The 56,296-nt window shown below is 63.1% G+C and carries 52 protein-coding genes, 1 other RNA gene, 2 pseudogenes and 2 other annotated features (2 of these 57 running past the window's edge); of the genes and pseudogenes, 31 read left to right on the top strand and 24 right to left on the bottom strand.

The annotated features are described in order from the left end of the window. The 12 genes from ABRZ00_RS01625 to ABRZ00_RS01570 all read left to right on the top strand — a co-directional run. On the top strand, positions 1-295 hold the 3' end of the coding sequence (locus ABRZ00_RS01625) for an ABC transporter substrate-binding protein (protein WP_368642820.1). Its footprint begins 1,259 nt before the window's first position; the window shows 295 of its 1,554 coding nt (coding positions 1,260-1,554); its start codon lies beyond the left edge, outside the window; it ends in the stop codon at positions 293-295. A gap of 114 nt (positions 296-409) precedes the next feature. Beyond that, entirely contained in the window at positions 410-1,438 is a 1,029-nt protein-coding gene (gene dppB / locus ABRZ00_RS01620) for a dipeptide ABC transporter permease DppB (protein WP_343835814.1), read from the top strand. Position 1,439: 1 nt separating this feature from the next. Further along, positions 1,440-2,339, top strand: a complete 900-nt coding sequence (dppC, locus tag ABRZ00_RS01615; RefSeq protein WP_368641371.1) for a dipeptide ABC transporter permease DppC — start codon at positions 1,440-1,442, stop codon at positions 2,337-2,339. A gap of 9 nt (positions 2,340-2,348) precedes the next feature. After that, complete coding sequence (gene dppD / locus ABRZ00_RS01610; RefSeq protein ID WP_368641372.1) at positions 2,349-3,440, top strand: dipeptide ABC transporter ATP-binding protein; 1,092 nt, start codon at positions 2,349-2,351, stop codon at positions 3,438-3,440. Next, positions 3,427-4,425, top strand: coding sequence for a peptide ABC transporter ATP-binding protein (locus tag ABRZ00_RS01605; protein ID WP_368647820.1), 999 nt, complete (start codon positions 3,427-3,429; stop codon positions 4,423-4,425). The genes dppD and ABRZ00_RS01605 overlap by 14 nt, the downstream gene beginning before the upstream one ends. A 64-nt stretch (positions 4,426-4,489) precedes the next feature. Beyond that, positions 4,490-4,894 carry an HIT family protein gene (locus ABRZ00_RS01600; RefSeq protein ID WP_368640372.1) on the top strand — a complete coding sequence of 135 codons (405 nt, stop codon included), beginning with the start codon at positions 4,490-4,492 and terminating at the stop codon, positions 4,892-4,894. Positions 4,895-5,349: 455 nt separating this feature from the next. After that, positions 5,350-6,711, top strand: coding sequence for a substrate-binding protein (locus ABRZ00_RS01595; protein WP_368641374.1), 1,362 nt, complete (start codon positions 5,350-5,352; stop codon positions 6,709-6,711). An 87-nt stretch (positions 6,712-6,798) separates the two neighbouring features. Then, entirely contained in the window at positions 6,799-7,665 is an 867-nt protein-coding gene (locus ABRZ00_RS01590; RefSeq protein ID WP_368640373.1) for a branched-chain amino acid ABC transporter permease, read from the top strand. Between the two features lie 80 nt (positions 7,666-7,745). Then, the gene (locus tag ABRZ00_RS01585; RefSeq protein ID WP_368641375.1) at positions 7,746-9,551 is read left to right on the top strand and encodes an ATP-binding cassette domain-containing protein; all 1,806 of its coding nucleotides are present in this window, start codon (positions 7,746-7,748) and stop codon (positions 9,549-9,551) included. Continuing rightward, entirely contained in the window at positions 9,538-10,242 is a 705-nt protein-coding gene (locus ABRZ00_RS01580; RefSeq protein ID WP_343835805.1) for an ABC transporter ATP-binding protein, read from the top strand. The genes ABRZ00_RS01585 and ABRZ00_RS01580 overlap by 14 nt, the downstream gene beginning before the upstream one ends. Positions 10,243-10,392: 150 nt before the next feature. Next, positions 10,393-11,037 carry a GTP cyclohydrolase II gene (ribA, locus tag ABRZ00_RS01575; protein WP_343835804.1) on the top strand — a complete coding sequence of 215 codons (645 nt, stop codon included), beginning with the start codon at positions 10,393-10,395 and terminating at the stop codon, positions 11,035-11,037. Between the two features lie 184 nt (positions 11,038-11,221). Then, positions 11,222-13,372, top strand: coding sequence for an EAL domain-containing protein (locus tag ABRZ00_RS01570; RefSeq protein ID WP_368641376.1), 2,151 nt, complete (start codon positions 11,222-11,224; stop codon positions 13,370-13,372). Between the two features lie 25 nt (positions 13,373-13,397). Here ABRZ00_RS01570 and ABRZ00_RS01565 read toward each other — a convergent pair whose 3' ends face one another. Next, positions 13,398-14,948: a glycosyltransferase family 39 protein gene (locus tag ABRZ00_RS01565; RefSeq protein WP_368641377.1), complete on the bottom strand. Its 1,551-nt coding sequence runs from the start codon at positions 14,946-14,948 to the stop codon at positions 13,398-13,400. 201 nt (positions 14,949-15,149) lie between these two features. Between ABRZ00_RS01565 and lipA the strand changes: the two genes are divergently transcribed. After that, positions 15,150-16,136, top strand: a complete 987-nt coding sequence (gene lipA / locus ABRZ00_RS01560) for a lipoyl synthase (protein ID WP_368640377.1) — start codon at positions 15,150-15,152, stop codon at positions 16,134-16,136. 3 nt (positions 16,137-16,139) lie between these two features. Here the strand turns inward: lipA and ABRZ00_RS01555 are convergent, their stop codons facing one another. Then, positions 16,140-17,048 carry a LysR family transcriptional regulator gene (locus ABRZ00_RS01555; protein WP_368647819.1) on the bottom strand — a complete coding sequence of 303 codons (909 nt, stop codon included), beginning with the start codon at positions 17,046-17,048 and terminating at the stop codon, positions 16,140-16,142. 93 nt (positions 17,049-17,141) lie between these two features. Between ABRZ00_RS01555 and ABRZ00_RS01550 the strand changes: the two genes are divergently transcribed. Beyond that, entirely contained in the window at positions 17,142-18,005 is an 864-nt protein-coding gene (locus tag ABRZ00_RS01550) for a pirin family protein (protein WP_368641378.1), read from the top strand. Positions 18,006-18,100: 95 nt separating this feature from the next. Next, entirely contained in the window at positions 18,101-18,679 is a 579-nt protein-coding gene (locus ABRZ00_RS01545) for an NADPH-dependent FMN reductase (RefSeq protein ID WP_368641379.1), read from the top strand. A 5-nt stretch (positions 18,680-18,684) separates the two neighbouring features. On the opposite strand, the gene ABRZ00_RS01540 is transcribed toward ABRZ00_RS01545, so the two are convergent. The 3 genes from ABRZ00_RS01540 to ABRZ00_RS01530 form a co-directional block, all read right to left on the bottom strand. Continuing rightward, entirely contained in the window at positions 18,685-19,008 is a 324-nt protein-coding gene (locus tag ABRZ00_RS01540; protein WP_368641380.1) for a hypothetical protein, read from the bottom strand. A 188-nt stretch (positions 19,009-19,196) separates the two neighbouring features. Next, on the bottom strand, positions 19,197-19,868 hold the full coding sequence (locus tag ABRZ00_RS01535) for a dienelactone hydrolase family protein (RefSeq protein ID WP_368647818.1): 672 nt from the start codon (positions 19,866-19,868) through the stop codon (positions 19,197-19,199). A gap of 97 nt (positions 19,869-19,965) precedes the next feature. Continuing rightward, positions 19,966-20,832: a zinc-dependent peptidase gene (locus ABRZ00_RS01530; protein ID WP_368641382.1), complete on the bottom strand. Its 867-nt coding sequence runs from the start codon at positions 20,830-20,832 to the stop codon at positions 19,966-19,968. Positions 20,833-20,930: 98 nt separating this feature from the next. On the opposite strand from ABRZ00_RS01530, the gene ssrA reads away from it, so the two are divergent. The 5 genes from ssrA (at position 20,931) to ABRZ00_RS01505 (ending at position 26,453) form a co-directional block, all read left to right on the top strand. After that, positions 20,931-21,295: a transfer-messenger RNA gene (gene ssrA / locus ABRZ00_RS01525) on the top strand. Positions 21,296-21,587: 292 nt separating this feature from the next. Beyond that, positions 21,588-23,399, top strand: coding sequence for an N-6 DNA methylase (locus ABRZ00_RS01520; protein WP_368641383.1), 1,812 nt, complete (start codon positions 21,588-21,590; stop codon positions 23,397-23,399). Further along, complete coding sequence (locus tag ABRZ00_RS01515; protein ID WP_368641384.1) at positions 23,396-24,628, top strand: restriction endonuclease subunit S; 1,233 nt, start codon at positions 23,396-23,398, stop codon at positions 24,626-24,628. The genes ABRZ00_RS01520 and ABRZ00_RS01515 overlap by 4 nt, the downstream gene beginning before the upstream one ends. A gap of 53 nt (positions 24,629-24,681) precedes the next feature. Further along, positions 24,682-25,578 (top strand): HEPN domain-containing protein, encoded by an 897-nt coding sequence (locus ABRZ00_RS01510; RefSeq protein WP_368641385.1) that lies wholly within the window; start codon positions 24,682-24,684, stop codon positions 25,576-25,578. Then, entirely contained in the window at positions 25,575-26,453 is an 879-nt protein-coding gene (locus ABRZ00_RS01505; protein WP_368647817.1) for a GIY-YIG nuclease family protein, read from the top strand. Before ABRZ00_RS01510 ends, ABRZ00_RS01505 begins: the two co-directional genes overlap by 4 nt. A gap of 3 nt (positions 26,454-26,456) precedes the next feature. Here the strand turns inward: ABRZ00_RS01505 and ABRZ00_RS01500 are convergent, their stop codons facing one another. After that, positions 26,457-27,707, bottom strand: coding sequence for an IS256 family transposase (locus ABRZ00_RS01500; protein WP_368641258.1), 1,251 nt, complete (start codon positions 27,705-27,707; stop codon positions 26,457-26,459). Between the two features lie 77 nt (positions 27,708-27,784). Between ABRZ00_RS01500 and ABRZ00_RS01495 the strand changes: the two genes are divergently transcribed. From ABRZ00_RS01495 to ABRZ00_RS01485, 3 genes are all read left to right on the top strand, one after another. Next, positions 27,785-30,124: a type I restriction endonuclease subunit R gene (locus tag ABRZ00_RS01495; RefSeq protein WP_368647816.1), complete on the top strand. Its 2,340-nt coding sequence runs from the start codon at positions 27,785-27,787 to the stop codon at positions 30,122-30,124. A gap of 12 nt (positions 30,125-30,136) precedes the next feature. After that, positions 30,137-31,371, top strand: a protein-coding gene (locus ABRZ00_RS01490; protein WP_343839197.1) for an IS3 family transposase whose coding sequence is annotated in 2 segments (ribosomal slippage) — positions 30,137-30,416 and positions 30,416-31,371 — 1,236 coding nt in all. Because the reading frame shifts where the segments join, the coding sequence is not laid out codon by codon here. Next, positions 30,415-30,531: a sequence feature (AL1L pseudoknot), on the top strand. It overlaps the preceding gene by 117 nt. After that, complete coding sequence (locus tag ABRZ00_RS01485; RefSeq protein ID WP_368647904.1) at positions 31,337-31,621, top strand: hypothetical protein; 285 nt, start codon at positions 31,337-31,339, stop codon at positions 31,619-31,621. The genes ABRZ00_RS01490 and ABRZ00_RS01485 overlap by 35 nt, the downstream gene beginning before the upstream one ends. Before the next feature lie 255 nt (positions 31,622-31,876). Here ABRZ00_RS01485 and ABRZ00_RS01480 read toward each other — a convergent pair. Then, a protein-coding gene (locus tag ABRZ00_RS01480; protein WP_343839197.1) for an IS3 family transposase occupies positions 31,877-33,111 on the bottom strand; the annotation gives its coding sequence in 2 pieces (ribosomal slippage) (positions 31,877-32,832 and positions 32,832-33,111; 1,236 coding nt in all). Further along, positions 32,717-32,833 (bottom strand) — a sequence feature (AL1L pseudoknot). Its footprint overlaps the gene before it by 117 nt. Positions 33,112-33,657: 546 nt before the next feature. Between ABRZ00_RS01480 and ABRZ00_RS01475 the strand changes: the two genes are divergently transcribed. Continuing rightward, on the top strand, positions 33,658-34,860 hold the full coding sequence (locus ABRZ00_RS01475; RefSeq protein WP_368641391.1) for a reverse transcriptase domain-containing protein: 1,203 nt from the start codon (positions 33,658-33,660) through the stop codon (positions 34,858-34,860). An 826-nt stretch (positions 34,861-35,686) separates the two neighbouring features. On the opposite strand, the gene arsB is transcribed toward ABRZ00_RS01475, so the two are convergent. The 3 genes from arsB to ABRZ00_RS01460 form a co-directional block, all read right to left on the bottom strand. After that, positions 35,687-36,751: an ACR3 family arsenite efflux transporter gene (arsB, locus tag ABRZ00_RS01470; RefSeq protein ID WP_368641392.1), complete on the bottom strand. Its 1,065-nt coding sequence runs from the start codon at positions 36,749-36,751 to the stop codon at positions 35,687-35,689. Beyond that, positions 36,748-37,245 (bottom strand): arsenate reductase ArsC, encoded by a 498-nt coding sequence (locus tag ABRZ00_RS01465; protein WP_368642821.1) that lies wholly within the window; start codon positions 37,243-37,245, stop codon positions 36,748-36,750. The genes arsB and ABRZ00_RS01465 overlap by 4 nt, the downstream gene beginning before the upstream one ends. 68 nt (positions 37,246-37,313) lie before the next feature. After that, positions 37,314-37,652 (bottom strand): helix-turn-helix transcriptional regulator, encoded by a 339-nt coding sequence (locus ABRZ00_RS01460; RefSeq protein ID WP_343835790.1) that lies wholly within the window; start codon positions 37,650-37,652, stop codon positions 37,314-37,316. A gap of 102 nt (positions 37,653-37,754) precedes the next feature. On the opposite strand from ABRZ00_RS01460, the gene ygiD reads away from it, so the two are divergent. Then, positions 37,755-38,606, top strand: a complete 852-nt coding sequence (gene ygiD / locus ABRZ00_RS01455) for a 4,5-DOPA dioxygenase extradiol (protein ID WP_368641393.1) — start codon at positions 37,755-37,757, stop codon at positions 38,604-38,606. Positions 38,607-38,646: 40 nt separating this feature from the next. Here ygiD and ABRZ00_RS01450 read toward each other — a convergent pair whose 3' ends face one another. The 5 genes from ABRZ00_RS01450 to ABRZ00_RS01430 all read right to left on the bottom strand — a co-directional run bounded on the left by ABRZ00_RS01450 (position 38,647) and on the right by ABRZ00_RS01430 (position 43,169). Further along, positions 38,647-39,957 (bottom strand): Y-family DNA polymerase, encoded by a 1,311-nt coding sequence (locus ABRZ00_RS01450; protein ID WP_368644386.1) that lies wholly within the window; start codon positions 39,955-39,957, stop codon positions 38,647-38,649. Beyond that, positions 39,915-40,352 (bottom strand): translesion error-prone DNA polymerase V autoproteolytic subunit, encoded by a 438-nt coding sequence (locus ABRZ00_RS01445; protein ID WP_343835785.1) that lies wholly within the window; start codon positions 40,350-40,352, stop codon positions 39,915-39,917. The genes ABRZ00_RS01450 and ABRZ00_RS01445 overlap by 43 nt, the downstream gene beginning before the upstream one ends. Before the next feature lie 31 nt (positions 40,353-40,383). After that, entirely contained in the window at positions 40,384-41,088 is a 705-nt protein-coding gene (gene queC, locus ABRZ00_RS01440) for a 7-cyano-7-deazaguanine synthase QueC (protein WP_368641395.1), read from the bottom strand. Continuing rightward, entirely contained in the window at positions 41,085-41,753 is a 669-nt protein-coding gene (locus tag ABRZ00_RS01435; protein WP_343835782.1) for a 7-cyano-7-deazaguanine/7-aminomethyl-7-deazaguanine transporter, read from the bottom strand. Before ABRZ00_RS01435 ends, queC begins: the two co-directional genes overlap by 4 nt. 135 nt (positions 41,754-41,888) lie before the next feature. Continuing rightward, positions 41,889-43,169: a gallate dioxygenase gene (locus ABRZ00_RS01430; RefSeq protein ID WP_343835781.1), complete on the bottom strand. Its 1,281-nt coding sequence runs from the start codon at positions 43,167-43,169 to the stop codon at positions 41,889-41,891. Positions 43,170-43,295: 126 nt separating this feature from the next. Between ABRZ00_RS01430 and ABRZ00_RS01425 the strand changes: the two genes are divergently transcribed. Further along, the gene (locus tag ABRZ00_RS01425) at positions 43,296-44,258 is read left to right on the top strand and encodes a LysR family transcriptional regulator (protein ID WP_368641396.1); all 963 of its coding nucleotides are present in this window, start codon (positions 43,296-43,298) and stop codon (positions 44,256-44,258) included. On the opposite strand, the gene ABRZ00_RS01420 is transcribed toward ABRZ00_RS01425, so the two are convergent. The 6 genes from ABRZ00_RS01420 to ABRZ00_RS01395 form a co-directional block, all read right to left on the bottom strand. Next, positions 44,215-44,637, bottom strand: a complete 423-nt coding sequence (locus ABRZ00_RS01420; protein ID WP_368641397.1) for a MarR family winged helix-turn-helix transcriptional regulator — start codon at positions 44,635-44,637, stop codon at positions 44,215-44,217. The genes ABRZ00_RS01425 and ABRZ00_RS01420 overlap by 44 nt on opposite strands. Then, positions 44,634-46,538 (bottom strand): FAD-binding monooxygenase, encoded by a 1,905-nt coding sequence (locus ABRZ00_RS01415; protein ID WP_368641398.1) that lies wholly within the window; start codon positions 46,536-46,538, stop codon positions 44,634-44,636. The genes ABRZ00_RS01420 and ABRZ00_RS01415 overlap by 4 nt, the downstream gene beginning before the upstream one ends. 137 nt (positions 46,539-46,675) lie before the next feature. Further along, a complete protein-coding gene (locus ABRZ00_RS01410; RefSeq protein ID WP_368640393.1) occupies positions 46,676-46,897 on the bottom strand; it encodes a YgdI/YgdR family lipoprotein in 222 nt (73 codons plus the stop codon). A gap of 257 nt (positions 46,898-47,154) precedes the next feature. After that, entirely contained in the window at positions 47,155-48,135 is a 981-nt protein-coding gene (locus ABRZ00_RS01405) for a hypothetical protein (protein WP_343835775.1), read from the bottom strand. Next, positions 48,132-48,812 carry a DUF1007 family protein gene (locus ABRZ00_RS01400; RefSeq protein ID WP_368641399.1) on the bottom strand — a complete coding sequence of 227 codons (681 nt, stop codon included), beginning with the start codon at positions 48,810-48,812 and terminating at the stop codon, positions 48,132-48,134. Before ABRZ00_RS01400 ends, ABRZ00_RS01405 begins: the two co-directional genes overlap by 4 nt. Positions 48,813-48,838: 26 nt before the next feature. Then, positions 48,839-49,882, bottom strand: a complete 1,044-nt coding sequence (locus ABRZ00_RS01395) for a metal ABC transporter solute-binding protein, Zn/Mn family (RefSeq protein WP_368641400.1) — start codon at positions 49,880-49,882, stop codon at positions 48,839-48,841. Between the two features lie 127 nt (positions 49,883-50,009). Here ABRZ00_RS01395 and ABRZ00_RS01390 point away from each other — a divergent pair, with 127 nt between their 5' ends. Continuing rightward, positions 50,010-50,624, top strand: coding sequence for an ATP-binding cassette domain-containing protein (locus tag ABRZ00_RS01390; protein ID WP_368641401.1), 615 nt, complete (start codon positions 50,010-50,012; stop codon positions 50,622-50,624). Here the strand turns inward: ABRZ00_RS01390 and ABRZ00_RS01385 are convergent. Continuing rightward, positions 50,621-51,244 (bottom strand): hypothetical protein, encoded by a 624-nt coding sequence (locus tag ABRZ00_RS01385; protein WP_368641402.1) that lies wholly within the window; start codon positions 51,242-51,244, stop codon positions 50,621-50,623. The two genes, ABRZ00_RS01390 and ABRZ00_RS01385, sit on opposite strands and share 4 nt — an antisense overlap. Positions 51,245-51,396: 152 nt before the next feature. After that, a complete protein-coding gene (locus ABRZ00_RS01380) occupies positions 51,397-52,284 on the bottom strand; it encodes a LysR family transcriptional regulator (protein WP_343835769.1) in 888 nt (295 codons plus the stop codon). Positions 52,285-52,407: 123 nt separating this feature from the next. Between ABRZ00_RS01380 and ABRZ00_RS01375 the strand changes: the two genes are divergently transcribed. The 4 genes and pseudogenes from ABRZ00_RS01375 (at position 52,408) to ABRZ00_RS01360 (ending at position 55,548) form a co-directional block, all read left to right on the top strand. Continuing rightward, entirely contained in the window at positions 52,408-53,022 is a 615-nt protein-coding gene (locus ABRZ00_RS01375; RefSeq protein ID WP_343835768.1) for a glutathione S-transferase, read from the top strand. 52 nt (positions 53,023-53,074) lie between these two features. Further along, positions 53,075-53,497, top strand: coding sequence for a VOC family protein (locus ABRZ00_RS01370; RefSeq protein WP_343835767.1), 423 nt, complete (start codon positions 53,075-53,077; stop codon positions 53,495-53,497). A gap of 118 nt (positions 53,498-53,615) precedes the next feature. Continuing rightward, entirely contained in the window at positions 53,616-54,512 is an 897-nt protein-coding gene (bla, locus tag ABRZ00_RS01365) for a class A beta-lactamase (RefSeq protein ID WP_343835934.1), read from the top strand. A 269-nt stretch (positions 54,513-54,781) separates the two neighbouring features. Further along, positions 54,782-55,548 (top strand): annotated as a pseudogene (locus tag ABRZ00_RS01360) (IS5 family transposase). Positions 55,549-55,703: 155 nt separating this feature from the next. Here the strand turns inward: ABRZ00_RS01360 and ABRZ00_RS01355 are convergent. Next, positions 55,704-56,296 (bottom strand): annotated as a pseudogene (locus ABRZ00_RS01355) (IS3 family transposase); its annotated part runs 121 nt beyond the window's last position; the annotation flags it as partial.

Genomic DNA, 56,296 nt, shown 5'->3' with positions numbered 1-56,296 from the left:
TCCGGACAACTTCCTGGCGACGCTGTTCAGTTGCGCGGCGGCCAAGGATGGCTCCAATTATTCCCGCTGGTGCTATCAGCCCTTCGAGGACCTGATCCAGCCGGCCCGCGCCACGGCCGATCATGCCAAGCGCGTCGAGCTCTACAAGCAGGCCCAGGTCGTCATGCATGAGCAGGCGCCGGCCATCATGATCGCGCACTCCACGGTGTTCGAGCCGTTGCGCAAGGAGGTCAAGGGCTACACCGTGTCGCCCGTGGGCCGCCACATCTTCGACCACGTCAGCCTCGACAAGTAAACCCCGTCGACGGCCCTCGACCCGCGCCCCGGCGCCCGCCCGGCGGGCCCGTGCGGGGCGCGGGCCGCCCTTTCTCATTGGGCCCGCTCGTTGCCGGGCGGGTGCTTCCGCGCCATGCTTTCCTTCATCCTCAAGCGCGTCGGGCTGGCCATCCCGACGTTCATCGGCATTACGCTGCTGACCTTTGCGTTCATCCACCTGATTCCCGGCGACCCGGTGATGATCATGGCGGGCGAGCGGGGCCTGTCGCCCGAACGGCACGCAGCCATGATGGCCCAACTGGGCCTGGACCAGCCGCTGTGGACGCAGTACGGCCATTACATCTGGGGCGTGCTGCACGGCGACCTGGGCACTTCGCTGACGACGCGCGAACCGATCTGGTCCGAGTTCGTGCCGCGCTTCCAGGCCACCCTGGAACTCAGCGTCGCCGCCATGATGATCGCGCTGCTGATCGGCATCCCGGTGGGCGTGCTGGCCGCCGTCAAGCGCGGCTCCTTCTTCGATCACGCCGCCATCACCGCAGCCCTGACCGGCTATTCCATGCCGGTTTTCTGGTGGGGCCTGATGCTGATCATGCTGGTGTCCGTGCAACTGGATCTGATGCCGGTGTCCGGGCGCGTCAGTGCCGCCGTGTTCCTCGATCCTGACAACCCGCTGACCGGCTTCATGCTGATCGATACGCTGTTGTTCGGCGAGGAGGGCAACTTCCTGGATGCCTTGCATCACATCCTGCTGCCGGCCTTCGTGCTGGCGACGATTCCGCTGGCGGTCATCGTGCGCATGACGCGCTCCTCGATGCTGGAAGTCCTGAACGAAGACTACATCCGCACCGCGCGGGCCAAGGGTCTGTCGCGTCTGCGGGTGGTCGTGGTCCATGCCTTGCGCAACGCGCTGCTGCCGGTGCTCACGGTGGTCGGCCTGCAGGTCGGCGTGCTGATGGTGGGGGCGATCCTGACCGAAACCATCTTTTCCTGGCCGGGCGTCGGGCGCTGGCTGATCTATGGCCTGGAGCAGCGCGACTATCCGGTCGTCCAGGGCGGCGTGCTGATGGTCGCCACCCTCATCATCATCGTCAATATGTGCGTCGACATCCTGTATGGCCTGGCCGATCCGCGCATCCGCCATCGCCGGGGAAGAAACTGACATGGGCACGACTTCAACCGCAACCGTTTCCATTTCCGCACCGCCGGGCCCATTCAAATCCTTCTGGCAGGACTTCAGCCGCAATCGGGGCGCGCTGATCGGCCTGTGGACCATCGTCGTCATGCTGTTGGTGGCGGTCTTTGCGGGGCTGATCGCCCCGCACGACCCCTCGATGCAGTATCGCGACGCCTTGCTGCAGCCGCCCGCCTGGCTCGAGGGCGGTTCCTGGCGATTCGTGCTGGGCACCGATGACGTGGGCCGCGACATCCTGTCGCGCCTGATGCACGGCGCGCGCCTGTCGCTGCTGGTGGGCTTCCTGGTGGTCAGCGTGTCGCTGGTGCTGGGGATCTTCTTTGGCGTCATCGCCGGCTACGCGGGCGGGATCGTCGACATCGTCATCATGCGCATGGTGGATATCATGCTGGCCCTGCCCAGCTTGCTGATGGCGCTGGTGCTGGTGGCCATCTTCGGGCCTTCGATCGTCAATGCGTCCCTGGCGCTCAGTTTCGTGGCGCTGCCGCACTACGTGAGGCTGACCCGCGCGGCGGTCCTGCGCGAGATGACCTGCGACTACGTGATCGCCTCGCGCGTGGTGGGCGCGGGCGCCTGGCGGCAGATGTTCATCAACATCCTGCCCAACTGTCTGGCGCCGTTGATCGTGCAGGCCTCTCTGGGTTTTTCCAACGCCATCCTGGACATGGCCGCGCTGGGGTTCCTGGGCATGGGCGCGCAGCCGCCCACTCCCGAATGGGGCACGATGCTGGCCAACGTGCTGCAGTTCGCGCAAAGCGCCTGGTGGGTCGTGACCTTCCCGGGCCTGGCCATTCTGCTGGCCGTGCTGGCCTTCAACCTGATGGGCGACGGCCTGCGCGACGCCCTCGATCCGCGTCTGAAAGTGTAGGGGACGGCCATGCTCGAAATTCAGAATCTGTCCGTTCATTTCGGTGAAGAAGCCGCGCCCTTCAAGGCGGTGGACCGCATCAGCTACCGCGTCGAGGCGGGCGAAGTGGTCGGCCTGGTGGGCGAGTCCGGTTCGGGGAAATCCGTCAGTTCCCTGGCCCTGATGGGGCTGATCGACTTTCCCGGCCGGGTGCGGGCTGACGCCCTGCGCTTCGATGGCCAGGATCTCCTGCGCATGCCGGAAAGGCAGCGCCGGTCGTTGATCGGTTCCGAGGTCTCGATGATCTTCCAGGATCCGATGACCAGCCTGAACCCCTGTTATACGGTGGAATACCAGATCGCCGAAGCCTTGCGCGCCCACGGCGGCGGGTCGCGGCGCGCGCTTCGGTCACGGGTGATCGAACTGCTGGAGCAGGTCGGCATCCCCGATCCGGAATCGCGCCTGTCGGCTTATCCGCACCAATTGTCGGGCGGCATGAGCCAGCGCGTCATGATCGCCATGGCGATCGCCTGCAAGCCGCGCCTGTTGATCGCCGACGAACCCACCACGGCCCTGGACGTGACCATCCAGGCGCAGATCATGGATCTGCTGCTGTCGCTGCAGCGCAGCGAGGGCCTGGGGCTGGTCCTCATCACCCATGATCTGGCCCTGGTCGCGGAAGCGGCCGACCGCATCCTGGTCATGTACGCCGGCCAGTTGGTGGAATCCGGGCCCGCATCCGACATTTTTCGCCGGCCGCGCCACCCCTACACCCAGGCGCTGCTGCGGGCGTTGCCGGAGTTCTCCCGGGGCGCCGAGCGCCTGGTGTCGCTGCCGGGCGTGGTGCCGGGGCGCTATGATCGGCCCCAGGGCTGTCTGCTCAGCCCGCGCTGCCCCTACGCCACCGACCTGTGCCGCGCCCGCGAACCGCAATCCGTCGGCCCGGATGGCCGCCAGGTCAAATGCCATACCCCGCTGGACGACGCAGGCGAGCCGGCGAACCCCCACGCTGCGCAGCCTTCGGCCGCTTGCCGCCCCCCAGGAGGGCGCGTTCCGCCCCGGGACGACCCGGCGGCACGGCACCCTGCCCACACCCCCGGAGGCTCTCATGCCGCCCACTGACATCAACGGAGTTTCCGTGCTGCAGGCCATCGATCTGAAGCGCCACTACGCCGTGGAAGGCGGCCTTTTCAAACCGGCAAAGTCCGTCAAGGCCCTGGATGGCGTTTCCTTCACGCTGCAGGCCGGCCGCACCCTGGCGGTCGTCGGCGAGTCGGGTTGCGGGAAATCCACGCTGGCGCGGGTGCTGACCATGATCGAGCCGCCGACCGCCGGGCAACTGCTGTACCGGGGCCAGGATGTGTCGCGCGCCGATCCGGCCCTGGCGAAGTTGCGCCGAAGCAAGATCCAGATCATCTTCCAGAACCCCTACGCCTCCCTGAATCCGCGCAAGCGCATCAGCGACATCCTGGAAGAGCCCTTGCTCATCAACACCGGGCTGGATGCGCGCGAGCGCCGCGCCCGCGGACAGGCCATGATGGAGCGGGTGGGCCTGCGGCCCGAGCATTACAGCCGCTATCCGCACATGTTCTCCGGCGGCCAGCGCCAGCGCATCGCCATCGCCCGGGGCCTGATGCTGGATCCGGAGATTCTGGTGGCCGACGAGGCCGTCTCCGCGCTGGACGTATCGGTGCGCGCCCAGGTGCTGAACCTCATGCAGGATCTGCAGCGCGACCTGGGCCTGTCCTATGTGTTCATTTCCCATGATCTGTCGGTGATCGAGCACTTGGCCGACGAAGTCATGGTCATGTACCTGGGCCGGGTGGTCGAGCAGGGCACCAAGGAAACGATCTTCGGCCGGCCCCTGCATCCCTACACCCAGGCGCTGCTGTCGGCCACGCCGCGCCTGAACGACGCATCCAGGCGCGAGCGCATCAAGCTGTCGGGCGAGTTGCCCAGCCCGCTGAACCCCCCGCCGGGTTGTCCCTTCAGCTCCCGCTGCCATCGGGTCATGCCGGTGTGCCGCGAGCGCCCGCCCGTCCTGCTGCCCCAAGGCGGGCGGCAAGTCGCGTGTTTCGCCGTCGAGCAGGATTTTGGTAATCTCTGAACAAGGCCTCACGCCGCGAGCATGCCCGACCTCACCCACGGGCTTTTCCGGAGCGCATATCCCCATGGAAACCGTCTTCACCCGCATTCTGGCCGGCGAGATTCCGGCTGCGATCATCCACCGCGATGCCCGCCTCTTTGCTTTCATGGACGCCGGCCAGTTGAATCCCGGCCACGTGCTGGTGGCGCCCTGCGAGCCCTACGCCACGCTGCTCGACATGGACGAGGACCTGGCGGCCGACCTGATGCGGCTCGCCCATCGCGTGGCGCGCGCCGTCCAGGACGCTTTCCAGCCCGCGGGCCTGACGCTGCTGCAGGCCAACCGGCCGGCCGGCTGGCAGACGGTGCCGCATGCCCACATCCATGTGCTGCCGCGCCATGAAAACGACGGCGTGGGCCTGGTCTGGCCGCGCAAGGATCCGGGCATCGAGATTTTGCGTGAATATGCCGCGCGCATCCGTTTGAATTGAATGCTCTGAGCGATCCGGGTATTTTGAGTTTGAATGAACGAGGCCTTGGGCCTCGTTTTTCGTTGTGCGGCGCAATATTAAGGGTAAGCCATAGCTGCGGTTTACCCTTAAGCGAAAACCCTGATCATATTGCAATGCATCATTTAAAGTTCAACTAAATTCTCTTTTTGAATCAATGGGATGAGTACCCGCCTGGGCCGGGTCGGATCGCCCCTGTGCCGGGCATGTCAAGTCCTCATCAATCGATGTCCGAATAGCGTAAGTTTTGCGTAAGTTTCAAATCTTACTAATAGCATCACGCAGAAGCCTGGTCCTCCACAAAACCGGTCCGGGATTGGCTGCAAGCATAAAAACAAAGCTGTTCCGCATAAAAAGAAATGACGGGTTTTGCTGGAATGATGGTGTTTCAGCCGGGCGCATCCGGCGCCCGGGGCCACTCAACAGGAGACAAACCAATGAAAGATGACAAGACTTTGGGACAAGCCATGCAGACGCAGGTCAAGCGCCGTTCGGTGCTGAAGGCCGGTGCCGCCGGCGTGGCCGGCGGCATGCTGCTGCCCGGCACCGCCCGGGTTGCGATGGCCGATGACAAGAAACCCCTGGGGGCCTGGCCCGCCGGTGCGGAAGGCGATTCCGTTTTCGTCGGCCTGACTGTCGATCTGACCGGGCCGTATTCGGCTCAGGGCGCCGAGCAGAAGAACGGCTACGAACTGGCCGCCGAGCAGATCAATGCCGGAGCGCCCGAGGTCCAGAAGATTTCCCCCTTGCTCAAGGGCGGTCTCCTGGGCAAAAAACTGGTGCTCGGCTCGGCCGATGCCGAAACCAAGCCCAACACCGGCGTGCAGGCGGCGACCCGCTTCATCCACGACAACAAGGCCATGATGATCGCCGGCAGCACCAGCAGCGCGGTGGCCATCGCGCTGCAGAAAGTCTGCAACCGCGAACACACCCCGTACTTCACGGCCATTTCCGGCTCCAACGAAACGACCGGCGTGGATTGCCAGCGCTATGGCTTCCGCCTGTGCTACTTCGCCTACATGGCCTGCAAGGCCATCGCCCCGGTGGTCGCCAAGGAACTCGGCAAGAATCGCAAGGCCGCCTACCTGACGCCGGACTACACCTACGGCCATACCACCACCCAGTCGATGAAAGAGTTCACCGAGAAGGAAGGCTGGTCCACCGTCACCAATCAGGTCCACCCGCTGGGGGCCAAGGACTACAGCTCCTATCTGATCAACATCGCCAACACCGATGCCGACGTGCTGGTGGTCGTGGCGTATGGCGCGGACGCCGCCAACGCCATCAAGCAGGCCAAGCAGTTCGGCCTGCTCGACAAGATGAAGATCGTCATCCCCTACATGTCCGCCTATCTGGAAAAGGAAGTCGGCGCTGAAGTCATGCAAGGCGTCTACGCCGCCCAGGGCTTCTGGTGGACCATGGAGGACCAACTGCCCGTCGCCAAGGACTTCGTCGCGGCCTACGAGAAGAAGTACAAAAGCAAGCCCCGGGATTCGGCCATGTACGCCTACCTGGCCCTGGTTCTGTGGGCCGATGCGGTGGAACGCGCCAAGAGCCTCTACCCGGTCGACGTGGTCAAGGCGCTCGAAGCCGGCGAACTGCGCGACAGCCCGGTGGGCAAGGTCACGTTCCGCGCCGAAGACCACCAAGGCATCGTCGACTTCCCGATTCTGCGCGGCAAGAAGCCTGCCGACATGAAGAATCCGGAAGACTTCTTCGAGGTCGTCCAGGTGGTCAGCGGCAAGGATGTGCTGCCGCCGGTCGGTCTGCTGGGCTGCAAGATGGGCGATTACGTCTAAGCACGGGCGTCCGGCCATGGCCCCGGACCGGAGCCATGGCCGGACGCAAGTTCCGGGATTCTCTCTGGAGGCAACTCGATGCCGAGCATGTCTTTGTTTCTGTCGCAATTGTTCAATGGGCTGGCGACCGGCCTGTTGCTCGCGCTCATCAGTACCGGCCTGACCATTATCTATGGCACGCTCGGCGTCATCAATTTCGCCCACGGCGCGCTGTTCGTCGTGGGAGGCTATGCGGGGTATACGGTCTACGGCCTGACGGATTCGTTCGTTCTGGCGGTGGCCGGCGGTTCGGCCGTCGCCCTGGCGTGCGGGCTCGTGATGGAACGCGGCCTGATGCGCAAATACTATAGCCGTCCGCCGGAAGACCAGATTCTGGTCACTTTCGGCATCAGCATCATTCTGGTTGAAATCGTGCGCGGCCTGTACGGCGGCGTCAGCCTGTCGGTCACGCCGCCCGAATGGGGGCAGGGGATTGCCCGTCTGGGCAGCCTGATCTATCCGATGTACCGCCTTGAAACCCTGGGCATCGCGGCGGCCACGCTGCTGCTGCTGTATTTCGTGCTGTACCGCACCAGCCTGGGGCTGATCGTGCGCGCCGGCATCGAGGATGCCCAGATGGTCAATGCGTTGGGCATCAACGTCAAGCGCACCTTCCTGCTGGTGTTCGGCATCGGCGCCATGGCCGCGGGTTTCGCGGGGGTGATCAATTCGCCCATCGTCGCGCTGACCCCCGACATGGGCTTCCGCTATCTGGTCGAGTCCTTCGTGGTGGTGGTGATCGGCGGGGTGGGGTCGTTTCCCGGGGCGATCATCGGCGGCATCATCGCCGGCGAGATCCTCAGCCTGACCGCCATGATCAATCCGCAGTATTCGGACGTCATGCTGTTCATCGCCATGGCGCTCGTGCTGATCTTCCGCCCGCAGGGCCTCATGGGACAGGAGGGACGGGAATGAACTCGGCTCAATCGACAACGGCGACGGCCGGCGCAGGGACTGCAATGCAACAGCCGGCCGCACACAACACGGGAGGCGCCATGCGCAGATCGCTTCCGGAAATGCTGGTGGGCCTCGGCCTGCTGGTGGCCCCTTTCATCCTGCCGGCCCTGGGCATGAGCCCGGACCTGCTCACCCGCATTCTGATCTGGGGCCTGTTCGGCCTGGGCTTCGACCTGCTGTTCGGCTACACCGGGCTGCTGTCCTTCGGCCAGGCGGCTTTCTACGGCACGGGCGGCTTCGTCACGGCGTATCTGCTGACCGATGGCGTGGTGCCCAACATGCTGCTGGCCCTGGCCATCGGTACGGTGGCGGCCGCCGCCATGGGGTTGATCATCGGCTATCTCACCTTGCGGCGCACCGGCATCTACTTCGCCATGAGCACGCTGGCCTTCGGCGAGATGTTCTATTTCATGGAGAACTCGGTATTCAAGGACTATACCGGCGGTGAAAACGGCATCGCCGGCGTGCCGCCGCCGGAGCTGTCCCTGGGCTTCATCGACATCCATATCTCCAGCGGCTGGCCGATGTACTGGTTCGTGGCGGCGCTCTTTTTCCTGGGCTATCTGATCGCCCGGCGGATCGTGCGCTCACCCTTCGGCGCCGTGCTCAAGGCGATTCAGGGCAATCCCAAGCGCGCCATGGCGCTGGGCCACTCGATCCAGTCGTACAAGCTGATCGTTTTCGTGGTCGCCGCCGCGTACGGCGGGCTGGCCGGCGGGCTGCTGGGGCTGTTCCAGTCCTACATGCCGCCCGACGCCTTCGCGCTGGATACCTCCGCGCAACTGGTGATCCAGACCGTGATGGGCGGCGCCGGCACGCTGCTGGGCCCCCTGCTGGGCGCCACCATCTGGCTCTACCTGTACGAGGGCCTGCAGCAGGTCGGCAGCCTGGGGCCCTACTGGAAGCTGATTCTGGGCATCGTCTTCGTGGTCCTGGTGACGGTGTTCCGCCACGGGGTGGCGGGCGCGCTCATCAAGCTCTTTCGCAGCCGCAAGCAGTTGCCGGGCGATATCGATGACGGCGCCAGCACGAGTGTGGCCGGATCCCTGGACATCGTGCCGCCCCTGGCGACGACCCGTCCCGGCGCGCCCGTGCTGGAGGCGCGCGGCGTCAGCAAGCACTATGGCGGCCTGAAAGCCAACTCGGACATCGATTTCACCCTGCGCGAGGGCGAACTGCACGGTGTGATCGGCCCCAACGGCGCCGGCAAGTCCACCTTCTTCGCCATGCTGGCGGGCGAGTTGCCGACGACCACGGGCAAGGTCTTCTTCCGCGGCCAGGAAATCACGGGCATCGGCGTGACCTCGGTCTGCCAACTGGGCATGAGCAAGAGCTATCAGATCAATCAGCTCTTCGAACACCTGACCGTGCGTCAGAACATCATGATCCCGGTCCTGGCGCGGCTGCGCGGACGCTATCGCGCCGATCTGCTGAGCAATCTGCATTCCGATCACCTGGATTCCCAGGTCAATGCCGCCATCGCGCTGGTGGATCTCGGCCACCAGGCCGATACGCAGGTCTCCGAAATGTCCTATGGCGAAAAACGCCGCCTGGAGATCGGCCTGGCGCTGGCTACGGGGGCGAACGTGCTGCTGTTCGACGAACCTCTGGCGGGCCTGGGCCCCGAGGAGCGCGTCATGGTGGTGGGGCTGCTCAAGTCGATCCGCCAGGGCCGCAGCATGGTGATCGTCGAGCACGACATGGATGCCATGTTCGAACTCGCCGAGCGCATCACGGTTCTGTACGAAGGCCGCAAACTGACCGAAGGCGCCCCCGAGGAGATCCGTCGCGATCCGTCGGTCCAGGCGGCCTATCTTGGAGGGATGGACGATGAGTCTGCTTGAAGTCGACAAAATCAACAGCTATTACGGTGATTCGCACATCCTCTTTGATGTCTCGATGCGGATCGAGGAGCACGAGGTCGTGGCCCTGCTGGGGCGCAACGGCGCGGGCAAGAGCACCACGATGAAATCCCTCATGGGCATGGTCGAGGTCAAGTCCGGGGCGATCCGCCACCGGGGCGTCGAGATCCAGCACCTTCCGCCCTATGGGCGCGCGGCGCTGGGCATCCAACTGGTGCCCGAGGAGCGCCGCGTGTTCGGTTCGATCACGGTCCAGGAAAACCTGCAACTGGCGGCCATGACGGCGTCCGCGCCCCGTTCCCTGGACGAGATTTACGCGACCTTCCCGCGTCTGGCCGAACGCAAGCGCAACCGGGGCAAACAGCTCTCGGGCGGCGAGCAACAGATGCTGGCGATTGCGCGGGCCATGATCCGCAACGCCGACATCATCCTGCTGGACGAGCCCTTCGAGGGGCTGGCTCCGCTGATCGTGCGCGACCTGATGTCCGTGTGCCGCCAACTGGCGGATGCGGGCCAGACCATCGTGATCGTGGAACAGAATGTGCGCGCGGCGTTGTCGCTGGCCGACCGCGCCTATATCGTCAACAACGGCCATGTGGTGTACGAGGGCACGCCCAAAGACCTGCACGAAAACGGTGAGATCATCGAACGCTATCTCGGCGTCAAGGCCTGACCGCAACCGTGCTCGGTCCACCGGGCGATTCCCGGGTTCCATGTTTTTTGCATGGACCCGGGTTTTTTTCTTTTGCGGCTTGCGCGGCGGGGTATTTTCCCGCAGTGTTAATCTATAGCCCGTTTCATTTCTTCTGCGAAGCGTTTCTCCATGTCCTCCCCTTCCGATGCCGACGCTGCAGACGGTGATCTGCTGCAATACGTCGCGTCCAGCCAACTGCCCATGCCGTGGGCCGTCTTCCGGATTCATGCCTTTGTCGAACCCGCCACGGGCAAGGAGCATGTGGCCTTGACGCTGGGCGATGTCGGCGGCGATGCGCCCGTGCTGGCGCGCATCCATTCCGAGTGCTTGACGGGCGACGCGCTGTTCAGCCAGCGCTGCGATTGCGGGGCGCAACTGGAGGCCGCCTTGCAGCGCATTGCCGAGGAAGGGCGGGGCATCCTGATGTATCTGCGCCAGGAAGGCCGGGGCATCGGCCTGCTGAACAAGATCCGCGCCTATCAATTGCAGGACGAAGGCGCCGATACGGTCGAGGCCAACGAACGCCTGGGCTTTCCGGCCGACCTGCGCCGCTACGACCTGTGCCGTCCCATGCTGGCGCATTTCGGCATCCGCAGCGTCCGGCTGATGACCAACAATCCGCGCAAGGAGCGCGTACTGACGGACCTCGGCATCACGATCGCCGAACACATCCCGCTGCAGGTCAACCGCAATCCCTACAACGAGCAATACCTGCGCACCAAGGCGCGCAAGCTGGGCCACCGGTTCAAGGAATACTTCGGCGAGGCCCCCTGAGCACGGCACGCCGCGGCCCGGAAAACCCTGGCGGCCAGCGGGGCCATGCGGCCTCCCGCAGGAACCTCATGGATAATACCGATGTTTGTCAAATACATCGACGTGTTAAAACTCAATAAGTTGCAGGCTCCCGCTCAGCGGATTCCATCGTGAAGACCGATCTACATCCACTCCCAACCGTGTGATGTTCCCCCTGCTCAAACCTTCCATCCCTTTCTATGTCCAGGAACCCGGTCCTGACGTCGCCGCATTGTTATCGTCCGAACACGCCGACCGCTCCCATATCCTGGCTTTGATCCGGTTGGGGGATTATTCCCAGGACGCCTTCCTGGCGACCGATACGCGCGGCAGCATCGTCTACATGAACCGCAGCGCCGAACGCCTGTTCGGCTACCGCAAGGGCGCGGCCATCGGGCTGAGCGTCGATGCGCTGCTGCCCGATGTCCGCGAGATCAATCAGCGCCTGCGCCAGCCCGGCTCGCGCAACACCCTGCCCTGGCGCGGCCAGGGCCTGGATCGCCAGCGCCAGCCGCTCATGCTGTCCGGCGCCGCCACGCACATCCCGGCGCCCACAGGCCACAGCCACCTGTACGTCATGCGGCCGCGCCGGGCGTGCCTGCCCGATACCGACCGCCAGGCCGAGCTCGCCTCGCTGGTCTACCGCAGCACCAGCGAGGGCATGCTGGTGCTCGACCCCAAGGGCTTCATCCTGGATGTCAATCCGGCGTTCGTGAAACTGCGGGGCCGGCCCGAATCCGAGGTCATCGGCCGTCATGTCCGCTGCCTGAATTCCCCGTGCCACGACCGTGAGTTCTACCGGACCATGTGGCGCACGGTGATGGAAACCGGCAGTTGGCAGGGCGAGCACTGGGGCCAGCACGCCAACGGCGAGCTCTACCCCGAATGGCTCAGCATCAACACCTCTTATGGCACGGACGGCGAAGTCCATCGCCGGGTGATGATCTTTTCCAACATCGCCGAGATCAAGCAGGCCGAGGCCATCATCTGGAAGCAGGCCAACTTCGACCGCCTGACCGACCTGCCCAACCGGCAGATGTTCCACGACCGGCTGGAACAAAGCATCCGCAAGTCCCGCCGCACCGGCGGGCGCACCGGGCTGCTGTTCCTGGATCTGGACCGCTTCAAGGAAATCAACGACACGCTGGGCCACGCCATGGGCGACGAACTGCTGAAAGAAGCCGCCCGGCGGCTCAGCGGCTGCGTGCGCCAGAGCGACACGGTCGCCCGGCTAGGGGGCGATGAATTCACGGTCCTGCTGGACGACATCCGCGAGCCGCGCGACGTCGAGCGCCTGACGCGCAACATCCTGCGCCGGCTGGCCGAGCCCTTTCGCCTGGGTGTCGAAACCGTCTTCATTTCCACCAGCATCGGCATCACGTTCTATCCGGACGACGCCCCCGATGCGGAATCCCTGCTGAACAACGCCGACCAGGCGATGTATGCCGCCAAGGCCGAGGGCCGCAACCGCAGTTGCTATTTCACGCTGTCGATGCAGGAGCAGGCCCAGACCCGCATGCGGCTGGTCAACGATCTGCACCTGGCGCTGGATCAAAGCCAGTTCACGCTGGATTTTCAGCCCATCGTCGACCTGTCCAGCGGGCGCATCGTCAAGGCCGAAACCCTATTGCGCTGGCACCATCCCGTGCGCGGGCTGGTGTCGCCCAATGAATTCATCCCCCTGGCCGAGGAAACCGGCATCATCCGCTCCATCGGAGACTGGGTCTTCTGCGAGGCCACCCGCCAGGTGGCCGAATGGCGCCGCCAGTACGGGCTGGACATACAGGTCAGCGTCAATATCTCGCCGGCCCAGTTGCGCCACGAGGGCCTGGACCACGCCTTCTGGCGCAGTCATCTGGATACCCTGGGTCTGTCGCCGCGCCAGGTCATCGTCGAAATCACCGAGGGCCTGCTGATCGACTCAGGCGACGAGCGCATCCAGCGGCAGCTCGACGCCTTTCGCGAAGCCGGCATGCAAGTGGCGCTCGACGATTTCGGCACCGGCTATTCCTCGTTGTCCTACCTGCGCAAGTTCAATATCGATTTTCTCAAGATCGACCAATCCTTCGTCGCCAATCTCAGCGCCGACGGCCCCGATCTGGCCTTGTGCGAAGCGGTCATCCTGCTGGCGCACAAGCTGGGCCTGCGCGTGGTGGCCGAAGGCATCGAGTCGCGCGAACAATACGAGCTGCTGGCGGCCGCCGGCTGCGATTACGGCCAGGGGTATCTGTTCGCCCGGCCGCTGGCCCCCGTCGATTTCGAGCCGCTGCTGGCCAACGGCACCGATCTGCGGCCCGGCTGTCCGCTGCGGGCCTGAACGTGCGCTGCGGGCCCGGCCCCGGCTAGTCGCTCTTGAGGCAGTCGGGCGTGGCGGGCAGCACGGCCCAATGCAGGTCGATCACCCGCCCCTTGGGGCCCGACCAGCGCACCTCATCCACGCCCTTCCATGGCGCCGCGTCGTACAAGGCCCGGACGGCCGGCGCCGGCGCCGCGCGCCCGCGTTCGCTGAAGGCGAGCAGCGCGCCGCAGCGCAGGGCCGCCCCCGGGGCGAACCAGGGGGATTGCTCGTCGCTGGCATCGATCCAGACCAGGGTGTCCGGGCCGGTGTGCACGGCGATGTTGCCGCCCAGCCAGGTATTCGAGACCACGACCCGCAAAGGCCGCCCCGGTTGGTGGTCCTGCCAATGCCGCAGCGCGTGCGCCGCCAGCGCCGGCCCGGGGTACGTGGAGCGGGACGCGTGGCCCGTCCATTGGGCGATCGGCCCGCGGGCGACGGCGTAACCGACGGCCATCAGGAGATGCAGCGCCGCCGCCAGGATCAGGATGCGGCGCAGTTGCACGGTTTCGGGACCGCGCAGCCAGCCCAGCCCGTAGAAACCGAACAGCACGAAAAAGGTGCTGGCCCAGGAGGCCTCCAGCCGCGAACCCAGCACCACTGAAACCAGCACCGTGCTGAGAAAAGGCGCCAGGCCGACCCAGAGCAGAAACTGCCGATCCTCGGCCGCCAGGCCGTGCCAGTAGCGCGGGGCGGCGTCTGCGGCCGTGAAGCGCTCGTCGTTGGCCGCATGGCCCGGCGCCCGGTCGCCCCGGCGCTTGCGCCAGAGCGTCCAGGCGGCCAGCGCCAGCACCATGGGCGCAAGGCGTCCGGCCTGGTCCAGAGTGAAGTCCAGCAGGTCTTTCAGCGCCGCCAGCCGGCCGCCCGCATCCAGAGAAGCGTCGGCATAGCGCAGCGGCGCGAAATGATGCTGGTCCAGCCACCACAGGTGCGGGCTCAACACCAGCAGGAAAAGCGCGGCGGCGACGGCGATGCCGCGCCAGGTGGCCGGCTGGCGCAGTGCGCCGCTGCGCAGCGCATAGAGAAAAAAGGCGGCGAACTGGATCAAGGCGCTGTACTTGGTCAGCATGGCCAGGCCGCCGACTGCGCCCAGCAGCGCCCAGTCGCGCATCCGGCCGCCGCGCAACGCCCGGTGGCACAGCCAGATCGAAGCGGTGATCGACCAGAGCTGCGCTGTATTATGGTTGTAGATCGTGCCGCGCAGCGAGAAATAGGCGGTCGTCGAGACCAGCAGGACGGCGATCAGCGCCCGATGGGGCGTGGTGAGGTCGCGGCCCAGTTTCCAGACGAACCACAACCCCAGCGCCGAGAAAAGCTGGCCCATCAGGAAAGGCAGCCAGACGGTCCGGCCCAGCAATTCCGTGGCCAGGTGCATGAACCAGGAGGGCAGGGGCGGATGCTTGGCATAGCCCAGTTCCAGGCTGGCCGCCCAGACGAGTTCTTCCATGCCGTCCAGGTCGGGCGCCGAATGGCTGAGGGCGCACAGTGTCGTCCAGAGCGCAACCATGCCCAGCAGGCAGAGCAGCACCAGGGACGCGCCGGGCGGACGCGCGAGCAAGGGGATTTTCGGAGGAGCGGCCGGCAGCATGGCGGGGAGTATACCGGGCCGGACGGTGTCGCGAAATAGCCGCTATCGGCCCGGATAGCCGCGTCGCCGGGTCGGGCGTCGCGGCGCGCGCAGGGGCGCATGGTACTATCCGCACAGGTATCCGCCAGGGGTGACGGGTGCTTGATCGCGATTCTTTCCAGCAGGTTTTCCATGACAACCGAAGTCCCCATCATCCGTGCCCGCTCGGGATCCAAATTCATCAGTCCGCAGGGCACCAAGGCCGTCAAAGACGGCATGCGCCCGAGCGAACTCACCGAAATTCCCGATTCCGCGCCCAAGCCGTCCTGGCTGCGGGTGCGCATTCCCTCGGGCGCGCGCTACCAGGAAGTCCGCGAGATCGTCGAGACGCACAAACTGAACACGGTCTGCGCCGAATCCAAGTGTCCCAACATTGCCGAATGCTGGGGGCGGGGCACGGCGACCCTGATGCTGATGGGCTCGGTCTGTACGCGGGCCTGCAAGTTCTGCGCCGTCAGCACCGGCAACCCCCACGGCTGGCTGGACCACAACGAGCCGGCCAGCGTGGCCGACGCCGTGGCGCTGATGCAACTGAAATACGTGGTGCTCACCTCGGTCGACCGGGACGATCTGCTCGATGGCGGGGCGGGCCACTATGCCGCTTGCATCCGCGCCATCCACGAGCGTTCGCCCAAGACGGCGGTCGAGGCGCTGACGCCTGATTTCCAGGGCAATCATGGCTGTATCGAGAAAATCCTCGACGCCGGCCTGACCACTTTTGCCCAGAACGTCGAGACCGTCGAGCGCCTGACCCACGTCGTGCGCGATGTGCGCGCCGGCTATCGCCAGACGCTGGACGTCCTGGCGCATGCCAAGGCCTATGCCCCGCAGACCTTGACCAAAACCAGCATCATGCTGGGCCTGGGCGAGACCGACGAGGAAATCGAGCAGGCAATGGATGATATCCGCGCCGCCAATGTCGATATCCTGACGTTCGGCCAGTACATGCGCCCGACGGCCAATCACCTGCCGGTGCGCCGCTTCGTCACGCCCGAGCAGTTCCGCGCCTACCGCGACCTGGGCCTGTCCAAGGGCTTTCGCGAGGTCGTCTCCGGCGCGCTGGTGCGGTCCAGCTACCGCGCCGAGCAAGTCCTCGAAAAAGAGAACGTCGGCCTCTGAGGCTCAATCCCGGATCGCCGCGTCCCCGGCCTGCGACCGGGTCAGGCGTTCCAGGATGCCGGCCAGTTCCCGGCATGCCGGGCCGGGGAACTCCGGCCGGGCAAAAATCCGATAAAGAGTCGCATAGCGGTGGCGGCCCTCCGCCAGTTGCAGAGGCCGCAGCCGGCCATCGGCCAGCTCGTCCCGGATGCGCAGTTCGGGATACCAGGCAAAGCCCAGGCCGGCGCAGGCGGCGCGGATCGAACTGGCCATATGGCTGAAGGTCCAGCGTTGCTCGGCATCCAGCCAGCCGGCGTCCAGGCGCCGCGTGCCGGAGTCTCTGACCACCAATTGCCGATGCTGGCGCAGGTCGGCCCATTCGAGCGGCCGGCCCAGGTGGTGCAGGGGGTGGCCGGGCGCCGCGACCGCCACGAAGCGCACCCGCATCAGAGGCTCGCCGCTGAAGCCCTGGGGAATCCGGGACGTCACCACCAGGTCGGCCTCACGCCGCATCAAGGCCTCGTCGGTGCCGCTGAGCACGGTTTCCAGTACTTCGATCCGGGTTGAAACGCAGCCCGCGCCGAATTCGGCCAGCGCCTGCAGCAGCAGCCATTCCGGAAGCAGGGCGTCCACCGCCACGCGCAGCAGGGATTCGCGGCCGGCGGCCAGTTCCTGCGCCGCCGATTCCAGATTGCGGGCGTGATCGACCAGCAGACGCGCGCGTTGCAGCAGCACCTGGCCGGCCGGCGTAGGCATGGCGCGCCGGCCCTCCGTCTTGAAAACACGCAGCCCCAGGCGGTCTTCGAGCCGCTGGATGGAATAACTGACGGCAGACTGGCTTTTGCCCAGCGCTTCGGCCGCCTGGGCGTAGCCGCCCTCGTCGACGACGGCCAGCAGCGCCTGCCACCAGGCGATTGGAATGACCTCATTCATATCTATTTATTAGATCAAAATGTCTTATTTTATACGGTTGATCATCTAATTATATGATTTCATAATGAGGGCAACCTGTTTTTGGAGACGATCATGTCCCATCGAGCCATCACCCGGATTCTGCCGGCCCAGCCCACCCAGGACGGGGCCGGCGTGCGCCTGCTGCGCGCCCTGGGGCACCAGCGGCAATACCGCATGGACCCCTTTCTGATGCTGGATGCGTTTTCCTCCGACGATCCGGACGACTACATCGCGGGTTTCCCGCCTCATCCGCATCGCGGCTTCGAAACCGTCACTTACATCGTCGACGGCCACATGCGTCATCGCGACCACCTCGGCAACGAGGGCGATCTGAAGGCCGGCGGCGTGCAATGGATGATGGCCGGGCGCGGCATCATCCACGAAGAAATGCCGCAGCAGGAAAACGGTTTGCTGCGCGGTTTCCAGATCTGGCTCAACCTGCCGGCGGCCGACAAGATGCAACCCGCGCATTACCGCGACATCCCGGCCGGGGCGATCACCCGGGCGGAGTTGCCCGAAGGCGGCTTCATCAAACTGATCGCCGGCACGATTCCCTGGGCAACCTGCCCCCTGCAGGGGCCGGGGGAAGCGAATGCCGCGACCCAGCCGCTGATCGCCGATATCCGCGTCATGCCCGGGCAGTTCGTGGACATCCCGGTGCCGGCGACTCATCAGGCGCTGTTGTACGTCTTCGAGGGGCGGCTCGCCGCCGGCGGGCAAGCGGTCGAAGCCGGCCATACCGTGTGGTTCGGCGACCAGGGGGAAACCGTGCACATCGCCGCCGCGCCGGGCGCGGAGGACGGCGCGCGGGTGCTGCTGCTGGCCGGCAAGCCGCTGAACGAGCCCATCGCCCAGTACGGCCCCTTCGTCATGAATACGCCCGAGGAGATCGAGCAGGCCCTGCGCGATTACCGGGACGGCGTGCTGGCGGCCTGAGCCGCGCGGCGGCAAACGCCGCCGGCCTTCTTGATGTTTTTCCAACGGCTCCGTCCGCACGGACGAAGCCCCGACACCCTTGATCGAAAGGAATCATGATGTCCATCCGTGTTCTCGCCATCGGCGGCAGCCTGCGCCAGGGCTCCTACAACCATCTGCTGCTCGAACAGGCGCAGCGCCAGGCCCCCGAGGGCATGCGTATCGAAATCGCCGAGCTGTCCGATGTGCCGTTGTACAACAGCGACGTGCAGGCGCAGGGCTTCCCGGAGCCTGTCCGCCGCCTGGCCGCGCAGGCCGCCCAGGCCGATGCCTTTCTGATCGCCACGCCGGAATACAACTATTCGATTCCGGGCGTGCTGAAGAATGCCATCGATTGGCTGTCGCGCGTGCCCGAGGCGCCGTTCCAGGGCAAGCCCGTGGCCATTGCCAGCGCCTCCATGAGCGGATTGGGCGGGGTGCGCGCGCAGTACCACTTGCGCCAGGTGCTGATCTATCTGGACGTCATGCCGCTGAACAAGCCGGAACTGTTCGTCTCGGCCGCGCACGAGAAATTCGCCGCCGACGGCCGGCTGACCGACGAAGCGACCCGCGAGGGGCTGGACAAGCTGTTGGCCGCCCTGGCCGCCCGGACCTTGCGCCTGCGGGCGGGCGAGGCCGTCGCCGTGGCGGCCTGAGCGGGTCAGTCGCGCCAGCCCCGGTGGTGCGGATGGCCCCGATGGGGCTTTCCGTGGCCCTTCCAGTGCTTGGGCGGGTGGCGGTCGTAGTGGTCGCGGTCCATCCAGCCCTGGCGATAGCCGAAGCCGTGCACGTAGACGGGTTGAGGCACCACGACGACGCGCGGGTGGTGATGGTGGCGCGGCGGGGGCGGATAGTAGGCCGGACCGCCCCAGATGAAACCGGGGATGCCGATGGAAATGCCGACGTCCACGTCGCCCGCATGGGCGGCAGGCCCCGCCATCAGCGCGCCGGCGAACAAGGCCGCCGCAACGATGCCTTTTTTCATGTGAGTGTCCTGGAGACCGAGGGACTCCATTGTGGCCCGCGCGGGCGTCCGGATTGTGAATATCCGGCGGCCAGTCGCATCAAAAGGCTACGAACGCACGGTTTTGCCGGTGTATCTGGAACATCTCTTCACGTTTGTTGCGCGGCGGGCGCCGGCGGGGCCTTGAGCCCCGGGGTTCCGGTCTTGCGTCAGGCCGCGTGCCCGGCAAAGAAGGCCAGCGTGCGTTCCCAAGCCAGCGCAGCCGAAGCGGGGTGGTGGGCCGCCGTGCCCTCGCGCCCGAAAGCGTGGCCGGCCTCCGGATAGACGTGGACCGGCAGATCGGGCTGCACGGCCTGGATGGCCTCCACGTCCGTCATCGGGATCGAAGGATCCTTGCCACCGAAGTGCATCTGGACCGGCATGCGGGGCGTATCGTGGCAGTGACGCACGATGCCGCCGCCGTACCAGCAGGATGCGGCAGCGAAGGAGTCGTTCAGGCAGGCGGCGCGCCAGGACAGATAGCCGCCCCAGCAGTAGCCCGTCACCAGGCGCACGGCCTGGCCCCGCAACGCGGCGGCGGAAGCCTCGATGTCCAGCAGGGCCTCTTCGTCGCGGATTCCCTTGCGCAGGGCCAGGCCGTGGTCCCGGCCTGCGGGGTCATAATCCAGTTGCAGGCCGGTGCCGCCCCCGGGCGCCCGGTCGAACAAAGACGGGCAGATTGCCCGGTAGCCTTGCGCCGCGAAGCGGTCTGCCATCTGGCGGATATGGGCGTTGATGCCGAAGATTTCCGGCAGCACCACAATGCCCGCGCGGGCGTCCTCCGGGCCGCACAGGTAGGCGGTGAATGCATGGCCGTCGCCGGCAGTGAGTGTGATGTCCATGTTCAGGCTCCTTCTGGGAGAGGGCGTTCCGCTGCCCCGGGGCATGCCGCCCGGTTCCTGGCGGAAATCCGTCCGCCGGGACGCCGGATCGGCCCCCTCAGGGGCGAACGGGAGGCTGCACGCCGGCCGCTTCCAGGCGCTGCAGGGGATCCTGCCGATAATACTGCACCAACAGCCGGTACCAGTCCGGCCAGGCGGCGGCCATGGCCCAGGGTTCGGTGAAAAAGCTTTCCGAACTGACTGCAAAGAACTCCGCCGGGTCCTGCGCCGCGTAAGGGTCCAGCGGCAACTCCGCATACCAGCCGGCGGCGGCATCGGACTCGGGATCCACATCGGGCGGGATGAGCGATTCGATTTCGTCCAGCCAGGTATTGAAATCGTCGAAAGTCCGGTCCAGCACCTCGCGCCAGAGGCCGGGATCCAGGTCGCGGTGCGCACGCAACCCCGGCATGCCGTCCGCGCCCCCGGCGCGTTGATCGAGCTTGTGAGCGAACTCGTGGATCACTACGTTCGCCTGTGCGGCCGATCCGGCGCGGGCGTCTTCCCAGGACAGGATCACCGGCCCGCCTTCCCAGGATTCCCCGGAGGTTTCCTGCGCGTATTCGTGGACCACGCCCGCCTCGTCGACTTCCTCGCGCCGGACCAGGAATCCGCCCGGATACACCACGATCTGCGACCAGCCCCGGTACAGCGAGGTGTCCAGCCCCAGGATCGGCAGCGCCGCCTGCACCGCGATCACGCGGCGCATGTCGGGCGTCACGCGCAGGCCGTGAGCGCCGTGGAAAGCCTTGTTCGCCAGGATCCAGGCCGTATGCCGGCGCAGCGTCTCGGTGGCTTGCGCGTCCAGGCCTTGCAGGAATGCATGCCGTGCCAGCAGGGGGGGCCAGACGCGCGCATCCAGCGATTCCAGCGCCTGCTCCAAGGCCCGGTCGCGGGCGCTGCGCCCCGTCAGCCAGCGCAGCATGGCGGCCTCCTGAGCAGGGCGGGGGTGTGGCGGGGTGTCCTCATGACCGACGATTGTAATTTCATTATCCGAAAAATGCCGGTACAATAGAGAGTCCTGGGGCCGATTTGGCTTCGACGTGGGTCGCAAAACAGGATAGTGCATACCGAGCCCCAGTACGCTCGTAAATCCACTGGAAAACTACAAACGCCAACGACGAGCGTTTCGCTCTGGCCGCTTAAGCGGTGAGCCGCTACACCGACTGGTCCCTGGGTCGGGTGGGGTCAAACCCACAGTAGCGTCATTCACAGGGAATCGGGTTCGATCAGGTCGCTGGGTCGGATCTTAAATCAGTGCGAATCGCCAAGGAAGGGCCTGTCGTCCGGCATGATCCAAGGTTAAAACTCAAAATAGGCCGACTAAGTATGTAGAGCTACTTGCGGAGGGCTTGCGGACGGGGGTTCAATTCCCCCCGGCTCCACCAGAACCCGAAATCCCAACCCTGATCGGTTGGGATTTTTTTTGCCCGTTTACGATGTAGAGCCAGAGCCTGTAGAGCCGGAAATCAGAGTTGAGTTTCATGCAAAAGGGGTGCTTCCCGAAAGAAGCACCCCTTTTTTGCGTGTGCGTTGGTGCGGGCGGCCAATAGAGTCGGGGCGCCACATCCTGTCATCAGCGGTTACCATGTCCTTGGGTGTGGCGAGTGAGGAGGATGCCCAAGAGGCATAAAACTCGGCTCTACACCTCGACAGGCAACACTCAGGCAACGACACGGCATGGCACAAAATTTCTCAGAACTCGCAAATTTCATCTGGTCAGTCGCAGACCTCCTGCGCGGTGACTACAAGCAGGCCGACTACGGCAAGGTCATCCTTCCCTTCACACTGCTGCGGCGCCTGGATTGCGTCCTGACAGATACCAAGAAGGATGTGCTGGCCGAGTATGAGAAGAAGAAAAACTCTGGCATCAATCTGGACCTCATCCTCCCGCGCAAGAGCAAGCAGTCCTTCTACAACGTGAGCCCTTTCACGGTTCCAGGCCTGTTGGATGACCCCTCCAACATCCGTCACAACCTCATTGCCTACATTGGCGACTTCTCCGCCGACGCCCGGGACGTGTTCGAGCGTTTCAAGTTTACCGACCGCGTGGCCGAGCTCGATGAGAACGACCTGCTGTACCTGGTCGCCCAGAAGTTCGCGGAAATTGACCTGCACCCCTCCGTTGTTCCCAATGAAACTATGGGCCTGGTTTTTGAGGAACTGATTCGGAAGTTCTCTGAAGCGTCCAACGAGACTGCCGGGGAGCACTTCACACCGCGCGAGGTCATCAAGCTCATCGTGCACTGCCTGTTCGCAGGCGACGATGAGGCGTTGTCCAAGCCAGGCATCATTCGGTCGCTCTACGACCCCACTGCCGGCACTGGCGGCATGCTGTCCGTTGCCGACAATGAGATTGCTGGCATCAATAGTTCGGCGAAGCTGGTGCTGTTCGGCCAAGAGCTGAATCCCGAGTCCTACGCCATCTGCAAGGCGGACATGCTCATCAAGGGGCAAGACCCCAAGAACATCGTGATGGGCAACACGCTGTCGGCTGATGGCTTCATCGGCCAGAAGTTCGATTACATGCTCTCCAACCCCCCGTTTGGTGTGGACTGGAAGAAGGTGCAAGCCGCCGTGAAGGCCGAGTCCGAGAAGGGCTTTGCCGGCAGGTTTGGCCCGGGCCTGCCCCGCATCTCTGACGGCTCCTTGCTGTTCCTGATGCACCTGGTGTCCAAGATGCGCCAAGCCTCTGAAGGCGGGAGCCGTGTTGGCATTGTCCTGAATGGCAGCCCGCTGTTCACGGGTGATGCGGGTTCCGGTGAGTCGGAAATCCGGCGATATCTCCTGGAGAACGACCTCGTCGAGGCCATCATCGCGTTGCCCAACGACCTGTTCTACAACACGGGCATTGCCACCTACATCTGGCTGTTGGACAACACGAAGAAGCCTGAACGCAAGGGGCGCGTGCAGCTCATTGATGCCACGCGCATGTACGAGAAGCGCCGCAAGAGCCTTGGCAGCAAACGGGTCGAGATTACGGACGAGCAGATTGCGGAAATCGTAAAGGTCTATTCGGAGTTCAAGCCCGATGCAACCTTCACGCTGGAGTACCAGGAGTCGGTCAAGAACGGCGACGAGAAGCCTGAGCAGGAGCCCCCGCGCTGTGTATCGAAGGTGTTCGAGAACACCTTCTTTGGTTACCGCAAGGTCACCGTGGACCGTCCGCTGGCGCCAGGGAAGACCGCAAAGAAGCCCAAGAAGGGAGAGAAGCTCTACGACCCCGAGCTTCGTGATACCGAGAACGTCCCCTTGGGTGAGGACATCAAAGCCTACATGCAGCGGGAGGTCCTGCCCCATGTGGCTGATGCCTGGGTGAATGAGACCATCCGGGATGAGAAAGATGGCTTGCCCGGCAAGGTCGGCTACGAAATCAACTTCAACCGCTACTTTTATGTCTACAAACCGCCGCGGGCGCCTGAGGTCATTGTCGCTGAAATCAAGAAGATGGAGGAGCGGTTCATGGAACTCATGAAGGGGGTTGTGGCGTGAAAGGCTTGATTCAGCCTCCGGACCAATGGATATGGTCAAAAATTAAATATACGGCTGAGTTCTTTACCGGATGGACTCCTCCTACAGGGAATTCGGCATCTTTTGAAGGTGAGAACAGGTGGGCCAATATCTCCGACCTGGGGCCTCGGTACCTCATGGATACCGCAAAACGGATATCAGATAAAGCAGTGAAGGACTCTGCTATAAGGATGTCTCCGAAGGATAGTGTGCTGTTCAGCTTCAAGCTGTCTATTGGGCAGGTCTCCTTCGCTGGAAGGGATTTGTATACGAATGAAGCGATAGCAACCTTTCCTCCACAGCCAGGGATTAATGCTCGATGGGCTTATTGGGCATTTCCAATTTATATTCCACTAAATGCAAGTGAGAATATCTATGGTGCAAAGCTCCTGAATCAGGAGCTTATTCGCTCGGCAGATATATTAGTTCCGCCTGTGGATGAGCAACAGCGCATCGCCAACTTCCTCGACGAGCAGACGGAGCGGATTGATGCTTTGATTGCAGAGAAAGAGAAATTGGTCCTTACTGTAAGCGAACTCCGCCAGTCCACCATATCGAATTCTGTTTTTGTGGGAGGTGTCCCTGGTTGGCGTCAAATTCGCCTGAAGTTCTTGGTGCTGGATATTATTGACGCTGAGCATAAAACAGTATCTTTTTTTGATGATGGCGAGTATCTTGTGGCGCGAACGTCAAATATAAAAGATGGACGTCTTGTCTTGAGTGATGCTAAATACACCAATCAGGAAGGATTCCAAGAGTGGACTCGTCGAGCAGTTCCTTCGCCTGGGGATATTTTGTTTACTCGAGAAGCTCCTGCGGGAGAGGCATGCCTAGTCCCAGAAGGTATTCCGCTTTGCTTGGGGCAGCGTACAGTGCTCATTAGAGTCGATGAAAATAAAGCTGATGCCAAATTCGTTCTGTGGTCGATTTACGGGGGATTGGCCGGCAGATTTATTGCCGATTTGTCGCAAGGGTCTACTGTAGCTCATTTTAATATGCCGGATATCGGGAATATCCCACTCTTTACCGGGCCTCTTGAGCAACAGCGCGAGAGGGCGTTGACACTAGAGGGGAAACTGGGCCAGTTTGATAGTCTATCTGCACACATGATGGAGCATATCAATCGCCTCAAAGAATACAGGGCTTCTTTGATTTCAGCCGCCGTGACCGGCCAGATTGATATCAACAATTTTCATTTGGAGGCGGCGTGACCTCCTTTAGCTGGTCGAAGTATCCAGAGACGGAACTCGAGTTTGAGGCCTTGATGCAAGCCATCGACAAGCATTTGGCAGATGGAGGTCTCCAACCGTCTCAACGACCGCTAATGGTCGGTAGACTCTTTTGGGAAGCTTTCAAGTGGGGTGGGCAAATGATACCCCCTAACTCTTTGACGGACTCCCCGGGTTTTGAGGGGGACGTCCTCACGGCCAAAGCAAATCGTTGGTATGAGCACGTCTTTGCTGATAAGTTGAAGATGGAAATGGCCTATGGCCACGCTCCCTTCAAGCTTGGGAATGCTGTTTGGAAGGCTAGGTTTGGTCTGATATTTGGCAAGGTTTCCTTGTTCATTGACCGTAGCTTAGGGAGTCGAGGGGAAAACCCTGAGCATTCGAATGCCCCAGCTTCATATAACGTGCTCTGTGCTGTGGAAGGCTTGCAGCAAGGTATGGCTGATAGATTGAAAGATTCCGAGTTAAAAGAGTATTTCGACTTCTATATCTCCAGTCTGCAAGGCCTCCAGTGGCGGGATGAATTACCTAACATTGACCTGTTGTGTACTGCGCGTTCTGACTATGACCAGAGCACAGAAGATGTTATGAGCCAGCGCTATGCGCAAGCACGTTGGGGAGCACAGCAATCCGTCGAGAAGACCTTAAAGGGATTGCTCTTTATTGGTGGTTCTAATTTCCCGAAGGGCGGACCCAATGGACATAACCTGAATCACTTAGGGATGCTATTGAGTGACCAACATGGCATTGCTATCAATGCAACGACGTTGGAACTGGCCTCTTGCTCTACGAAAGTCAGGTATGGTGAAGAACCTTCGACGGAGGAGCATGCCCTGTTGGCAAATCATGCCGTCTTAGAGGTCTTGAAGGATTTGCGCACTAGCCCAAAAACCGCTGATTTGTTGGCAAGATATAACAGTAGGTCTGAATGACAATCTCCACGCCTAAAACCATCCAGATATTCCTCCCTACAGGCGACCCGCAGGGAATTCGCGTGGCTGAAATCACCACGCGCATCGTCCAAGCCATCGAAGTCCCCAGAAAACTCCTTCCAGACTTCATCGCAATGCCGGAGAGCGGCCAGGTAGCGGTCTATTTCCTGTTTGGGCAGGGTGAAGACGGGGCCTCCCAAAAGCTCTATATCGGCCAGACCGGGGACCTGCGCAAGCGCTTGGCCAAGCACAACAAGGAAAAGGACTTCTGGCAGCGGGCCGTTGTGCTCATCTCCCGCACGAACAGCCTCACGCAGACGCATGCGCTTTTCCTGGAGTGGCTGTGCATCCAGCAGGCCAAGGCAATCGGCCGCTATCAGGCAGAGAATGGCAATGATGGCAGCAAGCCTCACACGCCAGCGCCGTTGGAGGCTGATTGCCACGAAATCTTCGATACCGGCCGCACTCTCCTGGCAACACTGGGGTATCCGGTCTTTAAGTCCTTGTCCTCCAGTGAGGGGCAGCCCTCCAAGGACACTGAGCTGTTCTATTGCAACCGCGCTGGCACCAAAGCTGTGGGCGAATACACGGAGGAAGGCTTCGTTGTTCTCAAGGGCTCCGTCGGCAGAGGCACTGTGAGCAAGGCACATCTCCAGCGGGCCTATGCAAAGCACCGTGAAGCCCTGATGCAAGAAGACAAGGTCGCACTGGAAGATGGCGTGTTGGTTTTCAAAGAAGACGTTCTATTCGGAACACCCAGTGGCGCCGCTGCCGTGATTGTCGGCAGCGCCGCCAATGGTTGGCGCGAGTGGAAGAATGATAAAGGCGTGACGCTAGACGGGGTTGTCAGAAATTCCGTGTTTGAAGCGGGTTGAGCACTACACGGAAAGACGGCTGAATCGATCCTCATAGAGGATCGCGAACTGGTTCATGGCCTGCTTCCAGTCATGCGCGGATCGGCTCCATTTTGCCGTGATATTGCGCAGCGCCAGCCAGATCAGTTTAGCGGCGGCATCATCGCTGGGGAAATGCCCCCGAGTCTTGATGATCTTGCGCAGTTGCGAATTGATGTTCTCGATGGCGTTGGTGGTGTAGATCACACGGCGCACGGCCGGCGGGAAGGCAAAAAACGGAATCACCCGGTCCCACGCATTGCGCCATGCCGCGCTGACGGTCGGGAATTTCTGCCCCCAGGGACCGTCTGCAAAGGCCTCAAGTTCGGCCTGAGCAGCTTCGGCGCTGACGGCGGTATAGATCGGTCGGATGGCGGCAGCCAGCGCCTTACGGTCCTTCCAGCTCGCATAGTCCAGGCTGTTGCGGATCAGGTGAACGATGCAGGTTTGTAGCGTGGTGGCTGGAAAGACGGCTGCCAGCGCTTCGGGCATGCCTTTGAGGCCGTCGGTGACGGCGATCAGGATGTCGCACACGCCTCGAGTCTTCAGATCGTTGAAAACCTTCATCCAGAACTTGGCCCCTTCGGTGCCTTCGATCCACAGCCCCAGGATGTCACGGGTGCCGTCGGGCAGCACCGCCAGGGCCAGGTAGACGGCCTTGTTGCGCACGACCGCATCCTCGCGGATCTTGACCCGCAGGGCATCGAAGAACACCACCGGGTACATCGGTTCGAGCGGCCTGGCTTGCCAGGCGGTGACCTCCGCCATCACCTCATCGGTGACTGAGCTGATGAAGTCTGGTGAGACCTCAGTAGCGTACTGCTCCAGCAGAAAGCCCTGGATCTCGCGCACCGTCATCCCCCGGGCATACATGGCGACGATCTTGTCGTCAAAGCCCGTGAAGCGGCGTTCGTGCTTGGGGATCAGCAGCGGGGCGAAGCTACCATCGCGGTCGCGTGGCACTTCGATGCGGATCGGGCCGTCCTCGGTCAGCACGGTCTTGGCGCCCTTGCCATTGCGCTGGTTGCTGACCGCTGCCGGCTTGGCTGCCCCGGCCGGATAGCCCAGGTGATGGTTCATCTCACCGGCCAGGGCGCGTTCGATCAGCGCCTTCTTGAAGGCCAGCGATGCGGCATTGATGGCTTCGGCCGTCATCGGACCGTGACCGAACGACTCCAGCAACTCTGGAGCAATGGTCGGCAGCGCGGCTGGCTGGGTTCTTGGTTTGCGTGGCATAGACACTCCTTGGCGTCATGTTATGCCTCAAACACGAAATTAATGACAGGCCCCGCTAGACGAACTCAAGCGGGGCAATGGCTCTGCCACTACTGACGAATAAAAAAGAAGGGTTGGGGATGGCCAAGCTATCAAACGTCCACACAGAACGAATCTTCGAAAACGAGCTTTGCGACCACCTGGCCTCGAACGGCTGGACGGTGCTCACTCATCCGAGGGAGGCTGCGTCCTATAGCCGTGAGCTCGCCTTGTTCCCAGACGACCTCCTGGCCTTCGTCCAGGAGACGCAGCCGGCGGAGTGGACGAAGTTCAAGAAGTGGCACAACGGCCAATCCGAGACCATGTTTGTGAAGCGCGTGGCTGAGCAGCTCGACAAGCACGGCACGCTGCATCTACTGCGCCACGGTTTCAAGGACCGTGATGCCAAGTTCTTCCTCTGCCAGTTCCGGCCTGCCAACAAGAAAAACCCCCAGCTGTGGGTTTGGTACGAGAAGAACCGCCTGACGGTCATTCGACAGCTTCACTACAGCCTGCACAATGAGAACAGCATTGACCTGGTGCATTTTCTGAACGGCCTGCCGGTGTCCACTGCTGAGCTCAAGACTGACCTCACGCAGAACATCAAGGATGCCATCATCCAGTACAAGAAGGACCGCCTGCCCAAGGATGCCAAATCCAAAGAGCTAGAGGCCCTCTTGCAATTCAAGACCCGGGCGCTCGTCCACTTCGCGGTATCGACCGACGAAGTGTTCATGACGACAAAGCTGGACGGCGAAAAAACCTATTTCCTGCCGTTCAATCTGGGCCGTTCCGACGGCATGGGCGGTGCCACCGCGGGCAATCCTCCAGCGCCCGAGGGCAAGGGCTACCCCACCTGGTACCTTTGGGAGCAGGTGTGGGCCAAGGACGTCTGGCTCGACATCCTGGGCAACTTCCTGCACCTAGAGGTCAAGCAGGATGAGGACCCGAAGACTGGCAAAAAGCGAGTCAAGGAAACGCTCATCTTTCCGCGATTCCATCAGCTCGATGTCGTCCGAAATCTCGTTGATACGGTAGCGCAGGAGGGCGCTGGACAGGTCTATCTGGTTCAGCACTCCGCAGGCTCAGGAAAATCGAACTCGATTGCCTGGTCGGCACACCGCATGGCCAACCTGCATGGTGCTGACGACAATAAAATCTTCGACTCGGTCATCGTCATCACCGACCGCCGGGTGCTGGACAAGCAGTTGCAGGAAACCATCAGCCAGTTCGAACACAAGTCTGGCGTCGTCCAGAAAATCGACAAGAACAGCCAGCAGCTGGCAGAAGCTCTGATGAAGGGCACGCCCGTGGTGGTCACCACCATCCAGAAATTCCCGTTCATCCTGGACAAGGTGAAGGGTATGAAGGGCAAGCGCTTTGCCATCATCGTCGACGAGGCGCACTCGAGCCAGTCGGGCACGGCCGCTCGGAACATGAAAATCGCGCTGACCTCTGGCGAGAAACCCTTGTCAGCACCTGCGGTTCAGGTGGAGCTGGATGGCGAAACGGTCGAGGTGCCCGCAGACGTTGAAATCGACCCGGAAGACGTAACATCCGAGGATGTCGTCAATGAGGTCATGTCCTCACGGATGCGTCCGAAGAATGTGTCATATTTCGCCTTCACGGCCACCCCGAAGGGCAAGACGATGGAGCTCTTTGGCCGGGCCAATGCAGCGACAGGCTTGCCGGAACCCTTTCATGTGTATTCGATGCGTCAGGCCATCGAGGAAGGCTTCATTCTGGACGTGCTGAAGAACTACACGTCCTACAAGATGTTCTACAAGCTCGGTGCACTGTCAGACGAAAAACTCGTCCCCCAGGGCAAAGCTAAGACAGTGCTTGCTCGGTACGCCATCCTGCACCCGCACAACATTGCCCAGAAGGTCGTGGTCATCGTCGAACACTTCCGGGAGCACGTTGCCTCAAAAATTGGTGGTCAAGCAAAAGCCATGGTGGTCACCGGCAGCCGCAAAGCCGCAGTGCGCTACAAGCTGGCCATAGACCGGTACATCAAGGAGCGCGGCTACCAGACGGAGCTACGCACCCTGGTAGCGTTCTCGGGCAAGGTCGAGGACCCTGATTCCGGTCCGGATGATTTCACAGAGGCCAGCATGAACCCAGGGATTGGGGGTGCCGAGCCGTCTGAGGCCTTCAAGGGGGATGATTACCGCATCCTGTTGGTGGCTAACAAGTATCAGACCGGCTTTGATCAGCCCCTGCTGCACACCATGTATGTCGACAAGCGCCTCTCTGGCGTACTGGCCGTCCAGACGCTCTCTCGGTTGAATCGCATCCTCCCGGGCAAGGAGGACACGTTCGTCCTCGACTTCGTGAACAAACCCGACGAAATTCTGGAGTTGAATCACACCGGGTTTTCAGGAGGCTTCGATTCTTGAGAGAATGGAGCCATGAGCAAGAACAACAAGTTTTCCCCCGAAGTTCGTGAGCGCGCCGTACGGCTGGTCCAGGAGCATCGTGGCGAGTATCCATCGCAGTGGGTAGCAGTGCAGTCCATTGCGCCCAAGATCGGCTGCTCGGCATACACCCTGTTGAAGTGGGTTCAGATCCAGGAAGTGGAGGCCGGTACGCGGGCCGGCGTGCCGCAGGCAGAGCAAGAGCGCATCAAGGCTCTGGAACGTGAAGTCAAGGAATTGCGCCGGGCCAATGAAATTCTCAAGTCGGCCAGCGCTTTTTTCGCTCAGGCGGCGCTCGACCGCGAACTGAAGAAATAAACGCCTACATCGACCAGCATCGGGGCCTGTATGGGGTCGAGCCGATCTGCAAGGTGTTGCAGGTCGCCCCGTCAGCCTACCGGCGATATGCCGCCCGATGCCGGAATCCGGAACTGCGAAGCCTGCGAGCCAAGAGGGATGAACAACTCATGGTGAATATCCAGCGTGTGTGGGAACAGAACTTTCGGGTCTATGGAGCCCGCAAGGTCTGGAAGCAGTTGAATCGAGAAGGGGTGATGGTGGCGCGGTGCACCGTGGAGCGTCTGATGCGACACCTTGGCATCGAGGGGATCAGGCGCGGCAAACGGGTTCGCACCACGATCCCTGATAGCGCAGCTGCCTGTCCACGAGATCTGGTGAAGCGGCGCTTCGAGGCCGACCGGCCCAATCGACTGTGGGTCGCAGATTTCACCTACGTCTCAACCTGGCAGGGATGGTTATACGTGGCCTTTGTCATTGACGCCTATGCCAAGCGTATCGTCGGCTGGCGAGCCTCCAGCAGCATGACGACAGACTTTGTCTTGGATGCCCTGGAGCAGGCTGTCTATGACCGAAGACCGACGCAGTCCGATAGGCTCGTCCATCATTCCGATAGGGGATCCCAATACGTGTCCATCCGCTACTCCGACCGATTGAGCGAGGCCGGAATCAATCCATCAGTCGGCAGCACCGGAAGCGCCTATGACAATGCGCTGGCCGAAACGATCAACGGCCTCTACAAAACGGAAGTGATTCATCGGCGCGCGCCCTGGAAAACCAAGGCTGCCGTGGAATTGGCGACCCTGGAATGGGTCTCGTGGTTCAACCACCAACGCCTGCTCGAATCCATCGGCGACATTCCGCCCGCTGAGGCCGAAGCGCGATACTATCGGCAACTTGCAGCGCCGACTGTGGAACCTGTTTTACTTTAACCAAACAGCCTCCGCGATCCCCGGTGTGATTCAAGGAGACATGGTTAATCAGTTCTTCCAGCTTCGAGAGTCGCTGCCTGATGAGCATCTCCGTGCACAAGTCAACGACCATTTTTTACGTCAAATTAACGAGCGCTCAAGCCAGGATGAACGCAAGGCCATTCTTCGTGACTTGAAGCTTGAGGGGCGAGAGGGTGTGGTGCTTATTGACGCCAGTCGTGATAACAAGACCTCAGGGTCGAAGACCTAGAGCCTCTACAGTGTTGAGTACGAGGCAAAGACGCTTCAGATGACTTACTGCGAGAGAAGCTCTGGCCACCGCTTACATGTTTCAGGTCAATGTTGTCTGTGGTACTCTACACGTAGGTGGTAGCAGCCAATAGTTTCTCTGCAGGTTGCACTACACGTTACCAAGCGGCAAAAAGGCGCGAACGCGAGCAATCGCGTCGGCGTCAGCGGCGGGATAACAGGCTGAATCACACCGGGGATCGCGGAGGCTGTTTGGTTAAAGTAAAACAGGTTCCACAGTCGGCGCTGCAAGTTGCCGATAGTATCGCGCTTCGGCCTCAGCGGGCGGAATGTCGCCGATGGATTCGAGCAGGCGTTGGTGGTTGAACCACGAGACCCATTCCAGGGTCGCCAATTCCACGGCAGCCTTGGTTTTCCAGGGCGCGCGCCGATGAATCACTTCCGTTTTGTAGAGGCCGTTGATCGTTTCGGCCAGCGCATTGTCATAGGCGCTTCCGGTGCTGCCGACTGATGGATTGATTCCGGCCTCGCTCAATCGGTCGGAGTAGCGGATGGACACGTATTGGGATCCCCTATCGGAATGATGGACGAGCCTATCGGACTGCGTCGGTCTTCGGTCATAGACAGCCTGCTCCAGGGCATCCAAGACAAAGTCTGTCGTCATGCTGCTGGAGGCTCGCCAGCCGACGATACGCTTGGCATAGGCGTCAATGACAAAGGCCACGTATAACCATCCCTGCCAGGTTGAGACGTAGGTGAAATCTGCGACCCACAGTCGATTGGGCCGGTCGGCCTCGAAGCGCCGCTTCACCAGATCTCGTGGACAGGCAGCTGCGCTATCAGGGATCGTGGTGCGAACCCGTTTGCCGCGCCTGATCCCCTCGATGCCAAGGTGTCGCATCAGACGCTCCACGGTGCACCGCGCCACCATCACCCCTTCTCGATTCAACTGCTTCCAGACCTTGCGGGCTCCATAGACCCGAAAGTTCTGTTCCCACACACGCTGGATATTCACCATGAGTTGTTCATCCCTCTTGGCTCGCAGGCTTCGCAGTTCCGGATTCCGGCATCGGGCGGCATATCGCCGGTAGGCTGACGGGGCGACCTGCAACACCTTGCAGATCGGCTCGACCCCATACAGGCCCCGATGCTGGTCGATGTAGGCGTTTATTTCTTCAGTTCGCGGTCGAGCGCCGCCTGAGCGAAAAAAGCGCTGGCCGACTTGAGAATTTCATTGGCCCGGCGCAATTCCTTGACTTCACGTTCCAGAGCCTTGATGCGCTCTTGCTCTGCCTGCGGCACGCCGGCCCGCGTACCGGCCTCCACTTCCTGGATCTGAACCCACTTCAACAGGGTGTATGCCGAGCAGCCGATCTTGGGCGCAATGGACTGCACTGCTACCCACTGCGATGGATACTCGCCACGATGCTCCTGGACCAGCCGTACGGCGCGCTCACGAACTTCGGGGGAAAACTTGTTGTTCTTGCTCATGGCTCCATTCTCTCAAGAATCGAAGCCTCCTGAAAACCCGGTGTGATTCAGGCATGGCCGACAGTGCAAAGTCACACGGCTACGCGGTTGCCGCAGCTTGGGCCTCGTTTCCTACCCTCGGAATTGTTGGGGAGGCGAGTAAAGAACGTGAAGGGCAGGCCAGAGGTGGGGAGGCGGCTGCGTCGCCAAAGTTGCGACATGCAAACAACTGCGGCACAGCCTGGCTAACGCGGTTCGGGTGCATCCTTGGCGTTTTGGTTGTTGTTTTGAGCATTTTTGGCTACGACACCGAGGCATATATGCAAGTAAAAACGCGTATTTCGGTCGCAACGACACGTTTGGTAACAATAGAGCATCCGCAGCTATCTCTGCAGGTTGCACTACACGTTACCAAGCGGCAAAATGGCGCGAACGCGAGCAATCGCGGCGGCGTCAGCGGCGGGATAACAGGCATGGCCGACAGTGCAAAGTCACACGGCTACGCGGTTGCCGCATCTCCTCATGGCTGCTGGTCCGAGGGGTTCAACACCAGCAGGTCCCCTGAGCATGGCGCGTAGTGCTCTCCATGCTGTTTGCTCTCGCAAAGCATTGAGTGACGCCTGGGAATATATAAGAAAAAATTCCACACCTAGGTCTCGAGATACTGTCGGAGTCGATGGTGTCAGCATAAGTAGTTTTGAACGCGACAAACATGCTCAACTGGTTCTTATGTCGAGAGAGCTTGGGTCTGGAATCTATTGTTTCCATAGCCTAAAGCCATATTTTATTCCCAAGGCCAACAAAGGGTATCGGCTGATTAGTGTGCCTGCGGTGCGGGACCGCATCGTGCAACGGGCATTAGTTGATTTTCTTTCTGGGAAATATCATGAGAAATTGGCGAATGAAATAAGTTATGGGTTCGTAAAATCCAGAACAGTCAAAGATGCTGCTTTGCGGGCTTGCAAACTCAGAGATGTTAATCCCTGGGTATTTAAAACTGATATCACATCGTTTTTTGATAGGGTTGATAGGTCGCTGCTTGCCCAACGGATTAGAGACGTTGTTCGAGAATCTTCGCTCCATGATTTGCTTATTAGTGCTATCAACTGCGAGGTGGATGATTCCGTAAGGAGTGCAAATACCAGAATCAAAAAGATGGGTATCCACAAGGGGAGAGGTGTCAGGCAAGGGATGCCGCTGTCTCCGCTGTTTTCGAATTTCCTACTGCTGGAATTTGACCGAGAGGTTCTTTCGAAGCGGGTGCCTGCTGTTCGTTATGCAGATGATTTGATTTTTTTCTCTCGGTCGAGAGCAGGGTGTTTGGATATTTTTAACCACTGTCGGGACGAACTCGGGAAGATGAGCCTTAGTATCCCTGATATTTCTGAGAATTCGAAATCGGTAATATATGCACCGCATGAACCGGTGGAATTCTTAGGGCTTGAACTGACGGCAGTTAGTGCGGGGCAGCCTGTGGTGCTTAGGTTGTCCAATGCCCAGATGGAGACAATCAGGGATGAATTGCTGAAATTGGCTTCAATTCCAGAATTGGTTTCTAGAAAAATAACCCTCAAGAATTTTGGGCAGCAGCTATCCGCTAAGCAGGAGGGATACCTAGGAGCGTATGAGGCATGCTCGAACCACAGTGACCTGCAGGCCCTTCTGTCGAAACTTGAAGATGAGGTTCTGAGGCGGGTTTATAAAAATGGGCTAGGGATAGACCTAACAAAGCTTACAGCTGCAGCTAGAGCATTCCTGGGGCTTCGTTAGATACGATTTTAATTTTGGAAGATTTTGAATTCTGCACATTTTTTCTATTCCATGATTTATATAATCGTACGGAAAGATATTGAATGCAATTCAGGAATAAGCGAAATTAGTGTGTCGTCTGACCTTAGTTTGTGATGGGTCGCTCCGGGGGGGGCATCCTGAGGGCAAGGGGTATCTTTGCATTTTGGTTGTGGTATATGTCCATGTCTTCTATCCATGTTTCGTGATAATCGGGCGCCTTTACGTCGTGCGTGAAGCATATCGGTATTTCAGCATTTGGGTCAGGGTTGGAGGCCGTTCCTGAGCGGACCATTTGGAATCGACTTGAGCCAAATCCTGCAAGGGAGCCCATTCGATTGAATGTTGATATGGTCTTCGGTGAAATTTTCGTGGGGCGTTTTCGTGTCTGGCACTTCACGACTTACTTGTGCAGCTACAGCAACCGTAGAGTGGCTGCCCGCCCAGCGGGCTGGCCGCCAGACTTCCGTCTTTGGGGACGGGCGTGGGTTCAATTCCGTCCGATGGTGTGCGAACCCCTAGGGAAATCAATAGGTTGCAAGTAGTGCCATCTTTTGCTTTATTTTTGCACGAAGTGCCAGCTTATGCTTTATTCTCTGACCCAGAAATGGGCGGAACGCCAGTAAACAGTGCCACCTTATGCTTTATTTCGTGCCACTTTTTGCTTAACTCCACAGTTGGGATTTTTTTTGGGCTCTACCCCATCAACGGCGGATGGGCACTCACCAGTCACGGCTGATCACACCGTTCCAGCCGCATTGGGCCGGGATTCTTACTGGGCCAGGACCTTCACACGGTAATTCTCGCCTCAATCCGGTTGGCGGGACGCCCGCCTTGCGGCCCAGCTCCGCTCAGCGCCCGCCTCGTACCAGCCTTTGCTTCGGTTGACGACCCGCACGACCAGCAGCATCACCGGAACCTCGATCAGCACGCCGACCACAGTGGCCAGCGCGGCGCCGGACTGGAAGCCGAACAGGCTGATGGCGGCAGCCACGGCCAGTTCGAAAAAGTTGGACGCGCCGATCAGGGCCGAGGGGCACGCAATGCTGTGCCGCTCGCCCGCGCGGCGGTTGAGCCAGTAGGCCAGACCCGAGTTGAACAGCACTTGGATCAGGATGGGTACGGCCAGAATGGCGATCACCAGCGGCTGTCGCAGGATGGCCTCGCCCTGGAAGGCGAACAGCAGCACCAGCGTCAGCAGCAGGGCTGCCATTGAAAGCGGGCCGATGCGGGCGAGCGTGGCGTCGAACGCGGCCTGACCCTGGTTGAGCAAGGCCCGCCGCCATAATTGCGCCAGGATGACCGGGATCACGATGTACAGCCCGACCGACACCAGGAGCGTGGCCCAAGGGACGGTGATGGACGACAGCCCCAGCAGCAGGCCGACGAGGGGGGCAAAGGCAAACACCATGATGGTGTCGTTCAGGGCAACCTGGGACAGCGTGAACACGGGGTCGCCGTCCGTCAGCCGGCTCCAGACGAACACCATGGCCGTGCATGGCGCCGCCGCCAGCAGGATCAGGCCGGCGATGTAGCTGTCCAGTTGGTCCGCGGGCAGCCAGGGGGCAAAGACCTGCCGGATGAACAGCCACCCCAGAACCGCCATGGAGAACGGCTTGATGGCCCAATTGATGAACAGGGTCACGCCGATGCCGCGCCAGTGCCGGCGGACTTGCCCCAGGGCGCCGAAATCGACCTTCAGCAGCATCGGGATGATCATCACCCAGATCAGAAGCCCGACGGGAAGATTGACCTGGGCGATTTCCAGGCGTCCGATGGTCTGGAATGCGTGGGGCGCGAATTGGCCCAGCGCGACGCCGAGCACGATGCACAAAAATACCCAGAGCGTCAGATAGCGTTCGAAAAGAGTCATTGTCGGCCGATATCCTGCAGTTCGCGTTGCAATGACAGGGCATCCAGTTGGCGGATCGGCAGCGACAGCAGCAGTTCGATGCGCTTGCGCAGCATCAATGCGGTGTCCCGGAACGCCTTGAGCCGTTGTTCTTCCGTGCCCTCGGCGGCGGCGGGATCGGGGACGCCCCAGTGCGCCGATACCGGTTTGCCTGGCCAGAACGGGCAGGGTTCGCCCGCGGCGTTGTCGCAGACGGTAAAGATGAAATCGAATACCGGCGCTCCCGGCATGGTGAATTCATCCCAGCTCTTGCTGCGGTAGCCGGTGGTCGGGATGTGCAGCCGCTCCAGCGTGGCCAGCGCCAGGGGGTGCACTTCGCCCTTGGGCCGGCTGCCCGCCGAATAGGCCTGGAAGCGCTCTTTGCCCAGCATGTTGAGCATGCCTTCGGCGAGGATGGAACGGGCGGAGTTGCCCGTGCAGATGAACAGCGTGTTGTAGCGGGTTTCGAGGGTCATGGCAGCTCGCGTCAGCGGCGGGAAGTGATGGGAAGCGCCGGCGCGGCGGCGTTTCATGGAAGAATTTTTCAGCAAGAGAGGCAGGCCCTGGCGTCGTTGCCGCCTTGGTTGATTTCGCACGTGCCGTCTTGGCAGCAATGTTCGGTCAGATAACCCAAGAGCCCGTTCATGCGGGCGAAATCGGCGCGGTAGATGAGATTGCGGCCTTGTGGCTCGACGGTGACAAGGCCGGCGTGGGCCAGTTCCTTCAGGTGAAAAGACAAGGCATTGCGAGCCACCCCGAGCTGTTCGGCCAGGAGGCTGGGGATGAGCCCTGTGGGGCCTGCCACCACCAGGGCCCGGAATACACGCAGGCGCTGGGTGTGAGCCAGGGCGCTCAAGGCTGAGACGGCTTGGTTTTCATTCATTGTTCAATAGTACAGCATTTATTGAATCAATGGCGATGGAGAGGAGGTCCTTTCTGGCGTATCGTATCGGGTACGAAAGCCATTTCCGCCAAGGAGTCCCGCATGAGCAAGATGCCCGCCCTTTTCATCGGGCACGGAAGCCCGATGAACACCCTGGAGGAGAACGGTTACACCGATGCGTGGCGGGCGTTCGGGCGGCACTTGCCGCGGCCCCGGGCCTTGCTGGTGGTGTCGGCGCACTGGTATTTCGGCGCCACGGCGATCACGGCGATGCCCAGGCCGCGCACCATCCATGATTTCTACGGGTTCCCGCAGGCCTTGTTCGATTTCCAGTATCCGGCGCCGGGCGACGCCGACCTGGCGGGCGAAATCGCTGAGTTGGTCAAACCCCATTGGATAGGGCTGGACCGCGACCAGTGGGGCATCGACCACGGCGCCTGGTCGGTGCTGGCGCATGTGTATCCGGATGCGGATATCCCTGTGCTGCAGTTGTCCATCAATGCCTTGAAGCCCCTGGATTATCACCTGGATCTGGCCGCCCGCCTGGCGCCGCTGCGGGAGCAGGGCGTGATGATCATCGCCAGCGGCAACGTCGTGCACAATCTGCGTGAGCTGCAATGGCGCCGGCAGGATCTGGCCTATGACTGGGCGGAACGCTTCGACGATGCCGTGGCGGATCAGGTGACGCAGGCTCCCGGCGACATCCTGCGTGTGGTCGATCATCCCGACTACGACCTGGCGGCTCCCACGCCCGATCACTTCATCCCGCTGCTGTACCTGGCGGGGCTGGCGGCGGCGGAAGACCGTCCGCTCGAACCGTTGGTCCGGGGTCATGCCATGGGTTCGATCTCGATGAGCTGTTTCGGGCTCGGCGCGGCCGTGGATCTGCGCAAGGTGCCCGATTGCGCCGCAAAATTGCCGGAAGGCGTGCCGCCGGACCAGACGAATATATAGGCGGCGGCTTCGGCCCGGGGCGGCGAGGCGAAGATCGCCCTCAGCCTCGCACCTCCACCACCTCGTCCCAGAGGGTCGTATAGCTGGGCGACCGGTGCGCCTGGCGCATCAGCCACCGGGCATCCGCTGCGTGCAAGGCGCTGGCGGCCTGAACCACCCGGCGGCCGAAGCGCTGGTTCAACTGATCCACCACCGCCATCGCCCGGGCGGATTTCCCTGCGCATCCCGCGTCGTCGGGCGCGAACAGTTCGCCTTGCATGGCGGCCGGCGCCGCCGGCCGCACATCCAGCAGGCACACCCCCGCCTTGGCGTAGTCGAAGCCCGGGCGGAACACCGACCGCAGCCCGCTCAGCGCGGCGCGCAGCAGCGCGGGGGTGCTGTCCGTGGGCGCAGGCAGGGGCGCGACGGCGCTGTCGGCGTGAAACGGACCGGCGCTGAACCGGCTGGTCCGGATGTACACCTGCACGGCGCCGGCATGGGAGCCTTGTTGCCGCAGTTTCTCGGCGGCGCGGCTGGTGAAGAGGCTGACGGCCTGTTCCAGCCCGGCCAGGTCGCGCACCGGCCGTCCGAAGCTGCGGGTGGACATGATCTGCTGCTTGGGGGGCGGGGCGTCTTCCCAGCCGAAGGCGGGCTCGCCGCACAGTTCTTGCGCGGTCTTGGCCAGCACGAGGGAGTAGCGCCGCCGCAGGATGCTTCGATCCGCCTGCGCCAGGTCGGCTGCCGTGCGGATGCCGGATGCCTCCAGGTCGGGCGCCAGGCGCCGGCCGACGCCCCAGACGTCCCGGATGGGGACGTGGCGGATGGCTCGCAGGAGTTCGGCCTGTTCCAGGCCGGACAGGTCGCAGACGCCCTGCAGGCGCGGCAGGGATTTGGCCAGATGGTTGGCGAGCTTGGCCAGGGTCTTGGTGGCGCCGATGCCGACGCAGGTGGGAATGCCGACCCAGCGCAGCACGCGCTGGCGGATCGCTGTGCCGAGGTCGCGGCCCGGGCCGGGCAGGCCGCTCAGGTCCAGAAAGCACTCGTCGATGGAATAGCGTTCCTGGGCGGGGGAGAACTGGCCGATGACGCGCATCATGCGGTCGCTCATGTCGCCGTACAGGGCGAAGTTGGCGGAGAGGGCGACCAGCCCCCGGGCCTGCAGGTGCCGGATCTTGAACCAGGGGGCGCCCATGGGGATGCCCATGGCCTTGGCCTCGGTGGTGCGGGCGATGGCGCAGCCGTCGTTGTTGGACAGCACGATGACGGGTTTGCCCTCCAGCGAGGGCCGCAGGACCCGTTCGCAGGCGCAGTAGAAGCTGTTGCCGTCGATCAGCGCGATGCGCGGTGGCGGCAGACGGGCTTGAGCACCCATGTGACGACTCCCCAGATGGCCAGTTCCTGCCCATGGCGCGGCACGATGTCCGCAAAGGCGGGGTTGGCCGCGCACAGGCGCACCCGGCCATCGCGGCGGTACAGGGTCTTGACGGTGAAGTCGCCGTCGACGACGGCCACCACGATATCCCCATGCAGGGCCTCCAGGGCGCGGTCGACGACCAGCGCATCGCCGTCGCCGATGCCGGCATCGCGCATGGACTCGCCGCGGGCGCGCATGTAGAAGGTGGCCTCGGGGTGCCGGATCAGGACGGTGTCGAGGTCGATGCGTTTTTGCGCATGGTCTTCGGCCGGGCTGGGAAAACCGCAACGCGCCGGGGCCTCGACATGCCGGCAGACGGCGGGCCGCGAGGAGAAGAGGACGGGGGGCTCCATGACGGGACAATGACTGTATGAATAAACAGTATTATACCGTCATCCACTCCCGGTGGCCGCGCGCGCGCAGCGTGCAGGCCGGGCATTCGCCGCAGCCGTAACCCCAGGCACGCAGGGTGTCGCGCCGGTTGAGATAGCAGGTATGGGTGTCCGTGCGGATCAGTTCGACCAGCGCGTCGCCGCCCAACCGGTGCGCGAGCGCCCAGGTGCCGGCCTTGTCCAGCCACATCAGCGGGGTTTCCAGTGTCAGGGGGCGGTCGATGCCCAGGCTGAGCGCCACCTGCAGCGCCTTGAGCGTGTTGTCGCGGCAGTCGGGGTAGCCTGAGTAATCCGTCTGCGACATGCCGCCCACCAGCACGTCGAGCCCGCGCCGGTAGGCCAGCGCGGCGGCCAGGGTGAAAAACAGCAGGTTTCGTCCCGGCACGAAGGTGTTGGGCAGGCCATCGGCCTGCATGGCGATGGCGATGTCGTCGGTCATGGCCGAGGCGCCCAATTGCCCCAGCACATCCACGGTCAGCAGATGGTCGTCGCCCAGGCGTGGCGCCCAGTCGGGCCGCTGTTCGGCCAGGCGGCGGCGCAGCGCAATGCGGCACGCCAGTTCCGCCGCGTGCCGCTGGCCGTAGTCGAAGCCGATGGTCTCGACGCGGCCGTAGCGGGCCAGCGCCCAGGCCAGGCAGGTGGTGGAGTCCTGGCCGCCGGAGAACAGCACCAGGGCGCGGCGATCCGGCTCGTTCATGCCGTCGCCGGCAGGGTTTCGCGCTGCTTCATGAGCCGCACGATCGTGTTCAGGGCGACGCCGTACATCGGCACGAACAGCAGCAGGCTGACGGCCAGTTTGATGACGTAGTCCACGAGAGCGATTTCCCCCCAGTGCATGGCCATGAAGGGGTTGCTGCTGCGCCAGAAGGCGATGCCGAAGAAGGCCAGGGTATCCAGCGCCTGCCCGAGCACGGCGGAGGCCGCGGGGGCCACCCACCATTGCACGTAGCCGCGTCGCATTCGGTCGAACACGTGCACGTCCAGCAACTGGCCCAGCACGTAGGCGGCGAAGCTGGCGAAGGCGATGCGGAAGACGAAGGTGTTGAATTCGCCCAGGGTGGCCAGGCCGTTGAAGCGCCCTTCGTGGAACAGCACCGACACGATGTAGGAGACGGCCAGCGCCGGCACCATGGCGCGCAGGATCACGCGGCGGGCCTCGGTCTTGCCGATCAGGCGCACGGTCAGGTCGGTCGCCAGGAAGATGAAGGGAAAGCTGAAGGCGCCCCAGGTGCTGTGAAAGCCGAACAGTTCGATCGGCAACTGCACCAGGTAGTTGCTGGCGATGATGATGAGAATGTGGAACGCGACCAGCAGGGCGAGATAGAACGAAGCCCGCGACGGCGGAACGGATACGGCGGTCATGTGAGCCTTTTTGGTGGATGGGGTGAGGGAACCCATGAGGGAAATGCAGGCACGCATTATACGCCCGCCCGGCGCGCCAGGCCGCGATGGGCCGTATTCGCGCCGGGTGATGTGGGGCGTGGCTTGCCGCCCGGCTCAGGCCCGATCCATGGCCCGTGCCTTGTCGCCGCCGGCGACCGAATAGGTCATCGGCACCTTGCGCGTCGCCAGGAATTGCTCCAGCGATTCGCCCCGGAAGGCGGCATAGACCTCGGGGTTGGACACCCCGATCACGGCGGCCATTTTCTCCAGGACGAAGAAGCTCACGCCGCGGCGCACCATCTCGATCCAGCGGCGGTCGCGGATCAGGGATTTTTCTTCGGCGTCCAGCCCGTATTCGTCGGCCAGGGCCTCGAAGTCGTCCAGGAAGCGGGCGCGGTGCGCGGGCCTGACCAGGTCGTGCAGGAAGCGGTTGATGCGCAGGTTGGCCTGGCTGCGGGCGTGGGTGAAGGGGTAGGAGCCTGGGATCTCGCCGACGCCTTCGAGTTCGCGGCCGATGTGCCGGCGGTAGGCCTCGATGGCGGCCGGATCGGAGGGTTCGCCCAGGTCTTCGAAGATCAGCGTGGCGATGTTGGTGACCGACGGGGCATAGGTCTGCCGGTGCACCCGGCGCACCTGCCCGGACAGCGCGCCGCGCATGATGAGCCACATGACGACTTCGGCGCCTTCCATGCCGCCCTTGGCGGCGAATTCGGCGATGCGCATCTGGGCGAGTTTCTCGGGGTTTTTTTCGAGCAGGTCGAGGAATTCGTCGTCCCAGGCTTCGTCGATGAAGCCGGCGCGCTCGCCGTGCACCTGGTGCGAGAGGCCGCCGGTGGCCATGAGGGCGACGTTCAGGTCCTCAGGGTAGCTTTCGATGGCCTTGCGCAGGGTCTTGCCCAGCTTCCACAGGCGTTTTGCGCTGGGGATGGGGAACTGCAGCACGCCCACCTGCAGCGGCACGATCTGGCCGGCCCAGGGGCCTTGTTCGTCGCCGAGCATGGACAGCGGCGAGAGGATGCCGTGGTCGACGGGCTTGCCCTGGAAGACCGACAGGTCGAATTCGTCGGCCATCATCGACAGGGCGATGTGCTGCGACAGGCCCAGGTGGCCGCGCGCGGGCGCCACGTCGCGGGGGCCGCCGCCTTCGTCCGCCGCCGCGTAGCGGTCGTCGATGCCCAGGGCGAAGGCCGAGTAGTGGTCGAAGAAGAACGAGGTGACGTGGTCGTTGTAGATCATGAACAGCACATCGATCCGCTTGTCCTTGACCCAGGCGCGGATGCGGTCGAAGCCCTCGAAGATGGGCTTCCAGGCGGGACTGTCCTGCTTGCCGGTGTCCTTGGCATAGCCGATGGTGGGGGAGTGCGAGGCGCCAATGCCGCCGACGATGCGAGCCATGAGAGTCTCCTGATGAAACGATGGGTGCGCGGATAGATGAGGAAGATATCTTAGGGATAGAGTATTTTTTGAACAATGATCTATCAATGGACTTTTCGTTCGGATTTATGAACGATAATCGAGCGCATGAAATGGAATCTGGATGATCTCCCCGTGTTCGCGGCCGTCATCGCCCAGGGCGGCATCTCGGCGGCGGCCCGCGAGCTGGGCATGCCGAAATCGACGGTCAGCGCCACGCTGTCGCGCCTGGAGCAGGCGCTGGGCCTGCGCCTGATCGACCGCTCCTCGCGCAGCCTGCGCGTGACGGCGGAGGGCGAGGCTTTCCATCGCCAGGCCTTGCTGATCCTCGAACAGGCGCAAGAAGCCGACGACCTGATGGCGGGGCTTGGCTCGGCGCCGGCCGGGCGCGTCTCGGTGGCGCTGCCGCCGGCGTTCAGCCTGGAGATCGTCGCGCCGCGCCTGCCCGGGTTCCGTGCCCGCCATCCCGGCCTGGAGCTGGACATCGTCGTCACCAGCCAGGGGGCGGCTCTGGTCCGCGACCGGGTCGATCTGGCCGTGGTGGTGGGGCCGCTCGAAGACAGCGAACTCGTATCCCGCCCGCTGGTCGAGGGCGGGCTCATCTGGGTGGCCAGTCCAGGGTGGCTGGCCGGGCACACGCCTGGCCAGACGCTGGAGGCCGTGCGCGCGCAGATCCAGATCTGCGAGGCGCGCTACGCCCAGCGGCGCACGCCGGTCGAGATCCACGGGGAAGCCGCCCATCTCGACCTGAGCCGGGGCGTCACGCGGGTCAATGACCCCCTGGTGGTGCTGCGCACGGTCTTGGCCGGCGGCGGCCTGTCGATGCTGCCGTATCAGTACTGCATCGGGCCGCTGGCCGAGGGCCGGCTTGTCGAGGTGCTGCCCCACGTCCGCCTCAGCCAGGCCAGCGCGCGCCTGACCGTCGTGTATCCGGGCCGGCGGCTGCTGTCGCCCCGGGTGCGGGCCGTGCGGGATTTTCTCGTCGAGGCCTGCGCCGGCCTGGCGCCGCCCGTCCGCCGGCGGGCCGTCAGGCGGTCAGGAGCGCGTGCAGCAGGCGGCGCAGCGCAGTGACCTCCGAGGGCGTCAGGGCGCCGGTCATGGCCTGCTCGACGGCATCGGCCAGCGGCCGCAGCCGCGCCAGTTCGGCCCGGCCGACGGGGGTAAGCCGCAGCACGTAGCGCCGCCGGTCGGCCTCATCCTGTTCGCGTGCGACCAGGCCGTGGCGCTCCAGTCGGGCGGCGAGATCGGCCACGGTCGAGCGGTCGATTTCCAGCGCATCGCCCAGTTCGCGCTGGCTGGCGCCCGGGGTGTCGGCCAGAACCGCCAGCGCCGCGAACTGCACGCTGGTGATCGTGCTGGAGACCAGACGCGTCCATTGCGCCGCGTGGCGCTGCTGGGCGCGCCGGATCAGCGAACCGGTGTGCGGCAGGAGATCGGTGAGGTCGCTCATGGGCGGGCATCCAGCATGAAACGGGCGAAGAAGGTCGAGAGCGTGTCGCGGGCCTCCAGCGGCAGCACATGGCCGATGTACTGGTCCGGGCGGACGACGACCAGGGCGCCCCGGGCGCGATCGATGCCGCGCAGGTCGAAGATGTCCATGCCGTTGACGAGATCGGGGCTGAATGTCTTCTCGTAGTCGATCAGACCGAAGCGGCCCTTGCGAGGCAGCAGCACCGGCGGCAGGGCATCCACTTCAATCTCGCGGTGGCTGTGCTGATAGATCGCGCGGACGTCGATCACGCTGTCGGGATCGGCATGGGCGGGAGTGTAGCGCCGGACGGGCGATTCGGGCGAGTCCGACAGCCAGCGCAGCAAGGCGTCCAGCCGCTCGGTCGAGGCGTCGGCAAAGGCGTAGAGCCGCCAGGCGCCGTCGGCGCGGTGCACGTGGCCCAGGTGCAGCCGCCTGGCGTCGGCGACCCGGATCACCGGCGCCGAGTGAAAGCGCGTGCCGATCGTGAAACCTTGCGCCAGCGCCTGGTGCTCGGACGTGCCGATCAGCGGCCCGGCGGGATAGTGCGTCGCCAGGCCCGCCGTGTAGCGTCCCGAGCGGACGAAATAGTCCTGAAGTTCGGCCGGGTCCACGCCGCCGCGCTCGGGATGCGCCGGATCCTTGGGCGGCGAGGCCATGATGGCCGACCATTCCTTATCGAAGTCGATCAGATCCTGCGCGACGGGCTGGCGCTCGGACGAGTAAGTATGCAGCAGTTCGGGCGCGGCCCGGCCTTCGAGAACCGCCGCCAGTTTCCAGCCGAGGTTGAAGGTGTCCTGCATGGAGACGTTCATGCCTTGCCCGGCCTTGGCGCTGTGCGTATGGCAGGCGTCGCCGGCGATGAAGACGCGCGGCAGTTGGAGGCCGGTCCGGTCTTCGGGCACGTCGTCGAACCGGTCGGTCACGCGCTGGCCGACTTCGTAGACCGAGGCCCAGGCGATATCCTTGACCTCCAGCGTGTACGGGTGCAGCACTTTCTGCGCGACTGCGATCAACTGCTCGGGCGGCGTGCGCCGGATTTCATCGCGGCGGGCGGGGTCCACCACGCCGAGGTCGACGTACAGGCGGACCAGGTAGCCGCCTTCGCGCGGGATCAGCAGGATGTTGCCTTCCTTGGCCGACTGGATCGCCGCCTTGATGCGGATGTCGGGGAAGTCCGTCACGGCCAGGATGTCCATCACGCCCCAGGCGTGGTTGGCCACGTCTCCGCGCAATTCGCGGCCGATCGAGGTGCGCACGGCGCTGCGCGCGCCGTCGGTGCCGATGACGTATTTCGCGTGGACGGTGCGTTCGGCGCCGCCCTGCGTGGGCCGCAGCGTCACGGCGACCGGGTGGTCGCCCGATTCCGCCACCTCGACCCGTACGACCTCCAGCCCGTAGTCGGGCGTGAGCCGGGTCGGCGATTTCTCCATGTATTCCAACAGGTGTTGCTGCAGGCGCGCCTGGTTGACGATGATGTGGGGCATTTCCGACAGTTCGCCGGCGGCGTCGTCGACGCGGCCGGTGCGCGCGATGCGGGAGCGGTCCTGGGCGTCGGGCCGCCAGAAGACCGTTTCGTTGATCCAGCAGGCTTCGCGCATCAGTTGCGAGGAAAGCCCGAAGGCATCGAGCATCTCGACCGTGCGGCAGGAGACACCGTCCGCGTGGCCAAGCTCCAGAGGCCCTGCGCGCCGCTCGACGATGCGGGTGGTGAAGCCGGAGAAGGTCGAAAGCTGGGCGGCCAGCACCAGACCGGCCGGGCCGGTGCCGGCGATCAGCACGTCGACGGTGTCCGGCAGGTTTTCGGGCGGGTGCTCGAAACCGGGGGCCGGCGCCCGGAGTTCAGGGTCGCCGAACTGGTATCCGTTGAGGTAATACTGCATGGTCGAAACTCCGAAGGTGCGGGATTGTAAGATGGATATCTGAATAGTCAGTATGCCAACTAATTTAATCCGTACACCAACGAATTCCGATCAGGACTTACCCTGATCGCCGGCCAGCCGGTCGGTGCGTCCAGAGGTCAGTCGACTTCCTCGATCTGTTTCACTTCCGATTTGTTGACCTTGACCTCGCGGCCGCCTTTCTCGTAGGTCACGAAGCCGTCGTCCGTGTCGGTGTCCGGCGCGTCGGCCGTGTAGTCGGTCTGCCCATCCCGGGTGGTGACGGTCGAAGGAGACGAGCAGGCGGCCAGGATGCTGCCGCTGGCGAGGATGGCAAGGAATGCAAGGATCGTCTTGGACATGAGTTCCTCCTGGAAAAAGACTCATGAACACCGTATCAGGGGCTGGGGCGGCCGATGTAAGCGGATTCGACAGCGAAGCCGGCGCGGCCGGGGCACGGTCCCCCGTACTCCTTCTGCCATTGCGCCGCGCGGGGCGGACGCGACGGTAGGCCCTGCTGACAAAATGGCACTCAAGGAGCGACTCTTGCAGGGTTGATGTAACCGGCGTCCAGACCCGGCGGCAGGCATGGACGGGCGTTGCGGGCAGGGCGAGCGGGCTACAGCAAAGGATGGGCGGGTATCCGCAGCCCCTGCCGCAGCAATCCGATGCCCATGAGGAAAATGCACAGCCCGCCCACCACGCCCAGGATGTCGAGAATGACGTGCGCATGGTGGGATGGGCGGGGGCCCCGGGCCAGCATGCCCAGCAGGCCGCCGCGCAGGGAGACTGCGCCGAGCGCCAGCGCGCTGACCGTGGCGGCCGTTCCGGCGGACATGGCCATGACCGCCGCAATTCCAGCCCAGCGCAGGTTCATGGCGTAAGCGGCCAGCAAGACGAGGAGGGCGCCCGTGCAGGGCCGGATCCCGATGGCCAGCGCCACGGGCAATCCGGTGCGCCATCCGCCCGATCCGCCGGCATGGGCGCCGGCCAGTTCGTGCAGTGCATCGCAGTCTGCGCAATAGGCGCGCATGCCGGCGCCCTGGGTGAAGAGGGCCCCCGGCGGGGTTTCGGGCCGCCGCCGATGCCGCCGATAGAGCGTCGCCGCGCCTTTCATGAGCAGAATGGCGCCCAGAAGGGCGATCAGCGCAAAGCTGAGGTTTTCCAGTTGCGCGCCGACGCGCTGTGTGCCGCGCAGGGAGTGGTCCAGGAGGCTGGCCGCGATCTCGACCAGCAGCACGGCGGTCGCGCCCTGGATCAGCGAGGCCAGGACGGCCAGCCGCACGCCTTGCGGCCAGCGCACCCGGCGGGTGCCCAGGTAGGCGGTCATCACGGCCTTGCCGTGGCCCGGCCCCGCCGCGTGGAAAACGCCATACAACAGGCTCAAGCCGATCAGCGGCACGGCCGCCGGCCAGCCTTCCTGGCCGACCAGCCGCATCGCCTGCGCCAATTGCCGGTGCAGATCGGCCTGCAGGGCCATGGTCCAGGCCAGGGTCCGGCGCCACCAGACCGGCTCGTCGATGAGCGCCCAGATCATGAACGCCAGCGTCGCCAGAACGCCGGCGGCCGCCAGGACGGCGGCCGGACGGATGCGCTTCATGGGCATTGGAGCGCGACCTTTTCAGCGAACAGATCGCCCAAGTCGTCGTCGGCCTGCTCGGTGCGATCCAGGGCATAGGCCCGGGCGATGTCTTCGGGCGTCGGATTCGGCGGCACAAGCTGCGGGCGGCAGGGCCGCCGGGCCTGGCCTTCGATCGCCGGAGCTTGTTCCGGACGATGCATCATCTGGATGTAATAGCTGGGGTCATAGATGGCGTAGGTCACCTGGCGGCTGACCGGGTCCACCGGATCGGCCAGGGGCGCCGTGAACGACAGCAGGAGCTGATGGCCTATCATCGCCCCCGCGAATGCGGCAGCCTTCCCAAGGCGCGCCGCATGTCCATCGACTGTGATCTTCGTGAAGTAATCGTAGGCCTCCAGGTTTTCCATGGCCATGGCGGCGAACGCCTGCGCCGTGGCGCGCCCCGAAGGGCTTTCGCTGGCCAGGCCCTCCATGACGGCCGCGCTGTACAGCTCATCGAACAGCCATTGCTCCTTGAGCGCGATGAGCATGCCTTGGGGCGAGAAGACCGCTGTGCTGCGCACGTCGATCCATGCGTGGGGATGGGCCTGTCCGGCCAGGGGCCGTAGCGCGAGGAAGGCCGCTGCCAGCAGGCCGGCCAGGCACCGGATCCGACGGTCGATGCCGGGCCGTGCCGATACGTGATGTGCTGTCATGTGTCTCGGCGGGATGCGCCGCTTGGCTAACGGGCCAGGATGGCGTCCGTGATGGTGGCGGCATTGTGCCTCATCATGTCGATGTAGGTGGAGGCGGGGCCGTCCGCGCTTGAGAGCGCGTCGGAATACAGCTTGCCGCCCACTTTCAAGCCCGTTTCGCTGGAGATCTGCTCGACCAGGCGCGGGTTGCTGATGTTTTCCAGGAAGAGCGCGGCGGCCTTCTCGTCCTTGACTTGCTTGACGAGTGTGGCGAGCCCCGCGGCCGAGGCCTGGGAATCGGTGCTCATGCCTTGCGGCGCCTCGAACTTGAAGCCGTATTCCCGGGCGAAATAGCCGAAGGCGTCGTGGGGCGTGATGATCGTGCGCCGATCGGCGGGAATCTTGGCGAAGTTCTCCGCGATCTGTGTTTGCAGGGCGCGCAGTTTTTCATCGTACGCCCGGGCATGGGCCTCGTAGACCGGGCATCCCTGCCGGTCGGCGGCGCAAAACGCCTTGGCGATGTTGCCGACGTAGATCCGGGCATTGGGCACGGTCTGCCAGGCGTGAGGATCGAACTTGCCATGAGCGTGGTGCGCATGCGCGCGATCATGGCTGTCGGCGGCGTGGCCGGGGCCGGCTTCGTGCGCGGCGTCCTGTCCCGCGTGGTGGTGTTCTTCGTGGTGGTGTTCTTCGTGGTCGTGCGCTTTGTGCGCATGTGCGGGGCTTTCGCTGCCGCCCTGGTTGAGCCGCAGTTCGACGCCGTCGGTCAGCGCCGTGATCGGAACCTTGGCGCCGCCGGCCTGGATCAGGCCCGGCAGGAATCCTTCCATATCCAGGCCATTGGCCAGAATCACATCGGCCGTGCCGATGGCCTTCAAGTCCGCCGGCCGGGGTTCATAGGTGTGCGCGTCGCTGTCCGGGCCGACGAGCGTGGTCAATGCAATCCGGTCGCCGCCGACCTGGCGGGCAAGATCGCCGATGATCGAAAACGTGGCGACGACGCGAAGCGCCTGGGCGCTGGCCGGCTGGGCGCCCGCCAGGGCGAATAGTGCGGCGCCCGCCAGGGCGGCCAGTTTTTTCGATTGGGACACGGGGTTCTCTTTTTAAGGTGAAATATCCGTGATGTTATAACATAACAATCCTGTCCGGCGCAGGCTGCAACGGGCGCGCAAGCGCGAGGGCTTTGATGGGCACCGCATTCCTGCGTACACTGCCGGCATGCTACGCATCGACAATCTCGGCAAGCGCTACGGCGACCATCTCGTCTTCCAGGGGCTCACTCAGACGTTTTCTCCCGGATGCGTGGCGTTGTGCGAAGAAGACAACACCGGCAAATCCACCTTGCTGGACATTGTTGCGGGCGTCCTCGCACCGGACACAGGAGAGGTCTGGATCGATGGGCATTCGATGACTCATGCGCCGGCGCAGGCCAAGGCGCGCCTGGCCCATGTGCCCGACAACTGCCTGGTGTTTCCCGAACGGACAGGGCGCGAGCAACTTGAACTGATCGCGGCGGAAAAACAGGCCGCCCTGGATGACACCGTGCTTGATCTGGCCCGGCGGCTGGGGCTGGAGCCGCATCTGGACAAGCGCTTCGAGCAGATGTCCACGGGCACGCGCCGCAAGGTCTTTCTGGCGGCCGCCGCCTTGGGCGATCCCGCCGTCATCGTCGCGGACGGCCCCGGCAATGGGTTGGACAAGCAGGCGCTCGCCGTGCTGGCCGAACAGTTCAAGCGCTGGTCGCGGGATCGCGTCGTGCTGTTCGCCAGCCACGACGCCGAGTTGGTGCGAGCCTGCGAAGCGAAGGTGGTCGAGGTGGCGGCCTTGCGCTAAGGGGTTTCCCGGTCAGTGCCCTGCAGCCATTGCCGGTACGCCGCGCGGGTTGCGCCGGACACCGAGTCCAGCACTTTCTGATGGGTGACCTGGTGCCGCAGCATCAGCCGGGCATCGGCCACGGAACGCGATTTGCAGAACCAGTGGCAACTGTGCTGCAACAGATACAGTTCGGCCGACAGGTGGTAGGCGCGGGTCTTTGCATCCCAGCCTTCTTCGTTGTCCGCCGTGCGGCGCAGGCCGGCCGCGTGGATGCGCAGCAGTGCGCGGAAATCCCGGGTCGGCACCGGAAGAAAGCGCTCGGCATAGGGGATGTGAACCGGCAGCGTACTCATGCGGGTGGCCTGCATGCTTTCCCGCTGCAGGGCGTCGGCCAGCGATTGCGCCTGCGCGGCCACCGTATGTTCGGCCTGCGCGAAAGATTCCAGCACCTGGATCTGGCGTGCCTCGGATGCTTCGTGAATGGCGCGGGTATAGCCCTGCGTCAGGGTTTCCATGAGACGTTCGATCTGCAGTCCTTTCAAATGACGCCCCAGCAAGGCAATGCGCGTGCGCTGGTCGTGCATGCGCAAGGCCCATCCCGCCACGAGGGCGATCAGCAGGGCAGAGAACAGATCCATGGCGCGTGTTTCCTCATCGTTCAATTGAAAGAACGGCTGGCGGGGCCTTCCGGGCCGGTGAAACAGGATTTTATACGGCCGCGGTGCGCCTGCCGTGGCGGGCACGCGCGGCCGCCATCCGGCGGGCGGTGCCGGGGGGCACGATTGACTGGCTAAAGCGATGCCCCTTGCAGGTGGTGTTTTGCGGCGTTGACGAACGCCCGGACGTTCGGGTGATCCTTGCGGCCGCTTTGGAACAGCAGCGAAATGGGCAAGGCGGGAGAGGCTTCGTCGGCCAGGAGGCGTTCGAGCCGTCCCGCCGCGACTTCGTCGGCGATTTGATAGGAAAGCGTCCGCACGACGCCGAGCCCGGCGACTGCAGCGGATACCGCCGCCCGCATGTTGTTGACCGTCAGGCGTGCGGGGCGGCCGGAGCGCCTGACGGTGTCCAGGCCCCATCCGCGATGGGGGCCGGCTTCATCTTCGATCCAGATTACGTCGTGCTCGCGCAGATCGGCCAGCGACGCCGGCCTGCCATGCGCGGCCAGGTAGGCCGGGCTTGCGCTGAACACACGCTGCACCTCGCCCAGGCGCAGCATGTGAAGCGAGCTGTCCGGCAGAGGGGCGATGCGCACGGCGACGTCGATGCCTTCTTCCGCCAGATGCACGACACGGTCCAGCAACAGCAGCTTGATCTGGAGGTCGGGATGCCGCTGCAGTAATTCAACCATGATCGGCAATACATGTTGCTGGCCGAACAGGACCGGCGCGGTCACCGTCAGTGTGCCGCGCGGCATCGACAGGCCGCTGCGGGCCGTGTCGAACGCGCCCTCGATCTCGGCAATCCCCGCCCGGCAGCGCGCCAGAAAGGCGGCGCCCTCGTCGGTCAGGCGCACGCTGCGCGTGGTGCGCCTCAACAATTGAACGCCCAGCTCGGCCTCCAGCGCCGCAATCGCACGCGACACTGCGGTTGGCGACAGGTTCAGCCGCCGCCCCGCCTCGGCGAAGCTGGCGTGATCGGCGACGTGTATGAAAGTCTTGAGCGTTCGTAATTTGTCCATCGGCGCCGGTCCCACTTATGGATTATCGTCTGAAACCGCAATAATGAAATGCGGATTCAGTGGATTCTCTCATTATTTGATAGTAGGCATCATGAAGCCTTGATTCAAAAGAGGACCACTGCCATGAAGCTCTACTACTACGCCCCATCGGGACACGCGCACCGCGCCGCTCTTTTTCTGTCGCTCGCCGGCATTGCCCACGAACGGATCGAAGTCGATCTGTCGGCGGGCGAGCACCGGCGGCCCGAGTTCCTGGCGTTGAACGCCTTTGGCGAAGTGCCGGTGCTCGACGACGACGGCATCATCATTCCGGATTCGCTCGCCATCCTCGTCTATGCGGCGAGAAAAGCGGGGCCGTCCCATTGGTTGCCCGACGACCCGGTCGTCGAGGCGAGAATACAGCGGTGGCTGTCGGTCGCCGCCGGCAAGATCGCCTACGGTGCCTGCGCCGCCCGGCTCGTCGCCGTGTTCGGTGCCCCCTTCGATGCCGATGAGGTCATTGGACGTGCGCACGCCACGCTCGTCGTCATGGAACAGACCCTGGAAGATCAACGCTGGATCGCCGGGACGCAGGCGCCCAGCATTGCGGACGTGGCGCTCTATAGCTACACCGCGCGGGCGCCCGAGGGCAACGTGGATCTGTCCGGCTATCCACGGGTTCAGGCTTGGTTGCGCCGGGTCGAGAACCTGCCGGGCTTCTTTCCGTTTCAGCGGGTCCGGGCCGGGCTCGACGCCTGAGCCGGCGTGTGCCGCCCATCGCTTTTCATCCGATTCAAGCAGGAGTTTCAACATGCGCTTCGATACGCTGCGTCTCGACCATATCGGCATCCGTGTCACCGACCTCGCCAGGGCGGAAGCCTTCTACGCAAAACTGGGATTCACCCGGGCTCCCGGGGAGTTCGCTCCGCAGGCCAGGGCGTGCGGCCTCATACATCCCACTGGCTTGCGGATCCATCTGATCTACAACGGCGAGCCGGCCCGGGAAGGCAATGTGCTCCTCGACGCCCCGATCAAGCGCCCCGGCTATACGCATGCCGCCTTCATCGTCGACAGCATGGACGAACTGGTGGCATGGCTGGCGAACGAAAACATCAGGATCAGCGAGGGGCCGGTCATGATGGGCCACGGGCGCCGCAATGTCTGCTTCATCCGGGACCCCGATCTGAACGTGCTGGAGTTCAATGAGATCCTGGTTGGCCGGAAGGCGGCCTGAAAGCCGGATAAAGCTTGAAAGCCGGATAAAGACGCTACCATCCTGTGCAGATAAAATGCAGTGGATGCTGAAGGAGTGTTTGATGGCGTTTTTGTCCTGGGTTTTCGTATCGGGCGGCATGGCACGGCAGCAGGCAGGGCGCAGAACGGGTCATTGCCTGACGGCGCTGTTCCTGGCGCTGTGCGTCGTTCAAGCACTGCCGGCCGCCGCTGCGGAAAATCCGGTGGCCGATGCGGCCCGGCAGGCCGAGAAGCGGCTCGGCGCCCGGGTCGGCCTGGCAGTCCTGGATACCGGCAGCGGTGAGCGCTGGTCGTACCGCGCCCGTGAGCGGTTCCCCATGGCCAGTACGTTCAAGGTGCTGGCATGCGGCGCATTGCTGGCACGCAGCGATGCCGGCGGTGAAGACAGGAACCGGCGAGTCCCGATCGCCCGTTCGGATCTGGTCACTTATTCGCCGGTCGCCAAGGGCTGGGTGGGCCAGGAAGTCACCCTGGATGCGCTGTGCGCGGCGACTCTGCGGACCAGCGACAACACGGCCGCGAACAAAGTGCTGGAGGCGCTCGGCGGGCCAGCCTCAGTCACGGCGTTCCTGCGCTCTATCGGCGATCCGGTGACGCGGCTGGACCGCTGGGAAACCGAACTCAACGAAGCCGCCCCCGGCGATGAGCGGGATACCACCACGCCGGCGGCCATGGTGAATTCATTGCAGGCATTGCTGCTGGGCGATGCGCTGTCGCCGTCCGCGCAACAGGCATTGACGGCCTGGCTCGTGGACAACGAAGTGGGCGGACCGCTGCTGCGGGCGGGGATTCCCGCCGATTGGCGCATCGGCGACCGGACGGGCGCGGGGGGCCATGGAACGCGGGGCGTCGTGGCGATCATCTGGCCTCCGGAGCGGGCGCCGCTGATCGCGGCGGTCTACATCACCCAGACCGAGGCCTCGATGGCGCATCGCAACGAGGCCATCGCTTCGATCGGCAGGGCGCTGGCCGATCTGGTGAGGGCGCAGCCGTAGCCAGGCGTTATCGTGTGCCGCCTGGGTGTCGCCGGACGAAAAAAAAAGCCGAAACCTGTGTGTTTCGGCTTTTTTTCAATCATCCATGGGCGTTGGCGGATGCCCATGAACAAAAATCTGGAGCGGGAAACGGGCTCCACGATGAAGCCGTAACTCATTGATTAAAAACAAACTATCTTCATCCAGAATGACTGGATGGACTAGGGCGTGTTAACACTAATTGCGCTGTGACTGATCAGATGTGAAACATCAGATGTGAAACTGCAGGCATGGAGATCACACCTGAGCAATTCAAACGCATCGAACACTGCTTGCCCGTGCAGCGGGGCAACGTCAGCCTGAGCAATCTGCAAGTGGTCAACGCCATGCTGTATGTGGCCGAACACGGCTGCAAGTGGCGTGGGTTGCCCAATCGGTTCGGCAACTGGCACACGATCTACACGCGCATGCGCCGCTGGACCAAGGCAGGTGTGCTGGACAAGATGTTCGAGGAACTGCAGCGCGAGCAGCTGGTGCGCGTGAAGATCAAGGTGGTGTCGTTGGACTCCACGAGTATCAAGGTGCATCCCGATGGAACTGGCGCTCTAAAAAAACGGCCCACAGGCCATCGGCAAGTCCCGAGGCGGATGGAACACCAAGATTCATATGGGTGCCGCGGATGCTCGAACGGCCGTGACGTTCTGCCTGTCGCCTGGACAGGCCCACGATGCGTCCGAGGGAAGACGCCTGCTACAAAGCCTGGGGCCTGCAAGTGGCCCGATTCACCTGCTCATGGATCGGGCGTACGAGGGCAACGAGACGCGCCAACTGGCCCTTGATCTGGGGTTCATCCCGGTCGTGCCTCCGATGAGGACCCGGATCGAGCCTTGGGAATACGACCGAGCGATGTACAAGCGCCGCAACGAGGTCGAGAGGTTGTTTCGGCGCTTGAAGGGCTACCGTCGAATCTTCTCTCGATTCGAGAAGCTCGATGCAATGTTCCTGGGGCTTTCTCAGCTTTGTGCTGGTGGCTGATGGCCTTCGCAGTTTGTGTTAACAGGCCCTACCTGAACCCGAGCAGCTCAGTTCGTAGCTGTATGTGCCGACGGCGGTCGGCGTTACTTCGTAGCTACCGGAGGCGGGAAGTGCCGGATTCAGCAACTGATCACCTTGGCTGAGTGAATCACCCCGGTTTTCGCGGAGGCCATTTGGTTAAAGTAAAACGGGCTCCGCAGCCTGGATTGTGAGCTGCTGATAGTACCGTTGTTCAGCCTCGGCCGGCGGGATGTCTCCAATCGATTCCAGCAACCGCTGGTGATTGAACCAGGCCACCCATTCCAGTGTGGCCAGTTCGACGGCAGCCTTGGTCTTCCAGGGGCCGCGTTTGTGAATCACTTCGGCTTTGTACAACCCGTTGATGGCCTCGGCCAGCGCATTGTCGTAGGCGTCGCCTGTGTTGCCCACCGACGGATTGATACCCGCCTCGCCTAGTCGCTCGGAATAGCGAATTGACACGTATTGGGCCCCCCTGTCGGAGTGGTGAATCAGTCCATCGGATGGATCTGGTCGCCGGTCATACAAGGCCTGCTCCAGCGCATCAAGCACGAAGTCGGTGCTCATCGACGAGCTAGCCCGCCAACCCACAATCCGCTTGGCATAGGCGTCGATGACAAAAGCCACGTATAGCCATCCCTGCCAAGTCGATACATCGGTGAAATCGGCCACCCACAGGCGGTTGGGCTGATCGGCATGAAAGGCTCGGCGCACCAGGTCTCGCGGGCATGGCCTGGAGGCGTCCGGGGTGG

It is taken from the genome of Castellaniella ginsengisoli (assembly GCF_040955415.1).
Classification (GTDB): domain Bacteria; phylum Pseudomonadota; class Gammaproteobacteria; order Burkholderiales; family Burkholderiaceae_B; genus Castellaniella; species Castellaniella ginsengisoli.
This window is presented reverse-complemented; position numbering and strand designations above follow the sequence as displayed.

Bases quoted from the DNA above. Each gene is read 5' to 3' on its own strand.
- ABRZ00_RS01415 (WP_368641398.1), bottom strand. From the start codon at position 46,538: ATGCAGTATTACCTCAACGGATACCAGTTCGGCGACCCTGAACTCCGG.
- lipA (WP_368640377.1), top strand. From the start codon at position 15,150: ATGACAACCGAAGTCCCCATCATCCGTGCCCGCTCGGGATCCAAATTC.
- ABRZ00_RS01450 (WP_368644386.1), bottom strand. From the start codon at position 39,957: ATGGGTGCTCAAGCCCGTCTGCCGCCACCGCGCATCGCGCTGATCGAC.
- ABRZ00_RS01370 (WP_343835767.1), top strand. From the start codon at position 53,075: ATGCGCTTCGATACGCTGCGTCTCGACCATATCGGCATCCGTGTCACC.
- ABRZ00_RS01535 (WP_368647818.1), bottom strand. From the start codon at position 19,868: ATGGACATCACACTCACTGCCGGCGACGGCCATGCATTCACCGCCTAC.
- ABRZ00_RS01530 (WP_368641382.1), bottom strand. From the start codon at position 20,832: ATGCTGCGCTGGCTGACGGGGCGCAGCGCCCGCGACCGGGCCTTGGAG.
- ABRZ00_RS01595 (WP_368641374.1), top strand. From the start codon at position 5,350: ATGAAAGATGACAAGACTTTGGGACAAGCCATGCAGACGCAGGTCAAG.
- ABRZ00_RS01460 (WP_343835790.1), bottom strand. From the start codon at position 37,652: ATGAATGAAAACCAAGCCGTCTCAGCCTTGAGCGCCCTGGCTCACACC.
- bla (WP_343835934.1), top strand. From the start codon at position 53,616: ATGGCACGGCAGCAGGCAGGGCGCAGAACGGGTCATTGCCTGACGGCG.
- ABRZ00_RS01425 (WP_368641396.1), top strand. From the start codon at position 43,296: ATGAAATGGAATCTGGATGATCTCCCCGTGTTCGCGGCCGTCATCGCC.
- ABRZ00_RS01385 (WP_368641402.1), bottom strand. From the start codon at position 51,244: ATGGATCTGTTCTCTGCCCTGCTGATCGCCCTCGTGGCGGGATGGGCC.
- queC (WP_368641395.1), bottom strand. From the start codon at position 41,088: ATGAACGAGCCGGATCGCCGCGCCCTGGTGCTGTTCTCCGGCGGCCAG.
- ABRZ00_RS01465 (WP_368642821.1), bottom strand. From the start codon at position 37,245: ATGACCCTCGAAACCCGCTACAACACGCTGTTCATCTGCACGGGCAAC.
- ygiD (WP_368641393.1), top strand. From the start codon at position 37,755: ATGAGCAAGATGCCCGCCCTTTTCATCGGGCACGGAAGCCCGATGAAC.
- ABRZ00_RS01410 (WP_368640393.1), bottom strand. From the start codon at position 46,897: ATGTCCAAGACGATCCTTGCATTCCTTGCCATCCTCGCCAGCGGCAGC.
- ABRZ00_RS01445 (WP_343835785.1), bottom strand. From the start codon at position 40,352: ATGGAGCCCCCCGTCCTCTTCTCCTCGCGGCCCGCCGTCTGCCGGCAT.
- ABRZ00_RS01550 (WP_368641378.1), top strand. From the start codon at position 17,142: ATGTCCCATCGAGCCATCACCCGGATTCTGCCGGCCCAGCCCACCCAG.
- ABRZ00_RS01570 (WP_368641376.1), top strand. From the start codon at position 11,222: ATGTTCCCCCTGCTCAAACCTTCCATCCCTTTCTATGTCCAGGAACCC.
- ABRZ00_RS01605 (WP_368647820.1), top strand. From the start codon at position 3,427: ATGCCGCCCACTGACATCAACGGAGTTTCCGTGCTGCAGGCCATCGAT.
- ABRZ00_RS01475 (WP_368641391.1), top strand. From the start codon at position 33,658: ATGGCGCGTAGTGCTCTCCATGCTGTTTGCTCTCGCAAAGCATTGAGT.
- ABRZ00_RS01400 (WP_368641399.1), bottom strand. From the start codon at position 48,812: ATGACAGCACATCACGTATCGGCACGGCCCGGCATCGACCGTCGGATC.
- ABRZ00_RS01540 (WP_368641380.1), bottom strand. From the start codon at position 19,008: ATGAAAAAAGGCATCGTTGCGGCGGCCTTGTTCGCCGGCGCGCTGATG.
- ABRZ00_RS01375 (WP_343835768.1), top strand. From the start codon at position 52,408: ATGAAGCTCTACTACTACGCCCCATCGGGACACGCGCACCGCGCCGCT.
- ABRZ00_RS01585 (WP_368641375.1), top strand. From the start codon at position 7,746: ATGCGCAGATCGCTTCCGGAAATGCTGGTGGGCCTCGGCCTGCTGGTG.
- ABRZ00_RS01430 (WP_343835781.1), bottom strand. From the start codon at position 43,169: ATGGCTCGCATCGTCGGCGGCATTGGCGCCTCGCACTCCCCCACCATC.
- ABRZ00_RS01520 (WP_368641383.1), top strand. From the start codon at position 21,588: ATGGCACAAAATTTCTCAGAACTCGCAAATTTCATCTGGTCAGTCGCA.
- ABRZ00_RS01580 (WP_343835805.1), top strand. From the start codon at position 9,538: ATGAGTCTGCTTGAAGTCGACAAAATCAACAGCTATTACGGTGATTCG.
- ABRZ00_RS01510 (WP_368641385.1), top strand. From the start codon at position 24,682: ATGCAAGCCATCGACAAGCATTTGGCAGATGGAGGTCTCCAACCGTCT.
- ABRZ00_RS01600 (WP_368640372.1), top strand. From the start codon at position 4,490: ATGGAAACCGTCTTCACCCGCATTCTGGCCGGCGAGATTCCGGCTGCG.
- ABRZ00_RS01495 (WP_368647816.1), top strand. From the start codon at position 27,785: ATGGCTCTGCCACTACTGACGAATAAAAAAGAAGGGTTGGGGATGGCC.
- ABRZ00_RS01405 (WP_343835775.1), bottom strand. From the start codon at position 48,135: ATGAAGCGCATCCGTCCGGCCGCCGTCCTGGCGGCCGCCGGCGTTCTG.
- ABRZ00_RS01500 (WP_368641258.1), bottom strand. From the start codon at position 27,707: ATGCCACGCAAACCAAGAACCCAGCCAGCCGCGCTGCCGACCATTGCT.
- ABRZ00_RS01590 (WP_368640373.1), top strand. From the start codon at position 6,799: ATGTCTTTGTTTCTGTCGCAATTGTTCAATGGGCTGGCGACCGGCCTG.
- dppC (WP_368641371.1), top strand. From the start codon at position 1,440: ATGGGCACGACTTCAACCGCAACCGTTTCCATTTCCGCACCGCCGGGC.
- ABRZ00_RS01390 (WP_368641401.1), top strand. From the start codon at position 50,010: ATGCTACGCATCGACAATCTCGGCAAGCGCTACGGCGACCATCTCGTC.
- arsB (WP_368641392.1), bottom strand. From the start codon at position 36,751: ATGACTCTTTTCGAACGCTATCTGACGCTCTGGGTATTTTTGTGCATC.
- ABRZ00_RS01545 (WP_368641379.1), top strand. From the start codon at position 18,101: ATGATGTCCATCCGTGTTCTCGCCATCGGCGGCAGCCTGCGCCAGGGC.
- ribA (WP_343835804.1), top strand. From the start codon at position 10,393: ATGTCCTCCCCTTCCGATGCCGACGCTGCAGACGGTGATCTGCTGCAA.
- ABRZ00_RS01420 (WP_368641397.1), bottom strand. From the start codon at position 44,637: ATGAGCGACCTCACCGATCTCCTGCCGCACACCGGTTCGCTGATCCGG.
- ABRZ00_RS01380 (WP_343835769.1), bottom strand. From the start codon at position 52,284: ATGGACAAATTACGAACGCTCAAGACTTTCATACACGTCGCCGATCAC.
- ABRZ00_RS01435 (WP_343835782.1), bottom strand. From the start codon at position 41,753: ATGACCGCCGTATCCGTTCCGCCGTCGCGGGCTTCGTTCTATCTCGCC.
- ABRZ00_RS01505 (WP_368647817.1), top strand. From the start codon at position 25,575: ATGACAATCTCCACGCCTAAAACCATCCAGATATTCCTCCCTACAGGC.
- dppD (WP_368641372.1), top strand. From the start codon at position 2,349: ATGCTCGAAATTCAGAATCTGTCCGTTCATTTCGGTGAAGAAGCCGCG.
- dppB (WP_343835814.1), top strand. From the start codon at position 410: ATGCTTTCCTTCATCCTCAAGCGCGTCGGGCTGGCCATCCCGACGTTC.
- ABRZ00_RS01555 (WP_368647819.1), bottom strand. From the start codon at position 17,048: ATGAATGAGGTCATTCCAATCGCCTGGTGGCAGGCGCTGCTGGCCGTC.